The organism is Streptococcus suis (assembly GCF_002960625.1).
In the GTDB taxonomy this organism is placed as follows: Bacteria; Bacillota; Bacilli; order Lactobacillales; family Streptococcaceae; genus Streptococcus; species Streptococcus suis_T.
On record NZ_POJH01000033.1, the window covers coordinates 1 to 57,671 of the forward strand.

The 57,671-nt window shown below is 39.0% G+C and carries 57 protein-coding genes, 2 pseudogenes and 1 other annotated feature (1 of these 60 running past the window's edge); of the genes and pseudogenes, 8 read left to right on the forward strand and 51 right to left on the reverse strand.

The window, feature by feature from the left end:
• Positions 1-5,084: YSIRK-type signal peptide-containing protein (locus tag C1G49_RS07935; RefSeq protein ID WP_105125259.1), on the reverse strand; the 5,084-nt coding region annotated here is incomplete at its 3' end.
• A gap of 177 nt (positions 5,085-5,261) precedes the next feature.
• Here C1G49_RS07935 and C1G49_RS07940 point away from each other — a divergent pair.
• Positions 5,262-5,792, forward strand: coding sequence for a TetR/AcrR family transcriptional regulator (locus C1G49_RS07940; RefSeq protein WP_161942101.1), 531 nt, complete (start codon positions 5,262-5,264; stop codon positions 5,790-5,792).
• 62 nt (positions 5,793-5,854) lie between these two features.
• On the opposite strand, the pseudogene C1G49_RS07945 reads toward C1G49_RS07940, so the two are convergent.
• Positions 5,855-6,702 (reverse strand): annotated as a pseudogene (locus C1G49_RS07945) (IS630 family transposase).
• Between the two features lie 255 nt (positions 6,703-6,957).
• Between C1G49_RS07945 and C1G49_RS07950 the strand changes: the two are divergent.
• Positions 6,958-7,131, forward strand: a pseudogene (locus C1G49_RS07950) (transposase); the annotation flags it as partial.
• A 120-nt stretch (positions 7,132-7,251) separates the two neighbouring features.
• Here C1G49_RS07950 and C1G49_RS11380 read toward each other — a convergent pair.
• From C1G49_RS11380 to aroA, 17 genes are all read right to left on the reverse strand, one after another.
• The gene (locus C1G49_RS11380) at positions 7,252-7,377 is read right to left on the reverse strand and encodes a hypothetical protein (RefSeq protein ID WP_269088207.1); all 126 of its coding nucleotides are present in this window, start codon (positions 7,375-7,377) and stop codon (positions 7,252-7,254) included.
• Between the two features lie 150 nt (positions 7,378-7,527).
• Positions 7,528-7,695 carry a hypothetical protein gene (locus tag C1G49_RS11095; RefSeq protein WP_161941119.1) on the reverse strand — a complete coding sequence of 56 codons (168 nt, stop codon included), beginning with the start codon at positions 7,693-7,695 and terminating at the stop codon, positions 7,528-7,530.
• A 604-nt stretch (positions 7,696-8,299) separates the two neighbouring features.
• Positions 8,300-8,665, reverse strand: coding sequence for an immunity 22 family protein (locus C1G49_RS07955; RefSeq protein WP_105125261.1), 366 nt, complete (start codon positions 8,663-8,665; stop codon positions 8,300-8,302).
• Between the two features lie 113 nt (positions 8,666-8,778).
• Positions 8,779-9,210 carry an SMI1/KNR4 family protein gene (locus tag C1G49_RS07960; RefSeq protein WP_105125262.1) on the reverse strand — a complete coding sequence of 144 codons (432 nt, stop codon included), beginning with the start codon at positions 9,208-9,210 and terminating at the stop codon, positions 8,779-8,781.
• 39 nt (positions 9,211-9,249) lie between these two features.
• Positions 9,250-9,702, reverse strand: coding sequence for an SMI1/KNR4 family protein (locus tag C1G49_RS07965; RefSeq protein WP_105125263.1), 453 nt, complete (start codon positions 9,700-9,702; stop codon positions 9,250-9,252).
• Positions 9,702-9,893: an HNH endonuclease gene (locus C1G49_RS07970; RefSeq protein WP_105125264.1), complete on the reverse strand. Its 192-nt coding sequence runs from the start codon at positions 9,891-9,893 to the stop codon at positions 9,702-9,704. Before C1G49_RS07970 ends, C1G49_RS07965 begins: the two co-directional genes overlap by 1 nt.
• Before the next feature lie 150 nt (positions 9,894-10,043).
• Positions 10,044-10,469 carry a hypothetical protein gene (locus tag C1G49_RS07975; RefSeq protein ID WP_105125265.1) on the reverse strand — a complete coding sequence of 142 codons (426 nt, stop codon included), beginning with the start codon at positions 10,467-10,469 and terminating at the stop codon, positions 10,044-10,046.
• A 189-nt stretch (positions 10,470-10,658) separates the two neighbouring features.
• Positions 10,659-11,549 carry a hypothetical protein gene (locus tag C1G49_RS07980; protein WP_105125266.1) on the reverse strand — a complete coding sequence of 297 codons (891 nt, stop codon included), beginning with the start codon at positions 11,547-11,549 and terminating at the stop codon, positions 10,659-10,661.
• A complete protein-coding gene (locus C1G49_RS07985) occupies positions 11,542-11,835 on the reverse strand; it encodes an NADAR family protein (RefSeq protein WP_105111819.1) in 294 nt (97 codons plus the stop codon). Before C1G49_RS07985 ends, C1G49_RS07980 begins: the two co-directional genes overlap by 8 nt.
• 15 nt (positions 11,836-11,850) lie before the next feature.
• Positions 11,851-12,465: a hypothetical protein gene (locus C1G49_RS07990; RefSeq protein ID WP_105125267.1), complete on the reverse strand. Its 615-nt coding sequence runs from the start codon at positions 12,463-12,465 to the stop codon at positions 11,851-11,853.
• Positions 12,466-12,512: 47 nt separating this feature from the next.
• A complete protein-coding gene (locus C1G49_RS07995) occupies positions 12,513-12,908 on the reverse strand; it encodes a hypothetical protein (RefSeq protein WP_153048231.1) in 396 nt (131 codons plus the stop codon).
• A 172-nt stretch (positions 12,909-13,080) separates the two neighbouring features.
• The gene (locus C1G49_RS08000; RefSeq protein WP_105125269.1) at positions 13,081-13,377 is read right to left on the reverse strand and encodes a hypothetical protein; all 297 of its coding nucleotides are present in this window, start codon (positions 13,375-13,377) and stop codon (positions 13,081-13,083) included.
• Between the two features lie 382 nt (positions 13,378-13,759).
• Complete coding sequence (gene rlmD, locus C1G49_RS08005; RefSeq protein WP_105125270.1) at positions 13,760-15,130, reverse strand: 23S rRNA (uracil(1939)-C(5))-methyltransferase RlmD; 1,371 nt, start codon at positions 15,128-15,130, stop codon at positions 13,760-13,762.
• Positions 15,131-15,195: 65 nt separating this feature from the next.
• Positions 15,196-16,521: an LCP family protein gene (locus C1G49_RS08010; RefSeq protein WP_105125271.1), complete on the reverse strand. Its 1,326-nt coding sequence runs from the start codon at positions 16,519-16,521 to the stop codon at positions 15,196-15,198.
• A gap of 15 nt (positions 16,522-16,536) precedes the next feature.
• Positions 16,537-17,364 (reverse strand): prephenate dehydratase, encoded by an 828-nt coding sequence (pheA, locus tag C1G49_RS08015; RefSeq protein WP_105125272.1) that lies wholly within the window; start codon positions 17,362-17,364, stop codon positions 16,537-16,539.
• The gene (locus tag C1G49_RS08020) at positions 17,355-17,846 is read right to left on the reverse strand and encodes a shikimate kinase (protein ID WP_105125273.1); all 492 of its coding nucleotides are present in this window, start codon (positions 17,844-17,846) and stop codon (positions 17,355-17,357) included. The genes pheA and C1G49_RS08020 overlap by 10 nt, the downstream gene beginning before the upstream one ends.
• Positions 17,847-17,854: 8 nt before the next feature.
• The gene (gene aroA / locus C1G49_RS08025) at positions 17,855-19,135 is read right to left on the reverse strand and encodes a 3-phosphoshikimate 1-carboxyvinyltransferase (RefSeq protein WP_105125274.1); all 1,281 of its coding nucleotides are present in this window, start codon (positions 19,133-19,135) and stop codon (positions 17,855-17,857) included.
• 229 nt (positions 19,136-19,364) lie between these two features.
• Here aroA and C1G49_RS08030 point away from each other — a divergent pair, with 229 nt between their 5' ends.
• From C1G49_RS08030 to aroB, 4 genes are read left to right on the forward strand one after another with little or no spacing between them, the layout of a single operon-like run.
• Complete coding sequence (locus tag C1G49_RS08030) at positions 19,365-20,387, forward strand: 3-deoxy-7-phosphoheptulonate synthase (protein ID WP_105125275.1); 1,023 nt, start codon at positions 19,365-19,367, stop codon at positions 20,385-20,387.
• 9 nt (positions 20,388-20,396) lie between these two features.
• Complete coding sequence (locus tag C1G49_RS08035) at positions 20,397-21,422, forward strand: 3-deoxy-7-phosphoheptulonate synthase (RefSeq protein ID WP_105125276.1); 1,026 nt, start codon at positions 20,397-20,399, stop codon at positions 21,420-21,422.
• A gap of 41 nt (positions 21,423-21,463) precedes the next feature.
• Positions 21,464-22,333, forward strand: coding sequence for a shikimate dehydrogenase (locus C1G49_RS08040; protein ID WP_105125277.1), 870 nt, complete (start codon positions 21,464-21,466; stop codon positions 22,331-22,333).
• 12 nt (positions 22,334-22,345) lie between these two features.
• Positions 22,346-23,413 carry a 3-dehydroquinate synthase gene (gene aroB, locus C1G49_RS08045; RefSeq protein ID WP_105125278.1) on the forward strand — a complete coding sequence of 356 codons (1,068 nt, stop codon included), beginning with the start codon at positions 22,346-22,348 and terminating at the stop codon, positions 23,411-23,413.
• Positions 23,414-23,463: 50 nt separating this feature from the next.
• Here the strand turns inward: aroB and C1G49_RS08050 are convergent.
• The 12 genes from C1G49_RS08050 to C1G49_RS08110 form a co-directional block, all read right to left on the reverse strand.
• A protein-coding gene (locus tag C1G49_RS08050) for an IS3 family transposase (RefSeq protein WP_105125279.1) occupies positions 23,464-24,815 on the reverse strand; the annotation gives its coding sequence in 2 pieces (ribosomal slippage) (positions 23,464-24,359 and positions 24,359-24,815; 1,353 coding nt in all).
• 83 nt (positions 24,816-24,898) lie between these two features.
• The gene (locus C1G49_RS08055; protein WP_044685958.1) at positions 24,899-25,699 is read right to left on the reverse strand and encodes an ABC transporter ATP-binding protein; all 801 of its coding nucleotides are present in this window, start codon (positions 25,697-25,699) and stop codon (positions 24,899-24,901) included.
• Between the two features lie 9 nt (positions 25,700-25,708).
• Positions 25,709-26,602: an ABC transporter permease gene (locus C1G49_RS08060; protein WP_105125280.1), complete on the reverse strand. Its 894-nt coding sequence runs from the start codon at positions 26,600-26,602 to the stop codon at positions 25,709-25,711.
• A gap of 49 nt (positions 26,603-26,651) precedes the next feature.
• Positions 26,652-27,626, reverse strand: coding sequence for an ABC transporter substrate-binding protein (locus C1G49_RS08065; RefSeq protein WP_105125281.1), 975 nt, complete (start codon positions 27,624-27,626; stop codon positions 26,652-26,654).
• Between the two features lie 21 nt (positions 27,627-27,647).
• Positions 27,648-28,607 carry an ABC transporter substrate-binding protein gene (locus C1G49_RS08070; RefSeq protein WP_105125282.1) on the reverse strand — a complete coding sequence of 320 codons (960 nt, stop codon included), beginning with the start codon at positions 28,605-28,607 and terminating at the stop codon, positions 27,648-27,650.
• A gap of 720 nt (positions 28,608-29,327) precedes the next feature.
• The gene (gene lacD / locus C1G49_RS08080) at positions 29,328-30,329 is read right to left on the reverse strand and encodes a tagatose-bisphosphate aldolase (RefSeq protein WP_105125284.1); all 1,002 of its coding nucleotides are present in this window, start codon (positions 30,327-30,329) and stop codon (positions 29,328-29,330) included.
• 75 nt (positions 30,330-30,404) lie between these two features.
• The gene (gene nagA / locus C1G49_RS08085; RefSeq protein ID WP_105125285.1) at positions 30,405-31,553 is read right to left on the reverse strand and encodes an N-acetylglucosamine-6-phosphate deacetylase; all 1,149 of its coding nucleotides are present in this window, start codon (positions 31,551-31,553) and stop codon (positions 30,405-30,407) included.
• Positions 31,554-31,692: 139 nt separating this feature from the next.
• Complete coding sequence (locus C1G49_RS08090) at positions 31,693-32,031, reverse strand: YlbF/YmcA family competence regulator (RefSeq protein ID WP_105125286.1); 339 nt, start codon at positions 32,029-32,031, stop codon at positions 31,693-31,695.
• Between the two features lie 12 nt (positions 32,032-32,043).
• Positions 32,044-33,147, reverse strand: coding sequence for a prephenate dehydrogenase (locus C1G49_RS08095; protein WP_105125287.1), 1,104 nt, complete (start codon positions 33,145-33,147; stop codon positions 32,044-32,046).
• Positions 33,148-33,154: 7 nt separating this feature from the next.
• Positions 33,155-34,321 carry a chorismate synthase gene (gene aroC, locus C1G49_RS08100; RefSeq protein WP_105125288.1) on the reverse strand — a complete coding sequence of 389 codons (1,167 nt, stop codon included), beginning with the start codon at positions 34,319-34,321 and terminating at the stop codon, positions 33,155-33,157.
• Positions 34,322-34,323: 2 nt separating this feature from the next.
• The gene (gene aroD, locus C1G49_RS08105; protein ID WP_105125289.1) at positions 34,324-34,998 is read right to left on the reverse strand and encodes a type I 3-dehydroquinate dehydratase; all 675 of its coding nucleotides are present in this window, start codon (positions 34,996-34,998) and stop codon (positions 34,324-34,326) included.
• Positions 34,995-36,158: a class I SAM-dependent rRNA methyltransferase gene (locus C1G49_RS08110; protein WP_105125290.1), complete on the reverse strand. Its 1,164-nt coding sequence runs from the start codon at positions 36,156-36,158 to the stop codon at positions 34,995-34,997. The genes aroD and C1G49_RS08110 overlap by 4 nt, the downstream gene beginning before the upstream one ends.
• 114 nt (positions 36,159-36,272) lie before the next feature.
• Between C1G49_RS08110 and C1G49_RS08115 the strand changes: the two genes are divergently transcribed.
• Positions 36,273-38,471, forward strand: coding sequence for an LTA synthase family protein (locus tag C1G49_RS08115; protein WP_105125291.1), 2,199 nt, complete (start codon positions 36,273-36,275; stop codon positions 38,469-38,471).
• Between the two features lie 220 nt (positions 38,472-38,691).
• On the opposite strand, the gene rplT is transcribed toward C1G49_RS08115, so the two are convergent.
• From rplT to C1G49_RS08140, 5 genes are all read right to left on the reverse strand, one after another.
• On the reverse strand, positions 38,692-39,051 hold the full coding sequence (gene rplT / locus C1G49_RS08120) for a 50S ribosomal protein L20 (protein WP_012028296.1): 360 nt from the start codon (positions 39,049-39,051) through the stop codon (positions 38,692-38,694).
• A gap of 53 nt (positions 39,052-39,104) precedes the next feature.
• Positions 39,105-39,305: a 50S ribosomal protein L35 gene (rpmI, locus tag C1G49_RS08125; protein ID WP_024375714.1), complete on the reverse strand. Its 201-nt coding sequence runs from the start codon at positions 39,303-39,305 to the stop codon at positions 39,105-39,107.
• A gap of 27 nt (positions 39,306-39,332) precedes the next feature.
• The gene (infC, locus tag C1G49_RS08130; RefSeq protein ID WP_105118085.1) at positions 39,333-39,839 is read right to left on the reverse strand and encodes a translation initiation factor IF-3; all 507 of its coding nucleotides are present in this window, start codon (positions 39,837-39,839) and stop codon (positions 39,333-39,335) included.
• Positions 39,840-39,879: 40 nt separating this feature from the next.
• Positions 39,880-40,008 (reverse strand) — a sequence feature (ribosomal protein L20 leader region).
• 26 nt (positions 40,009-40,034) lie between these two features.
• Positions 40,035-40,712 carry a (d)CMP kinase gene (cmk, locus tag C1G49_RS08135; protein ID WP_105125292.1) on the reverse strand — a complete coding sequence of 226 codons (678 nt, stop codon included), beginning with the start codon at positions 40,710-40,712 and terminating at the stop codon, positions 40,035-40,037.
• Between the two features lie 8 nt (positions 40,713-40,720).
• Positions 40,721-41,224 carry an SAG1386/EF1546 family surface-associated protein gene (locus C1G49_RS08140; protein ID WP_105125293.1) on the reverse strand — a complete coding sequence of 168 codons (504 nt, stop codon included), beginning with the start codon at positions 41,222-41,224 and terminating at the stop codon, positions 40,721-40,723.
• Positions 41,225-41,274: 50 nt separating this feature from the next.
• On the opposite strand from C1G49_RS08140, the gene C1G49_RS08145 reads away from it, so the two are divergent.
• Positions 41,275-41,469: a ferredoxin gene (locus tag C1G49_RS08145; protein ID WP_105125294.1), complete on the forward strand. Its 195-nt coding sequence runs from the start codon at positions 41,275-41,277 to the stop codon at positions 41,467-41,469.
• Here C1G49_RS08145 and C1G49_RS08150 read toward each other — a convergent pair.
• The 15 genes from C1G49_RS08150 to cps2T all read right to left on the reverse strand — a co-directional run.
• A complete protein-coding gene (locus C1G49_RS08150) occupies positions 41,458-41,946 on the reverse strand; it encodes an EbsA family protein (protein ID WP_105125295.1) in 489 nt (162 codons plus the stop codon). The two genes, C1G49_RS08145 and C1G49_RS08150, sit on opposite strands and share 12 nt — an antisense overlap.
• Positions 41,947-42,103: 157 nt before the next feature.
• Complete coding sequence (locus tag C1G49_RS08155) at positions 42,104-42,874, reverse strand: glycosyltransferase (RefSeq protein ID WP_105125296.1); 771 nt, start codon at positions 42,872-42,874, stop codon at positions 42,104-42,106.
• Positions 42,864-43,220, reverse strand: a complete 357-nt coding sequence (locus C1G49_RS08160; protein ID WP_105125297.1) for a DUF2304 domain-containing protein — start codon at positions 43,218-43,220, stop codon at positions 42,864-42,866. Before C1G49_RS08160 ends, C1G49_RS08155 begins: the two co-directional genes overlap by 11 nt.
• Positions 43,220-43,936 carry a glycosyltransferase family 2 protein gene (locus C1G49_RS08165; RefSeq protein WP_105125298.1) on the reverse strand — a complete coding sequence of 239 codons (717 nt, stop codon included), beginning with the start codon at positions 43,934-43,936 and terminating at the stop codon, positions 43,220-43,222. Before C1G49_RS08165 ends, C1G49_RS08160 begins: the two co-directional genes overlap by 1 nt.
• 103 nt (positions 43,937-44,039) lie before the next feature.
• The gene (locus tag C1G49_RS08170; protein WP_105125299.1) at positions 44,040-45,293 is read right to left on the reverse strand and encodes a glycosyltransferase family 4 protein; all 1,254 of its coding nucleotides are present in this window, start codon (positions 45,291-45,293) and stop codon (positions 44,040-44,042) included.
• On the reverse strand, positions 45,293-47,353 hold the full coding sequence (locus tag C1G49_RS08175; RefSeq protein WP_105125300.1) for a rhamnan synthesis F family protein: 2,061 nt from the start codon (positions 47,351-47,353) through the stop codon (positions 45,293-45,295). Before C1G49_RS08175 ends, C1G49_RS08170 begins: the two co-directional genes overlap by 1 nt.
• A gap of 9 nt (positions 47,354-47,362) precedes the next feature.
• Positions 47,363-48,343 (reverse strand): glycosyltransferase family 2 protein, encoded by a 981-nt coding sequence (locus C1G49_RS08180; RefSeq protein ID WP_105125301.1) that lies wholly within the window; start codon positions 48,341-48,343, stop codon positions 47,363-47,365.
• Between the two features lie 2 nt (positions 48,344-48,345).
• The gene (locus C1G49_RS08185; RefSeq protein ID WP_105125302.1) at positions 48,346-49,335 is read right to left on the reverse strand and encodes a glycosyltransferase family 8 protein; all 990 of its coding nucleotides are present in this window, start codon (positions 49,333-49,335) and stop codon (positions 48,346-48,348) included.
• 24 nt (positions 49,336-49,359) lie between these two features.
• The gene (locus C1G49_RS08190) at positions 49,360-50,667 is read right to left on the reverse strand and encodes a DUF2142 domain-containing protein (protein ID WP_105125303.1); all 1,308 of its coding nucleotides are present in this window, start codon (positions 50,665-50,667) and stop codon (positions 49,360-49,362) included.
• Entirely contained in the window at positions 50,664-51,923 is a 1,260-nt protein-coding gene (locus tag C1G49_RS08195) for a polysaccharide biosynthesis C-terminal domain-containing protein (RefSeq protein ID WP_105125304.1), read from the reverse strand. The genes C1G49_RS08190 and C1G49_RS08195 overlap by 4 nt, the downstream gene beginning before the upstream one ends.
• A 32-nt stretch (positions 51,924-51,955) precedes the next feature.
• A complete protein-coding gene (locus C1G49_RS08200; RefSeq protein WP_105125310.1) occupies positions 51,956-53,680 on the reverse strand; it encodes a rhamnan synthesis F family protein in 1,725 nt (574 codons plus the stop codon).
• 20 nt (positions 53,681-53,700) lie between these two features.
• Positions 53,701-54,915, reverse strand: coding sequence for an ABC transporter ATP-binding protein (locus tag C1G49_RS08205; RefSeq protein ID WP_024384360.1), 1,215 nt, complete (start codon positions 54,913-54,915; stop codon positions 53,701-53,703).
• Positions 54,915-55,721 (reverse strand): ABC transporter permease, encoded by an 807-nt coding sequence (locus C1G49_RS08210; RefSeq protein ID WP_105125305.1) that lies wholly within the window; start codon positions 55,719-55,721, stop codon positions 54,915-54,917. Before C1G49_RS08210 ends, C1G49_RS08205 begins: the two co-directional genes overlap by 1 nt.
• Positions 55,722-55,723: 2 nt before the next feature.
• Positions 55,724-56,653, reverse strand: a complete 930-nt coding sequence (locus tag C1G49_RS08215; protein WP_105125306.1) for a glycosyltransferase family 2 protein — start codon at positions 56,651-56,653, stop codon at positions 55,724-55,726.
• Positions 56,650-57,671, reverse strand: partial view of a beta 1-4 rhamnosyltransferase Cps2T gene (gene cps2T, locus C1G49_RS08220; RefSeq protein ID WP_105125307.1) — the 3' portion only. 127 nt of this gene lie beyond the right edge of the window; the window shows 1,022 of its 1,149 coding nt (coding positions 128-1,149); the start codon falls outside the window, past its right edge — the gene reads right to left on this strand; it ends in the stop codon at positions 56,650-56,652. Before cps2T ends, C1G49_RS08215 begins: the two co-directional genes overlap by 4 nt.

Consider the following 57,671-nt stretch of genomic DNA (forward strand, 5'->3'; position numbering starts at 1 on the left):
GCTCCATTACGGATAGTGGCGATTTCAGTGCGATCTCCTGTGGAGGAGACATTGTAGACTTTTACACTGCCATCTGGTTGAAGTTCAGAAACAACGGAGCTACCATTTGCACCATCACGACCGTTGGTACCATCGACACCATTACGAATGGTGGCGATTTCGGTACGCTCTCCTGTAGAGGAGACATTATAAACTTTTACAGTACTATCAGTTTGACGTTCAGAAACAACGGAGCTACCATTTGCTCCATCCTGACCTTTGGCACCATCGCGACCATCAACACCATTACGGATAGTGGCGATTTCAGTGCGCTCGCCTGTGGATGAGACATTATAAACTTTTACAGTACCATCAGTTTGGTGTTCGGAAACGACGGAACTTCCATTGGCACCGTCGCGACCATCGACACCATTACGGATAGTGGCGATTTCGGTACGCTGACCTGTGGATGAGACATTATAAACTTTTACAGTACCGTCAGTTTGACGTTCGGAAACGACGGAGCTACCATTGGCACCGTCGCGACCATCAACACCATTACGGATGGTGGCGATTTCAATGCGCTGACCTGTAGATGAGACATTATAGACTTTTACAGTACCATCAGTTTGGCGTTCGGAAACAACAGAGCTGCCATTGGCACCATCACGACCGTTGGTACCGTCGACACCATTACGGATGGTGGCAATTTCGGTGCGCTGACCTGTGGATGAGACATTGTAAACTTTTACACTGCCATCTGGTTGAAGTTCAGAAACGACGGAGCTACCATTGGCACCATCCTGACCTTTGGCGCCATCGCGACCATCGACACCATTACGAATAGTGGCGATTTCGGTACGCTGACCTGTGGATGAAACATTATAAACTTTTACAGTACCGTCATTTTGACGTTCGGAAACGACGGAGCTACCATTTACACCGTCGCGACCGTTGGTTCCATCTTGACCTTTGGCGCCATCGCGACCATCGACACCGTTACGGATAGTGGCGATTTCAGTGCGCTCGCCTGTAGAGGAGACATTGTAAACTTTAACAGTACCATCAGTTTGGCGTTCGGAAATGACAGAGCTGCCATTGGTACCATCGCGACCGTTGGTACCGTCGACACCATTACGGATGGTGGCAATTTCGGTGCGCTGACCTGTGGATGAGACATTGTAAACTTTTACACTGCCATCTGGTTGAAGTTCAGAAACGACGGAGCTACCATTGGCACCATCACGACCATCGACACCATTACGGATAGTGGCGATTTCAATGCGCTGACCTGTAGATGAGACATTATAAACTTTTACACTACCGTCAGTTTGGCGTTCGGAAACAACGGAGCTACCATTGGCACCATCCTGACCTTTGGCACCATCGATACCATTACGAATGGTGGCGATTTCGGTACGCTCTCCTGTAGAGGAGACATTATAAACTTTTACAGTACTATCAGTTTGACGTTCAGAAACAACGGAGCTACCATTTGCTCCATCCTGACCTTTGGCACCATCGCGACCATCGACACCATTACGGATGGTGGCGATTTCAGTACGCTGACCTGTGGATGAGACATTGTAGACTTTTACACTGCCATCTGGTTGAAGCTCAGAAACGACGGAGCTACCATTGGTTCCATCTTGACCTTTGGCGCCATCGCGACCATCTGCTCCATTACGGATAGTGGCAATTTCGGTGCGCTGACCTGTAGATGAGACATTGTAGACTTTTACACTGCCATCTGGTTGAAGTTCAGAAACGACAGAGCTGCCATTTACACCGTCGCGACCGTTGGTGCCGTCTTGACCTTTGGCACCATCGCGACCATCAACACCATTACGGATGGTGGCGATTTCGGTACGCTGACCTGTTGATGAAACATTATAAACTTTTACAGTACCGTCATTTTGGCGTTCGGAAACGACAGAGCTGCCATTTACACCGTCGCGACCGTTGGTTCCATCTTGACCTTTGGCACCGTCGCGACCATCAACACCATTACGGATGGTGGCGATTTCGGTACGCTGACCTGTCGATGAGACATTATAAACTTTTACACTGCCATCTGGCTGAAGTTCAGAAACGACGGAGCTACCATTGGCACCATCCTGACCTTTGGCACCATCGACACCATTACGGATGGTGGCGATTTCAGTACGCTGACCTGTGGATGAGACATTGTAGACTTTTACACTGCCATCTGGTTGAAGCTCAGAAACGACGGAGCTACCATTGGTTCCATCTTGACCTTTGGCGCCATCGCGACCATCTGCTCCATTACGGATAGTGGCGATTTCGGTGCGCTCTCCTGTGGAGGAGACATTGTAGACTTTTACACTGCCATCTGGTTGAAGCTCAGAAACAACGGAGCTACCATTGGCACCGTCCTGACCGTTGGTACCATCAACACCATTACGAATGGTGGCGATTTCGGTACGCTGACCTGTAGATGAGACATTATAAACTTTTACACTACCATCAGTTTGACGTTCGGAAACGACGGAGCTACCATTGGCACCATCCTGACCTTTGGCGCCATCGCGACCATCGACACCATTACGAATAGTGGCGATTTCGGTACGCTGACCTGTGGATGAAACATTATAAACTTTTACAGTACCGTCTTTTTGACGTTCAGAAACAACGGAGCTACCATTTACACCGTCCTGGCCTTTGGCACCGTCACGACCGTTGTAAATAGTCTGGCGATTGATTTCACGACCATCACCATCACGAACAATAATGAGGGTGCCGATGACTCTACCACCATCCATCACTGGCAGTTGTTCAATAGTCGGTGTTTTGCCATCCTTCCCATCGCTACCATTTAAGATATTTCTACGGGAAATGATTTGACCATCACCGTCTTTTACAATAACTGTTGTTCCGAGGACACGACCATCTTGACCTGTATAAGGTTGTAAATCTACACTCGGAGTTTTACCATCTATACCATCACGACCATTGGTACCGTCTTTTCCATCTCGGATAAAGGTAGTAAAACTGCTACCATTCGGTCTAGTAACGGTAACATTGTGACCTTTTGTTCCATCTGTTGCAACAGCAGGAGTTACACTAATATCTGCATTTCGACCATCGCGACCGTCTTTTCCATCACGAACAAATCGAGTATATCTGCTACCATCAGCGCCAGTAACAGTGATATTGTATCCTGGTGTGCCATCCGCAGCTCGTGCAGGTTCCACAGAGATATCTGAATTTCGACCGTCTTGACCTCGTTCCCCTTGCAAACCATCTGGAATGAAGACTTGGCGAATGATTTTACCATTTGGACCATCTCTAAAGGTCAATTCAGTACCATTCACCAATGGACCGCCGTCCACAGAACCCTGTTTTCTGATGGAAGTCACATCAATATTAGGTGCTGCTACTGGTGCCTGGACACCATCTTTAATATTGACCTCTACAATTCGATTGCGAGCTGGAGTATGAGTCGTTGCTTGACCATATTCATAACGATGCGATTCCTCTGTACCATTTGCTCCAATGTAAGCAATCCGTTTAACAGGAATTTGCATCACCCCATTTGCACCCTCTTCAATTTGTCTAGTGAAACCAGGTGCCTGATCAGGCATTACAACGAAACGGTATTCCGTTTGGAATGGAATCGGCATTGCAATCGGAGGCAGCGTTGTTGTGATTTCATTTTTACTTGGATTAGGATCAATGGTTACGACACTCTTATTCCAGAAGTAGTTGTCTGAAGAGAAGAAATCCTTAGTATTGTTAGCCCCGGTATCAACTGAGAACATACCAATGTGGTTGTCGATACTCAAATCCCCAGTCCAGTTTCTAACAGGTACTGTAAACTTCACATTGAGGGGTCCATTCATCACCTGGGCATTTGTGTATTGGATAGGCTCTGTCGGACTGTAACCAGTAATGGTATTTCGACGACCACCATTAACAAGGTTTATCCTATAAGTATTCGTCCCAGCAACAACCGTTGCAGCACTTGGCGCACCGTAGGCATTTCCAAGATTGACCACAAAATCAGCCACGTGAGTACCCGAACGACTATTGATTCCGTCTAATTTATAATTCAGTTCGAAATCCATAGTGTTTTTGGTCTTGTTCGGTGTAACAGTCAAGGTGTAATTTGCTGGACCGTATGCAAAGGTCTGTCCCTTCCCATTGACCACATACTTGTTCTGATTATTAGGCTTAATAACTGTATCTGACATGACCACCAAATTAAGTGGTTTTGGAAGGTTGGTATTGCCTAATTTATTTTGAATGTAGAATTTTTTCTCAGCTTCACTGAAACCAGCTAAACTTCTCATTTCTTCTTCTGTCAACTGAACAGGATTTGGTCCTGTTTGTTGAGCAAGAATTTGATTGAACAGAGTAAATTTCTCTTCTTCAGAAAGCCCTAATGTTTCCAAGTCTGCAAAACTCATATTAGCCAAGTCTAACTGACTCAAATCTCGAGCCTGCGAAGCCTGAGCATCTGTTTGAGTTTCTGCTGATCGTGTTGAACTTGCAATATTTTCTTTATTAGCTTCTGTTGCGTTGTTATTAGAAACAGGTGTAGCCTTCGTTATACTTTCTTCATTCGTTTCTTGTTTGACAACTTCTTGCTTATCTTCAACTTTTTCATCTGAGGATGAAGTTGACAATGTTGTTGGTACAGGAGTAATCTCCTCCACAATTTCCTGGGATTTAGGCTCTGCTACTTCCTGAGCGGAACTAGGAACAGTTGCTGACTTAGTAGCAATCGTTTCCTCTGTTTCTTTAGGCTGTTCGTCTACTAGCTGAGTGGAACTTGGGGGTGTTGCAAGCACGGCAGAAGTTGGCTCTACTGTTTGTACAACCTCTCCTGCTTCTTGCTGTACCGAATGAGAAACTACTTCGTTTGCCTGAGCACTTGAATCCAGTGGTTTGTCCACCAGCTCGGTCGTCTGTGGCAACTGACCTGATTCAAGCTCTTCTGCAGCAGCTTTTAAGGCTCCACCGCTGAACATAAATAAGAAACCGATTAAAACTGATGCCGCACCCGATTTAAACTTTTTAATAGTAAACCGTTGCTTCGAACGCAATGCTTCGTTTTCAAGCTCTTTATTATCAAAAAACATAAGAATTCCTTTCCATATTCCAACAACTTTTAAAAGAAATAGTTGCATGATTACAAAATACATTATATAATGTGTATAAAATGAATGTTTCACAAAAAATACATTTTTGTGCAGTGCATTTATTTTTTTCAATTTTTATTTATTAAATTTATAACGGAGTTATATATATATATATATATGGAAAAGTATTTTACAACCAGCCAGAAATTTCTAGAAGCCTATTTTTACCTAACGAAATCCAGTGAAAAAGACAATTTCACTATTAACCAAATTGCCGACCAAGCTAATTTGAGCCGTCGGGTATTTTATCATTACTATAATTCCAAGGAAACCTTTTTGGAAGAAGCGCTTGAATATATCCTGAACGAGATTAATATTATTCTTGCGAAAGACCCAACCTTGAGCGATGATGTTATCGCTGAAATGCTGACCTTCTTGTATAATAATCGCTCAATCGCTGTGGATTTTGTCACCATTATCCCTCATATTTCTTTAGAAGTTACCAAGTATATTACCGAAGTTATTGAAAATTCCAGTATTCCTGATCTTCCAAAACAACTCGAACAGGCATATAAAATTCCTTACGAGTATGCCTTAACTGTTTATGTTTCAACCATCGACAGTATCATCAAGTATTGGATACAAAATGGTTGTCAAGAATCACCTGAAATCATTCATCGCTACATCTTATCCATTGTGCGTATTTAATACCACTGCCTTTAGCACAACTAGCTGGGGCAATTTGAAATGGGCGAGATAGAATTTTATAGTCAACTGAAACAAGAACAGGACAAAAATGCCTCAAGAAAAGTATCGCAATTTGACAATACTTTTCTGAGGTGTTTTTTGATATGAGCCCATGTTTTCTCAATGGGATTATACTCGGACGAGTAAGGAGGCAGAGGTAAAAGTCTATGTCCCTGCTCCTCGCATAAATCTCTTAGCTTACTCATCCTATGAAACCTTGCATTGTCCATAATGATAACAGCTGTTTCATCTAAAGTTGGTAGCAGACTTTTTTGAACCAAGCTTCGAAAAAGTCACTTGTCATGGTATCTTTGTATGTCATCGGGGCTATAAGCTCACCATTTATGAGACCTGCAACCAAAGATAGCCGCTGATATCTTCTTCCAGTAACCCGACCTTTTATCAACTGACCTTTTAAGGAGCGAGCATATTCTCTATAAAAATAGATCTCAAAACCTGTCTCGTCAATATAAACAGGAGTCAGATGGCTTAAGTTACTCAATTCTTTAAGGAACAAATCTACTTTTTCAGGGTCTTGTTCATAGTAGGTACAGCTCTTTTTTTTCGAATATAACCCATAGCTTTGAGAGCGAAATGAATAGCTGTTGGATGACAATCAAATTCAGAAGCTATTTCAGTCAAATAAGCATCTGGATGATTTTTTAGATAGTTCTTTAATTTATCTCTATCAACTTTTCTTGGTTTGGTTCCTTTTACTTGGTGACGAAGCTCGCCGGTTTTCTCTTTTAATTTTAACCATTGATAGATGGTGTTGCGTGAAATTTGGAAAATAGCAGATGCTTCGGTGATACTGCCTGTTTTCTCACAGTATGCGAGAACTTTTTTTACGAAAATCTAATGAATATGCCATAAATACATAAAATCATAAATGTACTGGTTTTGTTTCAATTAGCTATATTTCAACACGCCGTACGCATGAAGAAAATGCATGTAACTGTTTTCTAGCTACATGCATTTTTCCAAAAATATTTTCACGATATTTTTGTAATTGCTTTGATTTATCCTCGTTATCACCTACATTATAACAGAATTTCATGATGAAAATATAACTTTTTATGAAAATTAGTTATCTAAAAACGAAATTTTCTTCATACGTTTGGCGTGATATTTCAAGAACTTAGTCAAAGAGGAACTGACAAGTAAAGAGGGAGCCTGCATTTATGCCAAACGCAAGGTGGATGTCAAACCTGTATTTGGTAGGATGAAGGGTGTTTTTGGCGTGCGCAGAGTGCATGTCAGAGGTCAAAAGGTGGTTGAAACAGAGATAAGTGGCTCATTTGGACTAACCTCATGTATGTTTCGTCACTTACAGTATAGTCCATTTGGGCTTTTTATTGTAGTTTGAAATGAACTAGCGCCACTGATTAAAATTATCTAATTTTTTACTGTAAATAAGAAGCTAAAATTTCATCTTGACTAAAAAAACATCAACTTTTTTATTATCTGGTGACTTGCTGCTTTCTAAGACATACTTCTGGCCATTTCTTTCAACAAATAAAATAAGTTCTGTTCCTGCTTCATTCACATAGCAATCCTTGAGGATATACAGTTCTCCTTCTCCGATCACATAACCATAAAACTGGATTGATATTGGATTACCGTTCAAAAATACGGACTTAAGTAATTCATCAGGCACTGAGTAACCGTAATATTTTTGCTGTGTAGCTGGAGTCCCTTAAAGATAACGTATACTTTTTTTCTTGGCATAAGTTTCTATTAAGTCAGAAGTTTCCAAAGTGGAAATATCCCTTACTTGTCTTTCTTCCTCCAACAAGTCATGCAACACCATTTCGATTAACTCTTTGTCTGAGGAAAATTCTTGTTTGAGTTCCTCTGCTTTCATTACCATTGCAGAAAATGTTGTTTGAACGCTTTGTTGCTGTTCTTGAGGTAAAGATTCAATATAATGACGTTGTTCATCTCGAGATTGAATAAGAATACTACGATAATAACTTTCCGATTTCGAATAGGTTATATCAGATTCCTCTGATTTTTTTGAGATTGCTCAATTTTCCTAATAGTTGATGAAGTAGAACTACCATTATTTGATGTAATATTTGTTTTTTCAAAATTACATGCAGACAAGAATACCAGTAAACCTGCTGTTAAAATGAAAAATCTTTTCATGAGCGAATCCTTTCTGGATATTAATTTATCCTTAGTATACAAGTAATTACTCTATTTTTCAATCAGAAATAGTAAGAGGGAAATCTATTTTTTATAGCAATCAAAGCTTTTCAGTATCCCTTTCGTTCAAAGGTTTCTAGGCTTTTACGAGCAGAGCAACTACCTCGACGTGGGGGGTTGGGATAGCTCCGCTGACTAGCTGGGGCTCAAATCCAATGTTATTAAGACTAAAGTTCTGCGCTGCTTTACTGAGGGTGTCATCGGCATGACGAAGTTTACCAGCAACATTATCAGCTGCAGAGGCTACTTTACTTTATTATCTAGACTTCATATGAGGCAGTTCCAATCAATTCAAGAAAAAAATCATCCGTTTCTTTTCTTAATATTCGTTTATCATAGGAGTAATTATATATCAATATTATGGTATTGTACTCTCTTCCTGTTTCTAAAAACTGCTGTATTATCTGATTATCATATGAAAAACCTTCAAGTAAAACAGATAATGCTACTTCTTTGTTTTCAATCCAGTCACTTTCTATTAAATCTCTATCATAAAAACCTAGATGAAAATCTATCTCAAAATTGGAGTCAATACTGTCTCCATCGTCAGTATATCCAACATACAAATATTTTTTTAAATCTTCAGCAGACTGAAAATTTCCAAGCCATAATGTTACTGTTTGCATCTTCTATCTCCTTAATCCTATTGAGCTAGGCCTTTTACAACACTTCCTCGAATAATTTCTTAGCCTCATCACTCTCCACTATCTTAATCATTTCTTCTCTAGGTTCTTGTTCTTTATTCATTATCAAAATACAATGAGTTGATGAAATCTGTAAATGATTGAGCCACAAAAACTGTATTATGACCGTTATTATCTAACATTTCGTGATTCCAATAAACAACTGATTGATTGTCTGAATAATCAAAGCAAAGTAAATTACCAAAGGGGTCTTCACCAAAGGGAAATAATGTACTAGGTAGCCTATCTTCTATATCTTCTAGCACCTCATATACATTACCATATTCTGCTTTATCAAAGTCTAGTAGATTATTTAAAACTTCAGATTTCTCACCTATAGTGAAAACATCTGGCTTTGGATAACCAACGCCATTTTTTAACAACCAGTCTTTATAATCGTTGGGAAGTTCTATATTAAACTTCTTTTCAAGTTGGTTTATTTTAAAAGCAGAAATTTCCTTTTTATCCAGTAATTTAATCTCATTCATAATATTAAACCCACACTTTCTCCAATTACTCCAAACAATCTAAGGAGTCAATAATGATAAAAATTCAGTAAATGTTGATGCAAGATAATAGGTGTTACCTCCATCAGATGACGATGGTAATGTGTATGCATCGTCATAATAATATACACCCTCGTTTTCATCTCCACTAATCCAAATAATTATAAAGCCATGCTGGACTGTATCTCCAATGATGAGAGAATGTTCCAAAATATCATCAATATATTCTTCTGTCCATTTTCCGATATCCGTTCCTTGTTCATCAGGTCGAACTCCGAATAATAGATCTAAATTTATTTCATCATCACTATGTGGAATACTAATCTTGTTTAATTCATAGTCTATTGTTTCACCTCCATTAAAATCTAATAAAAATTGCTTATAGTCTTTTGGCAAAACAATATTAAATCCTTTTTCTAACTCATGAATATCCTCAATTTTAGCATGTCCAAATTTTTCAATTTGTAAACTCATTATTTTCCTCCATTTCTCTTGATAGAAATACCTCCGCGATGTGTAAAGCGTCTATGATTTTTTCTATCAACCAATTGTAAAGTTTTTCCATCTTGATGATGAAGCCATGTATTCTCTGGACCAGATTTACCCGCCTTAGAAAAATCTTTAGCTCTGGTTTCAAAACCATTTATGGCGGAGCTGTCTAGCAAGGTTATCGGCTGTAGAGGCGACCTTACCCTTGGTTAGATTGCCAAATTGTTTGGTATTATGATCTATTTTTTTTAGGACAAAAAACAGTCGGAGTGATGATGCTAATTGCAAGTTAACAGTTAGGACTGGAGAATTCCCAGTCCCAACGATCATTTATTCTTTTCAGCTTTGACTTCTTCAAACCACTTTTCAAATTCTAATCGTGGAATTAAATCTTCATCATTTTCATAACGAGCTTCATAACTGTATTTTGTCTCTAGATGGTTTGACTTCGCGTCATATACTAACCATAATTCAGTAGGATGTTCATGCCCATTATTATCACATAAATCAATTAATGCTTGCAAGTCCTCATTTCCGTATCGTAATACTGAAAAAAGCATACCATCAGAATCATTTACCTTATTTGTTAAAACTGAGTTTACTTTATGAATCTTTACAACTGAATCTTTAATTTTGAAAAATACATTATATGAAATAATTTCTTTCTCAGAAATTCCATAAATATATATAGCATCTGCCTGACCATTAACATATTCCATTGCCAAGGATACCATTCCAATTTGGATTTCCATAAATTAATCTTCAAAAATGCCATTTTGTTACCCCCTATTAATGTTTTTTAGTATTTCACTATAAGGTTCTCCATCAATTTTATAATTAACTTCAAAACTTATCGGTCTCTTAGATATACCATCATAACTTTGTTATCGCTTCCTCTAAGTAGATAATACTTCCTAATGGTAATAATTCATTTGTCAATTTTATTTCTCTTTTTGTTTCTTCTTATCTATCATTTTTCCACGCCATTTGCCATACCATTGCTCATTTGAGATTTTAAAGAACTGGCGATATTCTTTTTGGTACTTGAAAAAGTAAAATGCAGCTACAAAATTTTTCAGGGTCATGCCCGTAGTAAAAATCATGAGAGCCGCAACTAATAAGAAAGCCCAACCATACAAGAAACTGAAAATGTCTGGTCGCGTTTTGATCGCTTCCCCAAAATTGAAGGTCCAACGATTGACAATAGCTAGAAGTAATAGAACACCTCCATACTTCTTGATAAATGCCATTAGGCTCTCTCCCCAGTCTTTATTAGCTGGTTCCCCCTTATAAAGTTGTTTTTTAAGCTGTTCTACATTTGAGATTACTAGAGTCTTCCACAGATATACACATACTAACAGTTGAAGTAAAAAACCAATCCATCCAAAGGCACCTACTGTGAGACCGATTGTAAAGGGAAACAGCATCAAAAATACTGTGATTAAAAAAACAAGAAGAGTAATGGTTCCATAAAGCAATTGATGTGCATAATTTTTTTTTGGAAAAACATTTATGATAACCATTACTATTGAGCAATACATCAGTGCCAATAGCGGGATTCTAAAGATTGTTCCAATAGTGACAATTGATTGGGCAGTAGAGGTTGATATGTATCTAATTTTCTCTGTTGAGGTTAAGAGACTTTCTGGTAGATATACTCCTACTCCATATGACATAATAAAAAGTAATAAAATGACTAGCCCAGAAAACCTTTGAGATAGCTTCATAGAAGATAATACGCCAACCTGTGCACCTTCTTCTGTTAGTATCTTCTTACTAACAACCTTTTTTGATTGCTCAAAGGTTGCCGATAGTAACCTCTCTTTACGCATATTTAGCTCCTCCACCAAACCAACTAGTCACAGAATTCCATGTACCTTTCACTGCTTTACCTAGTCCATTCCTAACGGCATCATAGGCATCATCCAAAGCAGCAGCCTTTGGATTAGAAAGTAATCTAATTTTTTCCCTAAGCTCCTTTTGCTCAAATTTTCGAGCTTGAAAATAATGCTCACTTGTCGGCCAATATAGACCAGAGTCATCAAAAAATCCATAGGGAGAAAAATTTGAAAATTCACCAAAAGGTTCATTGATTTTATAAAATTTAATATTTTCCATACTTATTTTAACAAATTATAAGACATCATCTCGGTCTAAAGAATATTTATTTATAAAATTGTCTACAAAATCTTTATCATAAATGTTTATTATCTTCAAATCACTTTTTATTCTCCATAAGAAATTCTCTTGCTCCAAAGTTATTTTTTCGAGATTTTGTTTTATCAATTCTATAAGCTCTTGACGTGTACTAGAAAGTTGTAAAAATGTAATCAAAGGATCTAAATCATACATCTCTAGGAATGAATCCTGAATAATTTTTTTTATATATAGATTAACTTTGACTTCTATCTCTTTATCCTCTCCTGCGCCCTTATTTATCCAAAATAATATCAAGTTATCCAAGATATGTTTATAGGTTTCATCATATCCATATAATCTATTGACTATAAAACCTCTGAGTAAACCTTTATCAAAAAGTTCTGTTAAGCAATTGAAACCACTATCGTATCCCCAAGCAGTTAATAACATAGAGATTTCAAAGACATACTCTCCTTGTTGCAATAACTCCTCCAATTGTCTTACTCTAGTAGATGAGATATCCTCTTGTTCTAGTTCAGATGCATCTATAGCATAATCTGCCCCTTCTGGTATCTCATATAATAATTTTCTAATGTACTCTTCTTTCATATTTTTATCCTTATTTATATATATACTGTTCGTTTGTGATTGACATACTATTCTCCTAAATATATCACATCTACCTTTTTAATAGTATCTTCTGTACTATCGATTGGAACATCCCTTTCCAGAGGTTCAAAATCATCAATAGGACTGAGACCAATATTGTCCAGACGTTCATCAAACTCTGAAATTTCTGAAACTGTAATTCCTGTTTTGTATCTTTCATTGTTATTTATGGTAAATAACAAGTGATAACTACCTGTTTTTAGGTCTTTACTAAATTTTATAAATTTTATTGTTTCTATATTATAATTCTTGACAATTCCTCGCACCACATTATCCTGTTGCTCCTTCGTCAATGTTTCTTTCTGCGAAGTCATGCCACACCCTCCTAAAATTAAAATTGCTATTGTTGCTAAAATGCTGGTAAATAATCGATACTTTTTCATCTCACTGCTTTCCTTTCAGTTTATTACGAAACAATGAGTACATAGTCACCATCATTCCCAAGACAATTATTAGAAGCATCTGTAAAGATAATCCCGTTTTTTTCTCGGTCAGGGACACTCAATAGCTACCTCATTGAATTTGTTAAAATTATGAAATATAGCATCTGGAGTATTATCTATTTACTTCATTTTTAAAACTACTCAATTCATCCGGCGTCAATAGGAATTCTTTGAATGACTGAGCTATAAAATGACCGCGATCCTTACCTTTTTCTGAGGGCATACCATCATGGTGAATTTCAGTCAAACTCTCAATAAAGTAATCAGAAATTGGATTTTTTCGTAAAACTACTATCCTTTTAGATTTTCCATCATAAAAAGGTAATTGTACCACACTAGGATCAAGCTCCCATTTATTCAGGATATCGAAATACTTTCCATTTTCTACCAATTCTAAATCAAATTTCATAATATAACCCCATTTTTAACAAAGTATAACACATTTTGTATCAAATTTAAAACTCACACTTCAATCGACCATTAAGGCGATATTAGAGGTGGGTACGTTTCTATTCCCAAAAACTCCTTGTCAATGGAAACAAACACGTACCCACAGGGTAAATGGAAATAGAAATTGATAATTTCTAGCTATCACTTCTACTCACTCCAAAAATTTCCTCACTCTGATACTTCACCACCTCAATACAAAAAGCCTTGTCTCCAAGGCTTTTCACTATCCCTTTCGTTCAAAGTTTTCTAGGCTTTTACGAGCAGAGCAACGCACTCAGCGGTTCGCTGTTACCGCATCACTGTGTTCTGCGACAGCTGTCGCATAGGCAGAACATCTGCTTCTACTTCGCTGATAAATCAACTCGTACAAGCAGTGATACTGCCTCCACGTGATGCGTATTCGGAAAAAGATCCACCGGCCGTACCTTAGTCAGTTTATACCCCAATTCCTCATAAAGCTTAATATCACGCGCCATGGTAGCGACGTTACATGATATATAGACAATTTGCTCAGGCTCTACAGAGCTACTTGCCTTGATAAAGCTCTCAGTCAAACCTTTTCTTGGCGGATCGACAAAAATCACCGTTGGCTTAATTCCGTCAGATACCCATTTTTGCATAGCTGACTCCGCACTATCGCACACATAAGTCACATTGTCAATTCCATTTCGAACAGCATTCTTCTGACTGTCAAGGACAGCCTTCTCAACGACTTCCACACCATAAACATGCTTGACCTGTTTGGCAAAGGACAGTCCAATGGTTCCAATTCCAGAGTAGGCATCAATGACGACATCATCTGCTGACAAATCTGCAAAATTGATAGCTGTCTGATAGAGTTTTTCGGCCATTTCTGTATTGACTTGATAGAAAGACGGTGCAGAAATCTCAAATTCATTGCCCAACATGCTGTCGACAATGGTTTCACTGCCATGCAAAAGACGGAATTCTTGACCGAATATCGCATTGGTATTCTGATCATTGATGTTCTGGATGATGGAAACTAGATTTGGAAACTGACTTATCAACCGTTCAATCAAGGTTTCAACACGGAAAATCTTTGGTCTAGTTGTGACCAAAATCAACATCAATTGGCCTGAATAATGACCACGACGCACGACAATATTTCGAACGAGTCCTGTCTGTTCCTTTTCATCGTAAGGCTTCAAATCCAATTTCCGTAAGAGGTCACGAGTAGCCAAAATCAAGCTATCAATTTCCTTATCTTGAATATAAAAATCTTCAATCGGTACTAAATCATGAGAATTCTTTCGGAAGAACCCAGTTTCCAACTGACCATTGACACGACGAACAGGAACCGCTGCCTTATTACGATAGGCAAGAGGATTGTCCATGCCAAGGGTATTTTTTACTTCTATTTCTGAAATACCTGCAATCTTACGCAAACTAGTTTCAACTTGCTTTTTCTTAAATTTAAGCTGGGCTGGGTAGTTCAAATGCCCCAGGTCTGCAATACCCGTTCTTAGATAGGTTAAGTCTAGGTCTTGGTTGCGGTCTGGTGAGTAGCTCTGCCATTCTTCCACCTTACCAAAACCAATATTTTTCTTAAGCTTCAGAACACGCATAGACACTTTCTCACCTGGCAGTGCATTGTCCACAAAAAAGACAAAACCATCCAACTTGGCAACCCCCTGCCCCTCATGAGTTAGGTCTACAATTTCTACTTCAACAACATCATTTTTCTTTAACATAGTACTACTTTCTATTTTGGACACTAAAAAAGTGACCGAAGTCACTCTCTAGTATATCACATTTTTTATCGTAAGCCCAAATCAGTTAAGCGCTGTTGGTACTTTTCAAAATCAACTCGCAGGGCCATGCCACCATACATATCATAATCGTCAATCCAATCCCCATTTTCAGGAATGGTGATGCGTTCGATGCCATTAGCTGCATCCATAACAACTCCCGGTCCATGAAAGAGCATGAAGGCCTGGGGAACTGTTGTTGGGGTCATCGCCACTACTTTACCAAGTGCTTCCGCCCCTGAAAAGAGCTTCATCGGGTTTTTAGCCTGGGTCATGACAGCCGACAAGACTTGTTGCTGGCGCTTGGTACGACCGAAATCCCCCTCATCATCTGAACGATAACGCGCGTAGTTAAGCAAGGTTTTACCATCCATTTGTTGAACACCAACCTGAATGGTTTGATAGGCTGGGGCATTTTCCTCCAGCTGCAAATCATTTGGCACTTCCACCGAGCTAACCGTTTCTCCATCTATGGTTGAAAATTGTGCATCAATAGTCACACCCTCTGGAAAGAGTGTATCAATTGTTGTCGCAAAAGTCGCAAAATCAACCATAGCATAGTAATCAATATCGATGCCAAAATTGTTTTTCAAAGCCTTACGAACTTCTTCAGCTCCCTGCTTATTATCTTGTTCACCGAGGGTATAGGCTGCATTGAGTTTGTATTCGTATCCTTCAATATCGACCAAGGTATCTCGCATAAAACTAACCAGTTTGACCTTATTATCTGCATTATTGATATTTAAGACCATAATGGTATCTGTCCGTATTTCGTCCGTGCTTTCACCTGCACGTCCATCCGTACCCAAAATCAAAATATTGGTACCATTAGCAGAACTGACCCCGTTAAATACTTCAGCAGTAGGCTGCTCACTCACACTATTCAGGCCCTTAATGAAACTAAAGCCCAAAGCAAAAACAAATAACAAAAGGACTACGGCTAGGAGCCTGAAAATCCGCTTTACTCCCCATTTCTTTCTTTTCTTTGGTTTCAGTGGCATTTTAGGGACATAGTCCACTAATTCTGCTCTCTCACTAATCTGCTTTTTTCTTCTACTTCTTCTGGACCTAGTATCCGGATAGGCTGGAAGAAGGTCATCATCTGCCTTAGCAACTTCCTCAGACCAGTCATCACCTACAAAGTCCTCAGAAAACAAAGGACTTTCATCATTCATTTGCTTTTTCGGTTTCCCATGTCGAATACGGAGTTCCTTCTTGAAAAGAAGATAATCCAACTCCTGTCGCTCTCTATCATTTAAATAATGAATATTTTTATGTAAATAATCCAACCTCAACTCTTCATGATGGGTTAAGATTCCTTTGTTTTTCGTCATACGTTCATCTTTATCCTAACTAGCTAGGTACACTTGATAATTACCTAGTATTTTACATGATATTCCCAAACTCGTCAATTCTTCAAGGGAGTAGGACAATAGGTCCTCAGATTGATTTTCAAGGTCCAGTATAAAAAAATACTCTCCCAAGGCTGTTTTTAAAGGCCGACTTTCAATTTTTGTCAAACTAATTCCTCGCCATGAAAAGACAGACATGGCTTTATAGAGGGCACCTGGTAAATTATCAGGCAAAGTCAAGGCCAAACTAACCTTTTTAGTCACTTTCTGAAGGCCGATTTCTGGAACTTCATTACCCAATATCCAAAATCGTGTGAAATTTTCACTAATTTCCTGAATGTCTTGCCCAATTACCATTAGACCATATTCCTCTGCTGCTGCTTGTGGTGCTATAGCCGCATATGGCTGGTCTGTATGCTCAGCCACATACCGAGCTGCATAGGCTGTACTAGCTGTCACCTCAATCCGAGCAGTAGGAAAATGCTCCAGAATATATTTCTTTCCCTGTGCAATGGCTTGTGGGTGAGAATAGATAACCTCAATCGTCTTATCCGCACTGCTCGCCAAAAGTTGCTGGGCAATGGGTTGAACAATTTCAGCAACCGCATGGATTTCCGCCTGATGAAAAAGATAATCAATAGTTTCGTGGACACTACCCTCAATAGAGTTTTCAACTGGAATGACAGAATAGACAACCTGGCCAGTTTCATAGGCTTTAATCACTTCTGTAATGGTCCCGAAAGCCTGTAAATCAGCACTTGGAAAGGCTTGCTGGGCTACCTGATGGGTAAAAGAACCACGAGGTCCTAAGTAAGCTACTTGCATAAAATCTTCCTTGCTACTTGTTCTGGAGTAAGTTGGTCTGTATTGATATTGGTAGCTGCCAATCCTTGATAGAGGGCCATGCGTTCTTGATAGATAGCTTTAAACTCTTCCTTACTATTCTGTAAAAAAAGGGGGCGCTTTGATTGACTATCCAAACAAATTCGATCATAGGCAACTTCAAATGAAGCAGTCAAAAGAACATTATTAGCCTTATTTTCTAATAGCAGCTGTCGATTGAACTCAGATTTGACCACACCACCACCAGTCGATACCAGACAGTCAGCAGGCAAAGCCAATAATTCTTTCAAGACTTCTGTTTCAACTTTGCGAAAAACAGCTTCTCCTTCGAGCTTGAAATAATCAGCGATGGTCATGCCAATCCGTTCTTCAATAATTTGGTCCATATCGTAAACAGGGAGGTCCAACAAACGTGCGGTGGTGGTTTTTCCAACTCCCATAAATCCAAGTAAAACGATTGGCATCTCTTCTCCTAGTCTATCAAACTATTTAAGTGATCAAAGAAGGCTGGATAGCTAGTATTGATAGCCTCCGCTCTTTCCAACTCCACTTCTCCATCCTGAGCCAATAGGGCTGCAATAGCCGTCATCATACCTATACGATGGTCACCGAAGGTGTTAACAGTCGCACCATGCAAGGCAGTTGGACCATGAATAATCATACCATCCTCTGTCGGCTCAATCTTGGCTCCCATGCTATTAAGGGCATCGGCCACCACTTGGATACGGTCAGTTTCCTTGACTTTCAATTCTTCGGCATCACGGATAACCGTTGTCCCATTTGCCTGAGTGGCTAAAAGCGCAATAATTGGCAACTCATCAATCAAACGAGGAATGAGGTCGCCAGCAATCTCCGTAGCCTTCAAGTCAGAAGTTTCCACCGTAATAGTGGCAGATTTAGCGAGTTCATCAATATCTGACAAGGTCATCTGACCACCCATGGCCTTGATAACGTCTAAAATTCCAGTCCGTGTTTCATTGATACCGACATTCTCAAGGACGATTTTTGAACCTGGTACTACCAAGCCAGCTACCAGCCAAAAGGCAGCACTGGAAATATCACCCGGCACCGTAATCTCTTGGGCCGTAAATTCTTGACCACCTTGGATACGGATTTCTTTGCCATTGACCGTCAACTCACCGCCAAACTGGACAATCATATCTTCCGTGTGATTGCGGGTCAACTCTTTCTCGACGATGACACTTTCGCCCTCAGCCTGCAAGGCTGCAAATAGCAGAGCAGACTTGACTTGGGCGGATGCTACAGGCAGTTTGTAGTGAATTGCTTGTAAGTTTTTGCTGCCCTTGATGACCAGAGGTGGCAAATCACGTTCTGTCTGACCAGAAATATCCACACCCATTTGACTAAGAGGAATGGTCACACGGTCCATCGGTCGCTTGGATAGAGAATCATCACCAAACATGGTCGCTTCAAAGTCCTGACCTGCCAAGACACCTGAAATCAAGCGGATAGATGTCCCTGAATTCCCCATATCCAAGTGATTTTTTGGTGCTTGAAGACCATCAAAACCAACACCTTGTACTTCTACAATATCACCATTGTCTTCAATTTTTACACCCAAATCACGAAAGACCTGCATGGTGGATAATACGTCCTCTCCACGCAAGATATCATGTACTCTTGTGACACCTTTTGCCAGAGAACCAAAAATAATCGAACGGTGGCTGATTGATTTATCCCCCGGAACTCGAATACTACCTTGTAATTTTTCTATATTTGTCCTTAATTTCATAACCCCTACCTCAAAATAGTGTTAGACCTATTCTATCATATTTATTGAATATTTTCAGATTTTTTTGGCAATTTCTATCTAAAATAAATATATAGAGAAAACCCATAAAAGATTTATGAATGAATTTTCGGAGTTCACTGCGATTTTATCAAATGTACCTTAATTTAAGTTTAAAATTCCTAAAAATCATGCTATAATTAAGAAATATACTAATCGAAAGAGGACTTCTATATTGTTTACACCAATCAGTGAAAAAATCGACATCAATCAAGTGCGAGAGCATTCTAAACTATCTCCAGAAACTCTTGCCAAAAAACAAGCCCGTGACCGTGAATTAGAAGCCATTCTAAAAGGTGAGGATGACCGTCTTCTCTTGGTTATCGGCCCATGTTCTTCTGACAATGAAGAGGCAGTTTTGGACTATGCTCATCGCCTGGCAAAACTTCAAGAGGAAGTTAAAGATAAAATTTTCATGGTTATGCGGGTCTACACTGCCAAGCCTCGTACAAATGGCGATGGCTACAAGGGCCTCATGCACCAACCTGATACAGATGCCGCTCCTAGCCTGATCAACGGCATCAAGGCTGTGCGTAATTTGCACTACCGCGTCATTACCGAAACTGGCTTGACAACAGCTGACGAAATGCTTTATCCAGAAAACCTGCCATTGGTTGATGACTTGGTTTCCTACATCGCAATCGGAGCTCGTTCGGTGGAAAACCAGCAACACCGCTTTGTAGCTTCTGGTATTGATGTTCCAACAGGCTTGAAAAACCCTACTTCTGGTAACCTTAAAGTCATGTTTAATGGTATCTTTGCAGCTCAGAAGAAACAATCCTTCCTCTTCAACAATACAGAGGTCGAAACCTCTGGCAACCCGCTTGCTCACGTTATCCTTCGTGGTGCTGTCAATGAAAATGGGAAGTATTTGCCAAATTACTACTACGACAATCTCTTGGAAACCATTGACCTCTATGATCAATTTGGTTTGAAAAATCCATTCATCATCATCGATACCAACCATGATAACTCTGGCAAAAATTATCTGGAGCAAATCCGCATCGTACGCCAAACCTTGATTAACCGTGACTGGAATGAAGCCATCCGTAACTATGTTCGCGGATTCATGATTGAATCTTACATCGAAGACGGTCGCCAAGACAATCCAGATATTTACGGCAAATCCATTACAGACCCATGCTTAGGCTGGGAAAAAACGCAAGAACTCATCCGAGAAATCCACAGTAGATAGGAAAAGATTATGGGAATTCACAAACGCAGCACCAGTTTAGACATTGATAAAGTAAAAGAACTCTCTAAACTAGAAGGAGAGTTTCTAGCCGCTAAAAACCAACGTGATGAAGAATTAAAAGGTATTATCCGTGGCGAAGATGACCGCCTGCTCTTGGTTATCGGGCCTTGCTCATCAGACAATGAAGAAGCCGTTTTAGAATACGCCAATCGCTTGTCCAAACTTCAAGAAGAAGTCAAAGACAAAATCTTCATGGTCATGCGTGTCTATACTGCCAAACCACGAACCAACGGCGAAGGCTATAAGGGACTGGTCCACCAGCCAGATACTTCTAAATTACCAGACCTCATCAACGGTATCGCCGCTGTTCGTAACCTGCACTACCGTGTCATTACTGAAACAGGCTTAACTACAGCCGATGAGATGCTCTATTCTGCCAACTATCCACTGGTAGAAGATTTGGTATCCTACCATGCAATCGGAGCTCGTTCGGTTGAAGACCAAGAACACCGCTTTGTAGCCTCCGGTATTGATATGCCAACGGGTATGAAAAACCCTACTTCTGGCAATCTTAAAGTCATGTTCAACGGTATCTACGCTGCCCAAAACAAACAAAACTTTATCTATCGTGATGCCGAAGTCGATACAGACGGCAATCCACTTGCCCATGCCATTTTACGCGGTGCCACGACCGAACAAGGTACATACGAGCCAAACTACTACTACGATATTCTCTTGAAAACCATCAAACAGTATGAAGAATTTGGGCTAGAAAATCCATTTATCGTGATTGATACCAACCATGATAATTCTGGGAAAAACTACCTGGAACAAATCCGTATCGTCCGTCAAACCCTCATCAACCGAGCTTGGAACGAATCCATTCGCAAATACGTCCGTGGTTTCATGATTGAATCCTACTTGGAAGACGGCCGTCAGGACAGCCCTGAAGTATTTGGGAAATCCATTACCGACCCTTGCTTAGGCTGGGAAAAAACGGAAGCACTTATCCGTGAAATCCACCAGACCCTATAAACAATACAAGATAAAAAACAGATGAAAAATGGAGGAAATTTGTGACTATTGATGGATATACTCGCTTAGCTGCTGTTGTAGCCAAACCAATCAAACACTCTATTTCCCCCTTTATTCATAATCTGGCTTTTCAAGATACAGGTGTAAATGGAGTATATGTTGCTTGGGAAATTCCAGAGGAAGACTTGGCTGTTACGCTTGAAAATATCAAACGATACGATATGTTTGGTATCAACCTGTCCATGCCCTACAAACAAGCTGTCATCCCTTATCTCGATGACCTAACCCCAGCAGCTCGACTGATTGGTGCTGTCAATACTGTTATTCTTAATGATGGAAAGCTAATTGGGCACAATACTGACGGTATTGGATTTTTCAAGAGCTTGGAAAAGCTAAAAGGATTTCAGGTAGACAACAAACGCCTAACCATTCTTGGCGGAGGTGGTGCTTCTACCGCTATCATTGCTCAGGCTGCTCTGGATGGCGCCAAAGAAATCACCATTTTCTGTCGGCAACAAAGCCTGGAACGAACACAGACAAGTGTAGCACCTATTGCACAAGCAACTGGTGTTCCTATGCGGGTTCTAGCCAACGAAGACAGCCAAATAATTCAAAAAGAAATTACTCAATCAGACTTGCTAGTCAATGGAACCAGTGTCGGAATGGATGGCGTTTCTCTTCCTATTCCTGCCACACTACAATTTCCAGAACAACTCTTGGTTGCGGACATTATCTACCAACCATTTGAAACACCCTTATTAAAACTAGCCCAGTCACAAGGCAATCCAACCATCAATGGATTGGGCATGCTGCTCTTTCAAGCAGCCGAGGCCTTCCAAGTCTGGACAGGAAAAGAAATGCCGACTGACTTGATTTGGGACCAATTAGTCCAGAAATACGACATCAACTAGAGAGGAAACCCGATGAAACTAACTGTCAATCTTCCCAACAATCCCTACGATATCCTCATCGAAAGAGGAAGTTTAGCACAGGCAGGTTCCTGGGTCAAAGGGCTCTGGAAACCTCAGAAAATTGCCATCATCACAGATGACCATGTCGGCTCACTCTATGCTGAAACTGTTCAAACTAGTCTGGAAACTGCTGGCTTTGAAACCATTGTCTTTGCATTTCCAGAAGGCGAAGCTTCAAAAAATCTTGACACTGTCAATCAGGCCTACGAATTTCTCGTACAGCATGGCATGACCCGCAGTGACGGCATTATCGCCCTCGGTGGCGGTGTCGTTGGTGATTTGGCTGGCTTTGTTGCCTCAACCTATATGCGTGGCATTCACTTTCTCCAAATTCCAACCAGCTTGACTGCCCAAGTTGATTCTTCTATCGGTGGAAAAACTGGCGTGAACACACCATTTGCCAAAAATATGGTGGGTACCTTCTGCCAGCCTGACGGCGTTTTAATTGACCCTGACACCCTCAAAACCCTTGGCAAACGGGAATTGATTGAAGGAATGGGCGAAGTTGTCAAATATGGCTTAATAGATGATGTGGAGCTTTGGGAAACCTTAGACCAACTAGATGGATCTGTCGAGAGCATTTTGGAACACGCTGACTATATCATCTACCATTCCTGCGAAGTCAAACGCAAGGTCGTTGTCGAAGATGAATTAGACAACGGTGTCAGACTCTACCTCAACTTCGGTCACACAATCGGACATGCTATCGAAGCTACCGCAGGCTACGGTCAGGTCATGCACGGTGAAGCCGTTGCCATCGGTATGGTGCAAATCTCACGCGCTGCTGAAAGAAAAGACCTCATGCCACCAGGTATGACTGAAAAAATCATCGCCATGTGTGAAAAATTCGGCCTACCTACTGCACACCAACCATGGAATATCGATGAATTATTCGCAGCCTTAACCCGTGATAAGAAGGCGCGAGGCAAGTCCATCAAACTAGTCATCGTTCCACAATTAGGCCAGGCTGCCATCCATCAAATCCCGATGGAAGAAATGCTAGAATTTCTACAACTATAAGAAAAAAGACTACTGACTTGTACTGACCCCAAAAAGTTAGACAAAAAATATTATTGAAAGGATTTAGTTCTATACTGAACAGGACTAAGTCCTTTTAGTTTTTCTTTAATGCGTTTATTGTTGTAGTAAAAAATATACTTGGTGATAGCTTGCTCCAGTTGATCCAGAGACTTGAAATTTTTCTCAAATCCGTAAAACATTTCTGTTTTCAAGATGCCAAAGAAGGACTCCATCATGCCATTATCTGTGCTGGTTCCCTTGCGAGACATGGAAGGACGTATGCCTTTACTTGCAAGAAAACGGTGATAGACTTCATGTTGGTATTGCCAACCTTGGTCACTATGGAGAATGGTATTTGGGTAAGTTTCCTCAGGGAAGACCTTCTCAAGCATGGTCTTGACTTGTATGAGGTTTGGAGAGCGGGATAAGGTAAAATCAATAATTTCACTATTATAGCCATCCAGAACAGGAGAAAGATAGAGTTTTTCAGCACAATTTGGCAGAGCGAACTCAGTCACATCTGTATAGCACTTCTCAAAAGGCTTAGCCCCTTCAAAGGCTCTCTCAATGAGATTAGGAGCTTTCTTGCCCACATCACCCTTGTAAGACTTGTATCTCTTGCGTCGACGAATACGAGCAGTCAAACCTAACTCTTTCATCAGCCCTTGTACTTTCTTGTGGTTGACAGAAAATCCACGATTTCTTAGCTCAAGGTGAATGCGACGGTAGCCATAGTTTCCCTTATGTTCATCATAAATGGCTTGAATTTCAGCTTTTAAGTCCTTATCTTTATCTGGTTTGTCCAGTTGTTTGACTTGATAATGATAAGTAGAAGGAACTAATTGAGCAATCGTCAGCAGTAGATTTAGTCGGAATCCTTCTGCGACCATCTCTCTAACTGTTTGAGCCTTTCTTGTTCTCTGGCTTCGTCCCTTAAACGAAGCGCTCTCAACTTTTTTAGATAGGCATTCTCCGTTCTAAGCCGTTCATTTTCCTCCTGAAGTCGCTCTAACTCCGTCATCTCTTCCCAGGTTTTCTTTGGTTTACGCCCCATCTTTGGTGGCCTCCCTCTTGTTTTCTCAACAATAGTATACCCGTTTTTCTTGTATTGTGCTATCCAGTTTGGAAGAGTTCCACGATTTGGCAGGGCATAATCAAGCGAGACGGAGAGGACTGACTGCTTATCAAGAAGTACTTTATCAATCATTTCCTGCTTGAGTTCTGGAGGATAATAGGTGTTCTTACCTTTCTTGACAATGTTTATGCCATACCTATCGATCAGTCGAAGCATATATTGGATAACAGATTCTGCAATAGTAAACTGTTTTGATAAGTTCTTGATAGACTGACCACTTTGACGTAGTTCATAGATTTTGATTTTGTCTTCATAGCTCAATTTCATAAAAATAGCACCCCAAAAGTTAGATTTTTCTCTCTAACTTTTGGGGTGCGGTTCAACTTGCATAAAATCAGTAGTCTTATTTTTTATAAAATCATCTCATCGTCAGTTAGCTTTTCACCGCTGTTTTTGTAGAAGAGGTCCATCAAGTTTTGAACAGTCAAGTTCTTCTTCTCTTCTCCTGCTACATCAACAACAATCTGACCGCGGTGCAACATGACCAAACGATTTCCATATTCGATGGCATTTTCCATGTTGTGCGTAATCATAAGAGCTGTCAACTGGTGACTTTCCACGATTTTTTTGGTCAATTCCATAACCATGTCGCTTGTTTTTGGATCAAGGGCGGCAGTATGTTCGTCCAAAAGTAGAACCTTTGGTTTCACAAGCGAAGCCATCATCAGGGTCAAGGCCTGACGCTGACCACCTGATAGGAACTGCGTATCCACTTTCATACGGTCTTCCAAGCCCAAGCCAAGCTCTTTTAATGCTTCTTTGAAAATAGCCCGTTCGCTGTCTTTCACACCCCAACCAAGTCCACGAGATAAACCACGGCGGTAGGCAATGGCCATATTTTCTTCAATGGTCAAGCGAGAAGCTGTTCCCATCTTTGGATCTTGGAATACTCGACTAATGTCCTTAGAGCGTTTGGCAGCTGATACATGCTTGATTGATTTACCTTCAAGCAAAATATCGCCTGAGTCAACTGTCAAAGCACCTGCCAGAGAGTTCATGAAGGTTGATTTCCCAGCACCATTACCACCGATAATGGAGATAAAATCTCCTTCTTTTACATCTAGGTTCAACCCACGAAGGACATGGTTTTCATTGACCGTTCCTGCTTCGAAGGTCTTATGAATATTTTGAATTGATAAAATAGTCGTCATATCTTCCTCCTAAGCATTTCCGTTCAATTTTGGTCGACGAATGTTGAGCTTCTTCTGCAATTCTGGCACATAAAGGACTGTTGCCAAAAGAATGGCTGAGAAGAGTTTTACAAGGTCTGCATCCATGCCTGGAATTTCCAAAATCGCAAGGATAATCAAGCGATAAACAACTGCACCAAGTACAACAGACAGCAATCTCCAGCCCAAGCGCAAGTTGCGTAAAATTACTTCTGCAATAATAACAGAGGCCAGACCGATAACAATGGTACCTGTACCAGAGTTCAAATCTGCATAGCCATTGTTTTGTGTCAACAAGGCGCCACAGAGGGCAACCAGACCGTTTGACATCATATAGCCATAGATTTTCATATTGTCAACGTTGATACCATTAGCCTCACTCATTGGGATGTTGTCCCCTGTTGAACGAATAGCCAAACCAATTTGAGTATTCAACAAGAGAGTAAGCAGACCGACAACTGCTAGTACAAAGACAAGACCGATGACCAAGACTGCATTTGTTTTGGTTAGACCAAATTCCTGCAATTGCGTTACCAATGTTTCTTGTTTTAGTAGGGCCACGTTGGCCTTACCCAAAATTTTCAAGTTGATAGAGTAAAGACCTGTCAAAGTGACGATACCTGTCAAAAGGGCTGGAATTTTGAGCTTTGTATGAAGCAAACCTGAAATCAATCCAGCTACCATACCTGCTAGCACTGCAATAAAAGTCGCAAGCAAGGGATTTACTCCATTAACAATCCCAGTTGCACAGACTGCAGCGCCGAGGGGATAAGAACCCTCCGCTGTCATATCTGCGATATCTAAAATACGAAATGTCAGATAAACACCAATCGCCATGACCGACCAAAGCAGGCCTTGCGAAATACTTGATAAAATAATATCCACGATTTTCTCCTTATTTGCTAAAAATAAACTAGGTCCTATTTTACCGCTTTTATTCTGTTACAGATAGTTTAGCCGTATCAATACTCAATTTCTTAGCCATTTCTTCGTTGACATGAAGGCTAACTGTTTCAGGATATTCTACAGCTGTTTCAGATACCTTAGCACCTTCAATAATCTTAATGGCCATTTTGGCAGTTTGACGACCAAGTGCCTCATAGTTTGTGCCATAGGTCAACAGACCACCTTCATCCACCATATCTGTAGAACCACCGATGACAGGAACCTTATGCTCCACAGACAATTCACCAATCATGGTCATGGTTGAAGCAACTGTATTGTCAGTTGGAACAAAGACAGCATCCACATCCTTCATCAAGCTGGTTGTCGCATCTTGGACCTCATTTGAAGAAGTAATTCCATTGACAACAACCGTATATCCTGCTTTTTCAAGCAATTCTTTGGCTTGCTCAACCTGAACTTCGGAGTTCCGTTCGCTAGTAGTGTACAAAATACCAACTGTCTTGGCATCTGGAACAGCTTGACCTAGCAATTCAACTTGTTTATCAATTGGAGCTTGGTCAGATGTGCCTGTCAATAAACCACCTGGTTTCTCAATAGTTTCAACCAAGTCGGCTGACAAGGGATCTGTAACGGCTGTAAAGAGAATTGGTGTTTCCGTTGATACAGTCGCTAAACTTTGAGCTGATGGCGTTGCGATGGCTAGGACTAAATCATTTTCCCCAACCAATTGTTCTGAAATCGTTTGAAGGTTGGCTTGGTCACCTTGGGCATTTTGATAATCCAAGACCAATTTTTCACCTTCTTTGTAGCCATTTGCTTCCAGTTCAGCCACAAAACCTTCACGCGCTGCTGTCAATGACTCATGCTCCATATACTGAAGGACACCAACTTTAACCGCTTCAGATGAAGCTTGTTTAGATGTTGATGCGCAGGCTGCAAGTGTCAAAGCCGCTACACTTGCCAATGAAATAGTTGCCACTTTTTTTACTAGCTTATTATACATATAATCCAATCTCCTAACTGTTTATTCTTCTAGTGCTTTAATGGTTGCTGGATCAATTCCCACTACTTTTGCCATTTCTTCATTGACCGTAATAGCTGCTGTATTTGGTTTTTCAACAGCCAAGTCTGCTGGCTTCTCACCATCCAAAATTTTAGCAGCTAATTCTCCGGCCTGAACACCGATTGCGTGGTAATCTACACCGTAGGTAAAGAGTGCTGCATCGATAACCGCTGCGTCAGATCCCATAGCTGGAACTTTTGCCTCTTTCAAAACATCGCCAATGGTTGAAGCTGTTGATGCTACTGTATTATCAGTTGGAAGGTAAATTGCATCCACTTTGCCAGCCAATGAAGTGACAGCTTGCTGAACATCATTTGTTGAAGTAACAGTAGTCACTTCTACCTTAATACCTTTTGCTTCAAGAGCTTTTTTAGCCTGATTAGCTTGAACTTCCGAGTTTACCTCGCTTGAATTGTAGAAAATACCAACTGTTTTTGCAGAGGGAACTACTTTGACTAACATATCAATTTGCCCCTCTACATCTGTCGCATCAATTGAGCCTGTCATGCTTCCTCCTGGGGCTTCCAAGGATTCCACCAAGCCTGCTTCAACTGGATCCGTTACAGCTGTAAATACGCCAGGGGTTTCAGCATCTGCGTTTAACATGGCCTGGGCAGCTGGTGTTGCAATGGCAAAGTTAAGGTCATTGTTACCAGCTAACTTTTGCACCATTGTCTGCAAATTGGCTTGATCACCTTGTGAATTTTGCAAATCAATTGTTAAGTTTTCACCTTCTTTGTAGCCTGCTTCTGCCATGGCTTCCACAAAACCTTCACGGGCTGCAGATAATGCCTCGTGCTCGGCATACTGAATGATACCAACATTTACTGAACTATTGTCTGAGGAACTTGAGCTACAAGCGGCCAAGGTAATTGCTGATAAGAGTGTTACTGAACTAAGAATAATTTTTTTAAATCCCATGATTTATCTCCTTTTTATATATAAAAAATGAACAAGAAAGGACCGCTTAGACTACACTCTAAACGGTCCTATATTTCAACTGTATATGAAAACAGAAGGAATTACTGTGCCATTTAGATGTATCATCTATGGGGCACACGTCAAAACAGCTACAGCCACATAGATACAAACTTTACGTTCCCGTGTTTGCATCCATGTTTACCATGTCTACAAACACTATCTAAAATAGCCGTAGAAATAAGTATGATTAGCTGAATGATTTTGACACATTAGTAACATTTCTGTTTTCCTTTCTAATTGATTTTTAATTCTTACTTATCTTAATGCATTTTCAAGCATTTGTCAACAAAAATTGCTTAAATTTTCAGATTTTTTAACTTTTTTCCGAAAATCTTTTAATAATTTCATGGAAAAAGAGGCTGGGCAAAAAAAAACAACCTCGCTTCTCAGGGTTCGTGTCAACATCTCAACGCAGTGGTTGATTGGCAGATTTGTTCGTGTTTTACACTCCAAATCTGACCTAATCAACTGTGCGGGGGCGGGAAGACGAACTCTTTTTTTTGATGCGACGTCTAGCGTCAAAAGAGTTGTCGACTTAACAAGACACCTCTACTTTATCATAAAGAAAAAGTAGTGAGTACTCTCTCCCGTCGGAGATTTCCTCACTACTAATCTTAGTATGTTTTTGACCAGTCGAGTTCTTTCCCGCTCCCAAAGTTTTTATTTGACTTCTACTTTTTCTGTCCAAGGATGAGCAGTAGTTGCCAGAACTTCATTAAGCTCTTCGACATTGCGACGACCTTGATCAGCCAACCAAGCTTTAGCTGCTTCTTCCCCTTCGCTTGCAAATATAGCTACTGCATCCTTCCAAGTTGCACGTCCACAAAGAACACCGTTAAAGCTTGAACCAGCTTCTTTGGCAAAGACTAGTGTTTCCTGGAAGAGTTTCGCAGATACTCCTGCACTCAAATAGATGAATGGCAAGTGGGTGCTGTCTGTTTGCTCCTTGAAGAAGGCTTTGGCTTCCTCAACTGTATATACTGGCTCTTCATCTGTGTAGCCTTCTACAAAGTTCATATTGACAGGCACTTCAACCTTGAGGACATCTGCATTGTAGCGTGGTTTGCTGAATTCGCGCATAGCACCATTGACCTTGTGTGGTTTGAGGGCTGCATACTCACGAGAGGTTACATCCATGTCGCTAGCATCGTAGGTCAAGATTTCCACGAAGTAAGGAATATCTTCTGCCACACACTCGCTACCAATGCGTTCTACCCAAGCATGCTTGATGTCGTTGATTTCTGCCTTGTCATCTACATCATAGTAGAGCAAGATTTTTACGGCATCTGCTCCCAATTCTTTGATGCGTTTTGCGGACCAGTTTGGCAAAAGGTCTGGCAGACGACCTGGTGTGGAAGCATCGTAACCAGTTTTTTCATAAGCAGCGATAAAGCCACAGTCCGCATGGCGCAATTCAGAAGCTGGAACACCGTATTCCGCATCCAAAAGGATGGAGCTTGCATAAGGCGTCAAATCGCTTGAGATGACTTTTTTGAAGTCAATCAAAATATCATCTCCAAATTCGCCACCACCTGCTGCCGCAGCCAAAAGGCGTTTCAATGCACCACGTTGGTCAATAGCTAGGGCTGCAATGACTTTGTCGCTGTTTGACAAGCGCGTCATATGGTCAAATTTAGCCTGAGAAAGTTGTAATTTTGTCATTAGATTCCTCCTGGAAAATAGTATTACCAATTAAGTTGCTGTTGATATACAACTAGCAGTTTTAGAAGCCTTTAACTAATTCTCAAATCGTTTCACACCGTCTAAGTAGGTTGCTTGCAATCGTCCTGCATCATCTACGACGATGAAGTCTGCTGCCCGTCCTTCTGCAATCTGACCACAAACATGATCAATGTTGACCGAGCGAGCTGGTGCTAGAGAAGCCATTCGAAGGGCATCCGGCAGGGAAACCAATCCCCATTCAACCACATGCTGAACAGCCTGGATCAACTCTAGAATGGAGCCTGCCAAACTACCATTGTGTTTGAGGCGAGCTGTGCCGTCTTTTACAACGACTTCAAATTCACCCAGTCGAGAATTTCCTTCACCCATTCCTCCTGCTCGCATACAGTCTGTAATCAATACAGTTTCTTCTGCGCCACGCGCTTTAATGACAACTTCTGCTGCCGCTGGATGAACATGGTGACCATCACAAATCATTTCTGCATAAACATTTTTTAAGTTCAGGGCTGCGCCAACCATTCCTGGCTCACGATGATGTAGCCCACTCATACCATTGTAGACATGGACGAAGATATTGGCTCCTGCATTTACAGCCGCTTCTGCTTGCGCATAGGTCGCATCACTATGAGCGAGAGCTGTGTGAATGGCCTTGCTGTTGGCAAATTCGATAAATTCTGTCACGCCTTCTCTTTCTGGCGCAATGGCAATTTTATTGACCAGGCCCTTGGAGAGCTGGTGCCATTTGTCCAATTTCTCAATAGATGGATCGCTCATATACTTGGGATTTTGAGCTCCCTTGTATTTTTCTGTAAAGAAGGGACCTTCTAAGAAAATTCCCTGAATCTTGGCACCTCTTTCTTGACCTGCATAGGTTCCGATGGTTTCACAGACTGCATCCAAATTTTCTGTGGAATCTGTCAAAGTTGTTGGAAGCCAAGAGGTCACCCCACAAGCCAAGAGGCCTTCTGAAATCACCTTGATCCCTTCGAAATCATTGTCCATGACATCGTGAGATGCATAGCCATGAATGTGGGTATCCACCAAACCTGCTGCCAGATGATAGTCGGAATAATCAATAATATCCCCTTCTGGTTTTTCGGTCAGAATCTTACCAAAAGTACCTGCGTCAGTTACTTCGAGATAGGCATTCTCTACCTCAGTATCCTTCAAAATAATAGACTTAGCATATATATACTTAGACACGTCCTATCTCCTTAATTCAATATAATATTTCTATGTACTGGTTATAACCATATACTAATTGTAGTATATACCAATTTTTCCATAATGTCAAGTAAGGCCGATAACTTTACACAAGAAAAAACAGCCTTGCAGCTGTTTCTTATAATAATTCATTCAAAGGTTTAAAAATAATACGTTCTAAATCAGCCACGTAAGTTGCTAATTGCTGTTGTTTTGTAAAGTATTCAACCAAAATTGGATTGGCTTGAACCTTCTTATTGAAATCCAACATCGTTTTTTGATCTTCCTCAGTTGGAATATCACCCGCTTGTAATTTTTCCTGAATACCTTTTTGGAAGGCGATATAGCTCTCCAAAATTTCTTTGGCTTCTGGATTGCCCGCAACTGAGACCTTAACAACTTCTACCGCCTTATACTCAGGCAAGTTGCGAATAGCACGTTCCAATTCATTTGCGATATCATAGATATTTGTTGACATAAACTTTCTCCTTTAATCCTGGTGTACCTGGTAGGTAGTTTGCTCCCTCAAACGTTGAGCTGCTTCTTCCAAGTTCACCTTATTTTTAAACGTAATTTGTAATATACCGTGTATATCTTCACGGTTTTCTTCGTTAATACGAATATTGACAATGGAAATTCCACGCAGGACTTCCAAGACCTTCAAAATCGTATCTTCCTCATCGGGAACGCTAAGGAATAAATCATAGAAGGAATCCACACCGGCTCTCTTATGAATTTCCATAGCCTTGCGGGTCTGACGACCACGTTCAAAGAATTCCCAAATAGCTTCCCTATCTCCAGATTTCAAGACGGTTGAAACTTGGTTCAGGCGGTCTTGAAATTCTGCAATCCTATCCAAAATCGCTTCTGGATTAGTCATGAGAATACTGGTCCACATACCTGGTTCACTTTCGGCAATCCGGGTCATATCCCGAAAACCACCTGCCGCAAAATTATTGGTAAAGGGATGATTTTGGGCGTAATCTCCAGCCTGATTCATCAAACTAGAAGCCAAGACATGTGGAAAATGGGAAATCTGACTGGTGACCCTATCATGCTCTGCTGCATCAAGCTGGACAAAGCGGGCACCTGTCCCAGACAGTAAATCAGTCAATCGAGGAACTGCATCTGCCTTGGTAGCCTGACAAGGCGTCATGATATAGTAGGCATTTTCAAACAAGTGGATGTCTGCCGCCGCTGCACCTGACTTATGACTACCCGCCATCGGATGCCCGCCGATAAAGTTGATGTTCCTAGGTAAAAGGAACTTCTCCGCTGCAGTCACAATAGCTGACTTGGTTGAACCAGCATCTGTAATCAGAACCCCTTCTTTCAGGTTCGTATGACTTAACTTTTCTATCAATTCAAGCGACACTTGAATAGGCACGCTCAGAAGAATCACATCAGCTTGTCCAGCCAATTCTACCAAATCATCTGATAGGTAGTCCACCATCTTTTGCTCAAGCGCAACCTGTGCAGAAGCTGGATTGGGTTCAAAACCTAGAATTTGATAATCTGGGTGTTGTTTGCGGATACAGAGGGCTAGAGAACTTCCAATCAGGCCCAGACCGACAATCAAAATCGTTTTTTTCATTGATGACCTAGAAATTTCTAACGTAGTCACGGTGACTAGCCACAGCAACTTTCAACTCTTCCATATTATCTGAAGAGAATTTTTCCAAGATTTCTGTTGCAATGGTCGTAGCAACTACAGATTCCATAACCACACCAGCTGCTGGAAGAGCCGTTGGGTCAGAACGCTCCACAGTCGCCTTATAAGGCTCATGCGTGTCAATATCAACGGACATCAAAGGCTTATAGAGGGTTGGAATTGGTTTCATAACACCACGGATCACCAAGGGCTCACCATTTGTCATGCCACCTTCAAAACCGCCGAGATTGTTGGTTCTGCGTGTGTAGCCCTCTTGTTTAGACCACATAATTTCATCCATGACCTGACTACCTTTTAGGTAGCCTGCTTGGAAACCAACCCCGAACTCTGCTCCTTTAAAAGCATTGATAGAAACAACTGCCTGAGCCAGTTTAGCATCCAATTTCTTATCCCATTGAACATAGGAACCCAGACCAACAGGTACACCGCCAACAATGGTTTCGACAACACCACCAATGGTATCCCCATCACGCTTGATTTGGTCAATATAAGCCTTGATTTCCTCTTCACGCTCTTGGTTAACGATGGAAACTTCCGACTTGGCTGCACGTTCTTTAATTTCTGCAACAGTTAAGCCATCTGGAACATCAATTTCCTTACCACCGAAAACGACAACGTGGTTAGCAATTTCAATATCCAGCTCCGCCAAAATTCGTTTGGCGACGGCGCCGACTGCCACACGCATGGTTGTTTCACGCGCACTAGAACGCTCCAAGGAATTTCGCAAATCATCAAAACGGTATTTCATACCACCGACCAAATCAGCATGACCTGGACGCGGATGTCTGATACGACGCTTGCTCTTGAGCTTGTCCTCAATATCTTCTACAGCCATAATATCCAACCACTTTTGGTGGTCTTTATTAGTGACATTAAGGGTAATTGGGGCCCCCGTTGTTTTACCATGACGAACACCGGCTGTAATCTCTACACGGTCTGTTTCAATCTGCATACGGCTGCCGCGACCGTAACCACCTTGGCGACGTTTCAAGTCCGTATTGATATCTTCTGCAGTCAAAGGAAGACCAGCTGGAACTCCCTCAATGATGGCTGTTAAGCGTGGTCCATGAGACTCACCAGCTGTTAAATAACGCATATTTAATTCTCCAAAATTTCCAAAAACTTACGTGTATTAGCCAAGGACATCTGTCCAGGAGCCGATACTTCATCCAAACTTGCAAAGGTCCAACAAGAACCAGTAATCACCCCTGCAATACGAGTAAGCCTTCCAAGCTCTCCCATTGCAATCGTCGCAAAGGTCTGTTCAGCATTCAAGGTCTTAAAGCCACGAGTGTAGTTCATCACATCCAAGACATCCTGCTCACTCTTGGCCAAGACTGCCATTTTAACAACTGCGGGCGAAAGACTGGTTAATTCAGACATGATTTCCAGATAATTAGCAGGTGTTTCTTCAAAATTATGATAACTCAAGACAAGATTTGGAAATTCCAACATCTGATCAAAGACCGATTGATAAGAATAATACTCAAAATCAATATAGTCTGGCTGATAGAGGGCTGCCACTTCCTTAATCAAATCAACATACTCTTGATCTTCCAAATCCAAATAACCACCTTCTCGTGTTGTTCGGATGGTAAAAATAACTTCCTTGCCATTACATTTTTCAAAAATGGCAGGGGCTACTCTTAAAATGTCCTCTTTGGGAAGATAGTCCGCTCTCCATTCAATGAGGTCGGCTTCCGCCAAACGTCCTACATCAATGGCCTCTACTTCTTCCAAATTTCTAGGCATAATAGGAACTACTATTTTCATTTTTCTACCCTTATCGTAAAGACCTTGAGGTAATTACTACTTTCATCATTTTTATTGATTGTAAAATCAGCTGGTAAGCGATAGGTCGTAGTATAGCGATGCTTTTGCGAACCAAAACCTTTCTCAATCTGTTGACGGAATTTCTCAACCGACACATTGGCCGCATTGGTTGAGGCAATGATCATCCCCTTTGGATTTAGGATCTCTAGTGACTGGGAAATCAATTTATGATAGTCCTTGGCTACCGAAAATGTCTGTTTTTTATTTCGGGCAAAGCTTGGTGGATCCAGGACAATGACATCATAGCTTAATCCCTTGCGCTTGGCATATTTGAAATATTCAAAGACGTCCATGACTACAAAGTGATGATTGTCTAATTCTACACCATTAGCCTTAAAATGAGCTGTAGAGAGTTCTCGTGACCGTTTAGCTAAATCAACCGAAGTGGTTTCTATTGCTCCTCCCATAGCTGCAGCAACGGAGAAGGCTGCCGTATAAGAAAACATATTGAGCAGGGTTTTACCTGTCGCCAGACCATCCACCAGTGAACCGCGTACCTCATGTTGATCGAGGAAAATACCTGTCATCAAGCCGTCATTCATGAAAACTTGATAAGCAACACCATTCTCTAAGACGGTGAAATTTTCTGGTGCCTCTTGTCCGTAAAGAAAGGCTGACTCATAATCCACCCCTTTAAAGCGGATTTTCTCATAAGCCCCCTTCACCTCTGGAAACACCTCTTGAAAGGCAGAAACGATCTTTTCTTTGATAGAATAAACAAAGGTATTATACCACGAAAAGACGGCAAATTCATCATATAAATCAACCGTCAAACCACCAAAATCATCCCCATCTTGATTGAATAAGCGAAAGGCATTGGTCAAGTCTGACTGATAAAAATGATTCCGCTTTTGCCGTGCTTTATTAAACAGGTTCACAAAGTAGCTTTCTGTCAATTCTTCTTTGGAGTGACTGTATAACCAGCCAATCCCCTTGTTCTGAGGAGAAAGATAAGCCTTTCCTAAATAGTTGCCTGCTTCAGAAATTAAATCGACTATCCTATCTTCTGTCACAGAAAGTCCTGAAAAATCAGCACTATCTAGGAGTTGAATGCCCTTTTTGATCTTCTGCTCTGCAATTCGATTTACCTTTATTTTCATATATTTATTATAACACGATTCTGCATATATGCCAAAAAAACTCCAAACTTTGAGGCTTATTTTAAAATTATGGTATAATGAACTGAGATTTAGAAAGGACCATGAGGTATATTTGTGAAAAAAATAATTGATCATGTCAAAGAGTATTCCAAAACTCGTTTTGGCTTCGTCCTCATCCTTCTAGTGATGTATTGGCTCAAAACTCTCTGGGCCTACTATGTTGATTTTAGCTTAGATTTACAGGGGTTGTTTCAGCATTTCATTGCCATTATCAACCCCTTGCCAATCGGCTTACTCTTAATAGGGCTAGCACTCTATGCCAAACAGACAAAGCTGTTTTATGGACTAGCCAGTGGAATGTATTTCCTTCTCTTTGCCTGGCTATTTTCCAACGCTGTTTACTACCGAGAATTTTCAGACTATATTTCCATCTCAACCATGATGGCAACTTCTAGTGTTTCCGCAGGTCTTGGTGAAGCAGCTATTAAACTCTTCAGACCGTGGGATCTGGTCTATTTTTTAGACTTTATCACTTTTGCTGTCCTCCTCTATCGGAAAAATGTCAGTTGGGATAAACAGCCTTTCTATCCAAAGGCTAGCTTTGCTATTACAGCATTCTCTGCCCTGCTTTTCTCCATCAATCTATTTTTGGCCGAAGTTGATCGACCTGAATTGTTGACACGGGGGTTTTCAAACACCTATATCGTCAGAGCACTGGGCCTGCCAGCCTTTCTAGGCTACAATGCCAACCAAACCTACACAGCCCATAAGGATCGCTCGGGAGCCAATCCAAGTGACCTTGAACCTATTAAACAGTATGTTGAAGAACACTACGCACAGCCCAATGATAGCTATTTCGGTATCGCCAAGGGGCGCAACGTCATCTATCTCCATCTTGAAAGCCTGCAACAATTTGTCATTGATTACAAGCTAAAGGTTAATGGAGCAGAATACGAGGTAACTCCTTTCCTCAATTCCCTCTATCATTCCAACTCTACTTTAGCTTTTTCCAATTTCTTCAATCAAGTAAAGGCAGGTAAAACATCCGATGCTGAAACCATGATTGAAACTTCCTTATTTGGATTAAACCAAGGTTCCTTTATGGTCCAGTATGGTGGAAGCAATACCCAGCAGGCTGCTCCTTATATCCTATCCCAAAACGGTGGCTATACATCTGCTGTCTTCCACGGAAATTCAGCTAGTTTTTGGAATAGAAATAACACCTACAAACAGTGGGGTTATAACTATTTCTTTGACCAATCCTACTTCTCTGAAGCCACTGCAGAAAACTCATTCCAATATGGTTTAAATGATAAAATCATGTTTGCAGATTCTATCAAATATTTGGAACGGATACAGCAACCATTTTATGCTAAATTCATTACCGTATCCAACCACTATCCTTATACCACCAGCTTGATTGGCGATGAGAAAGGATTTCCCCTGGCTGATACGGATGATGAAACTATTAACGGCTATTTTGCAACTGCCAACTACTTGGATACTTCCATCAAGTCCTTCTTTGACTATTTGAAGGCAACTGGTCTCTACGAACATTCCGTTATTGTCCTCTACGGCGACCACTATGGCATATCGAATTCGCGAAATCCAGATTTGGCTCCACTCTTGAATAAGGACCCGCAAACTTGGACAGAATTTGACAATGCCATGCTCCAACGAGTTCCCTATATGATTGTCGTCCCAGGTATGACCAATGGTGGAATCTTCCATACATTTGGAGGTGAGATTGACGCCCTACCAACACTGGAACACCTACTTGGTATAAAGGCAAATCAATTCTTACAGGTTGGGCAGGATCTATTGTCCCCTCAAAACAAACAAATCGTGGCTCTCCGTACAGAAGGAAGCTTCATTACACCCAAATATACCAGCTACGCAGGAAAGATTTACTATACCGAAACGGGTATTGAAATTACCAATCCAGATGAAACAACCCAGAAAGAAATTGATGCCATTAAGGAAGCAGCCTCTGCCCAACTTGCTGCTAGTGATGCCATTCAAACTGGGGACCTCATTCGTTTCTTTGATAACGGCCTGCCTGCTTTAGATGCTAGCCAATTCAACTACATTGATTCATTGGCTGCTGAGATTGCACTAGAAAATGAGCTAGGGGCTAAATCAACCAGTTTATATAGTAAAAATGGTAATAAATCAACTGTCGATTTATTTAATGCACCAAGTTACCTAGAATTAAACGGCAGTTCCACAAGCAGTACAGCCAGTTCAAGTGCGGAAAGCAGTGCTACAACCTCTACATCAACCAGTACAGTATCTAGTTCTTCTAACGAATAGAGGTTCAATTAGAAACAAAAGCCATGGTGATACCCCTGAAATAAGGTTGTCACCATGGCTTTTAAAAATTCTACTATTCAATTTATCTCCAAATGTCAAAATATTCCTAATATACCTACCTTTACCATTTGATTGACTTTCAGCTACATACTACTAGAATTGGCCATATACAGAAAAAATCCTGGAAAAGCTTCCAAGATTTTCTTCTGTATATGTTGTCTTACTTAGCAAGTTTTGCTTTTGCTGCGTCAGCAAGAGCTGTGAATGCTGCTGCATCGTTTACTGCTAAGTCAGCAAGCATTTTACGGTTTACTTCGATTTCAGCCAATTTCAAACCATGCATCAATTGTGAGTATGACAAACCGTTCATGCGAGCAGCCGCATTGATACGAGTGATCCACAATTTACGGAAATCACGTTTTTTCTGACGGCGGTCACGGTATGCATAGTAGTAAGAGTTCATTACTTGTTCTTTCGCTGTGCGGAACAAGAGATGTTTAGCTCCATAGTAACCTTTAGCTAATTTTAAAATACGTTTACGGCGTTTACGAGAAACAACGCCACCTTTAACACGTGCCATTTAATTTTCCTCCAAATAATTCAAAAAAGTAATTGTGCAATACTGATGCGAGATTAACGCATTTGTGTAAGCATTGACTTGATACGCTTAAAGTCACCAGCATGTACCATACCTGCTTTACGAAGGTGACGACGTTGTTTTTTAGTTTTACCGTGGAAACGGTGTGAAGTATAAGCGCGGAAGCGTTTCAATCCACCAGAACCTGTACGTTTAAAACGTTTAGCTGATGCGCGGTGAGTTTTTTGTTTTGGCATTTTAATTCTCCTTTTAGCGTAAAAAGCTTATTTTTTATCTGAAGCTGGGGCCAATTGCATAAACATTTGACGTCCGTCCATCTTAGCACGTTGTTCGATAATAGCAATATCTTGGGTTGCTTCGGCGAACTCAGCTAATACTTTCGCTCCAACTTCTTTGTGGGTAATCATACGACCCTTGAAACGGATCGAAACCTTAACCTTATTTCCTTTTTCAAGGAATTTACGGGCATGACGAAGTTTTGTGTCAAAGTCCCCTTTATCAATAACTGGGCTAAGACGCACTTCTTTTACAGTGACAACACTTTGTTTCTTGCGTTGTTCTTTCTGCTTTTTCTGATATTCAAATTTGAACTTACCGTAGTCCATAATTTTAGCTACTGGTGGTTTAGCTTGCGGTTGAATCAAGACTAAATCCACGTTTGCACTATCAGCAATGGCCTGAGCCTCATTGAGCGGTTTGATTCCCAACTGTTCACCCTCAAGACCGATAAGACGAACTTCACGCACTCGAATTTCATCATTGATGAACAAATCTTGCTTTGCTATGGCTTTTCACCTCATTTTATATTTTTCGAGAAAAACGAAACGGACTTGCTAAACAAGTCCGCACTACACCATTATTCTTTCCGAAGAAATCTTAATCCGTAGAGCCAGACAACGTTAGTCGCAAGGCGAGAAGCTCTCACTTCTGCTTTTCTCAATACGACTATTCTAACACGTCCAAAACTACTTGTCAAGAATTTCTTTCGCTTTTTCTGAAATAAATTTCACTACACCTTCGATGGATACACCTGTTGTATCAAATGTGATGGCATCGTCAGCAGCTTTCAAAGGTGAAACCTCCCGAGTACTGTCTTTCAGATCACGAGCCGCAATCTCCTCTTTCAAGATTTCCAAGTCTGTTTCGATGCCACGTTCCGTATTTTCCTTAAAACGACGAAGGGCACGCTCCTCTACTGAGGCAATCAGGAAAATCTTAAGTTCAGCTTGAGGCAAGACGACTGTACCAATGTCACGGCCGTCCATAACAATGCCACCCGCTTGGGCAATCTCCTGTTGCAAGCGAACCAACTCTTCTCGTACCAAGGGAAGTGCCGCAACTGCCGACACATTGTTAGTTACTTGATTATCACGAATGGGTAAGGTAACATCCTGCTCACCAACAAATACCTGTTGTTGCCCTTGCGCATCCCTACCAAAACGAATAGGATGTTGAGCAAGCAAGGTCACAATACCATCTTGGTCAGTAACATCAATACCATTTTGCAAGGCCAAATAAGTCGCAGAACGGTACATGGCTCCTGTATCTAAGTAAGTATAGCCAAAATCTTTAGCGATAATCTTGGCAACGGTTGACTTGCCACTCGATGCAGGACCGTCAATAGCAATTTGAATGGATTTCATAATACCTCTTATCTAATGCGGACAATATCACCTGGGTGAGCCAACCAAGAACCTGTCGCCATTTTTTCAGGATTTAAACGCTCTAACTCAGCAATGGAAATACCACCACGTGCCGCCAATGCTCCAACTCCCTCCCCAGCTTGAACTGTTAGGGTAGAACCATCTGCAGCTTCTGTCAAGCTTGAACTAGTTTCCGTAGTTTCAGCTGTATCTATCACTTCCGTTTCCTCTGTTTCTGTGACTTCTGTTTCAGTCGTCGTTTCCGTAGGGACAGTTGAACTTTCTGCTACAACAGCAGCATTGCTTGGATTGTAAAACTCTTTCGTCGAATCCGTCTTACTGCCACCAACAGATAGATAGAAGGCAATTGCCCCTATAATGATGACAATGATAAAGAAAATAATAGCCAGTACGGTAAATACTTTCGTACTTGCCAATCCTTTACTCAAGCGGTCTTTACGACTTGCTGCAGCTGTTTGATACACTTCTTCATTCCATGGCTCTTGTGACATTCTCGGGACAACTCCTTGTTTTTTTCTAAAAATATGATTAAAATAATAGTATGAAAATAAAACTTATTCCTGACCGGTGCATTGCCTGTGGGCTATGCCAAACCTATTCACCTGTGTTTGATTATGATGACGACGGTATTGTGATTTTTTCAGATAGAAAGAACCTAGAAAGAGATAGCGACCTAACTCCCGATATACTCGAAGCCATCAAATCCTGCCCTACCAAAGCCATTTCACTGGATTGATTTGGCTTTTTTTGCATAATAAATTTCAAAATAATCTTGCTTGATCAGATGATCAGACAAAATTACTTCTCCAGAAAATGCAGGATGTAGGGCTAAATGATTCACAAAAAATTTTTTAGGCCATTTCCGCATATAATAGACCTTACCATCCGGTAATTCGTCAGAAAATATGCGAACAGCGATATAAGAAACTTCCACTTTTGTTATTTGAGCAATTTCAATATCTTGAATGGCAAATAGATTAGCCGTAACAATACGTAAATGGGTTTCTTTTATTTCAAAATACCTATGTAATCCTAGGATTACTAGCAGTAAAAAAAGAAATACTAGCAAAAGAAATAGACCTGATACGCGTAGTTTTTCCAACAATAGCGTCATACTCATGAAAAGTGGAATGAAGGTAAGTGACCAGTAAATAACACCCCAGGAAAGTTCTGGTTGCCAATGGTAACGAATTTTACCAAAAATTTTGATCATATCGGACCTCCATCTATTATTCTAGCACAAAACAAGAGATTTTCCTATGAAAATCTCTTGTTTTTGAAATTTTTTATTACATTTACATGACAATACTTAGTCGAGTGTAAAATAATTGAAATGGTTTTGAAATGTTTTATATAAAAAGAACCTTCTCTTAACCATTTGTATCTTGGCTTTTGATATAGTATCTTAAAAGAAACTTAGCAATAAAGGTTGGCCAGAATAACAAATACATTTCATAATCTTCTTTTGTACGAATGTTTTTCTCAATACTGTTGGTTGTTTCGGATTCTTCATGAATACGATGATACATCAGACTCTCATCAACAAAGGTAAAGCTACCATTTTTTTGTGCAATTTGATACCAAGCAAACCAATCAAGTGAAACTTTCATTTCTTCATTGAACTTGAAATCATTCAGTTTTTTCAAATTGTAGGTTACAGCTGGACAAGAAATTGGATTGCCGAATGCTAAGACTCTATTACGCCAAAATTTCCACTTTGGAAAAACAGCAATCGTCCGCAACATCAACTTTTTGATTTTCAAGTTTGTTGTAAGGGGAATTACCTCGCCATCCTTCACTTCCTGATAATCCGAATAAGAAATGAGAGTTTCATCAGTTAGAGATGACATTATTTTTTGAGCATAATCAGCTAAATAGATATCATCCTGGTGAACTATCGTTGCATATTGAGTTTGAACAAAGGACAAGGCATTATTCCAATCTTTACCAATACCACCACCAACTGACGAAAAGTACGGAAGCTCATACTTCTCACAAAGCTCTTGAATATAGTTACTTGGAGTACTCGTGTAGAGGATAATATTCGATTTTAAAGTCTGGTTTATCAAGGATTGAATACATTCCTCCAAATACCGACTATCGCCATAGGCACAGATAACAAACGTATGATTACTCTGCATCAGATTCCTCCAACTCAGCAATTCTTTTTTTAGCCATTGATACTTCCTGGATTAAATTTTTAATCTGCTGCTTTTGTTGAGAAAGGGCCATACTATGTAAAAATCCAATCACTAATAGAATAAAAATGGCCACAGATAACAAGAAGTTCGAAGTCAAACCAAATCCAAATAATCGAGCCAATTGCACCGGAATAACTTCAAATAAAGCAAATACAATCATTCCAAAACCAATCACTATCCACATAAAAGCATGCTCGAATAGTATATTGTTTTTGTTGATATTACGGAAAATAAAGTAGAGAAAACCGATTGAGGCTATCAGCATTGCAAGGGATTGAACTGTCATTACTCTCCCTCCTTCATTAATGATGCAATCAAGATTGATGAACAAACCTCTACCATATAACGAATGGATTTTAATGGTGTTATGGAAGAAACACCTCCTGCTCTTTCAAACATATTAGCCGGTGCTTCTACCACCTTAAAATTCTGCTTCATCAAATGCACACTTGATTCTGGTTCTGGATATTTCGTAGGGTATCTTCTAGCGAATTGAGCAATCACTTTTCTATTTCCTAATCGATAACCTGATGTTGTATCCCAAATTCGTTTACCTGTAGTTAGTTTTATCATATTTGAAATAACTCCTATTCCAAATCGTCTCATAAAACTGGTCTGGAATTCTGACAAAGTCTCACCAACAAAACGAGAACCAATCACCATATCAGCCTCACCAGCTAAGATGGGTTGCATTAAGCTATTTAAAGAACGAATATCGTGTTGCCCGTCGCCATCAAACTGAACAGCAACATCATAACCATTTTCCAAGGCATATTTGTATCCTGTTTGGACTGCACCACCAATTCCCAAATTTTGTACCAAGTGAATGGCATTTAACTTATTTTGGATCAAAATTTGCTTTGTGCTATCCGTTGAACCATCATTAATGACCAAGTAATCTAATTGGAAATTAACACTTTTTCTATAATCTATAATTCCCTGAACAGTTTGAAGAATGCTTTCTTCTTCGTTGTAGGCAGGGATAATCATTAGTACTTTCATTTTTTCTCTCTAAAACTAGAATTCTATATAACTTTTTAGATTCTACTTACTCATTTGAAGAAACTATAATATAAATATTTTATCATAGCTATCCTATTATTCATTAAAGTCGAAGTTTATGTCTGATTTTTGTCGCGATCTTGCTGATCAATCTTGCATAACGCTCTAATCTTGTTGGATGCATATTCAAAGTCAATAACTCTTTTATGTGACTTAAATTTGTATTTTGGTGTCCAGTATATTCTAAGTGATTGATGCCGTTCAGTATTTCTTTATAGGCAACTTCCGGTGTATATAGAGTACGTAAACGTTCCACATCAAGCCGAGCCCTATCTGAAAAATTTCTAAAGGATTCAATCACTTGCTCTAATTTAGTCACCAACTCTTCTATATCGCCCAATTTATAAATTTGACCTGCTGAGAATATTTCAAATGCCGTCAAATGCCCTAAATTATCTGATAGAATTACTGGAAGCCCTCTTAAGATTGCTTCAACATAGACTAAGCCAAAAGTTTCCATAGATGAGGGGAAAACACAGATATCTCTATCAGTTACTTCTTCCCAAGGATTATCTAAGTTACCTAAAAATTTAACATTTTTCTGTAATTTATTTTCATGGATATATTCATCACAAATAGCTTTATATTTACTATCCCATCCTCCAATAAAAACCAATTCAATATCTAATCTATTTAGTGTCTTATATGCTTTTATAAGTTCTAATTGATTTTTTCCTTCTGTTAATCGACCAACAGAAACAATTCTAACTTGATTGCCTTTTTTTAAAACTTTTGTTTCTTGCTCAGTATAAGAAATAAACGAATGGACTTTCTTATTAAATAGTGGTGTTAAAAAATTATTTAACTCTCCAGTCACACTAAATAATTCTGAAGAATACTCTTCTATGAAGTCAATTTTATCAGCATAATAAGCAAACTCATTTTTAGGAAATTCATGAATTAGCCAGAAATGGGGAACCTTTTGACATGAGGCAGCAATTGCTCCTTGAAAAACATTAACAGTATTTGAAATAACCAAGTCTATCTCATTTTGATCAATAATTTCAGCTATGTCTTGAACATTCTGGCGATAGTAGCTTGTAGCCTCTTCTCTATTAAGGATTTCTCCACCTGGTGCATCCGGCCACCACCACTTGACGGTTGGCAAATAGTAATTCTTAACCCCTATCATTTTATAAAGTTGCTCATGCTTATCTTGTGGTTCCCCTCCTATTGCATGAGTAACATTTATAACTGTGTGTCCCAGTTGAATAAGGTACTTCATTAGATAATAAATAGACTTCTCCGCACCATTATCCATACTAGTCGTAGGAGAAATAAACAAAATACGTTTCATTAGACTAACTCTTCTTTCAAAAAATCATTAATTCTATTTGCTGTAGTGCAATGATTCATTACAAACTCAAAAGCATTTTCTGCTATTTGTTCTCTCAAGTCTGGTTCAAGAATCAATCTCTCCAATTTACTTTCCCATTCGTTATCATCTGCTAGAACTCCAGTCACTCTATCTTGAATCATCTCTTCAAATGCTCCAAGATTACTTGCGACTGTCACAACTTTAACTGCTGCCGCTTCTATCCATTTAATTTCCGACTTTGCTTCATTAAAGGTTGTGGTTACAAGCGGCGCCAAGTTAATATCAACTTGTGAAATTAAAATTGGAAGCTTTCTCCAATCAACATACTCATGACTCACAATCTGTTTTTTGAATTTTTGGAATGGTTTCGGAATGTCTAAATATCCTACTATATGTAATTCCACTTGCGGGTACTTTTGAAGTAGGTGCAGCAATGCTTGACTAATTAAATCAAAATTTTCGTTGTGTGTAATTGACCCTGAGAAATATCCTATTTTAACTTTATTGTCGTTCGAATTTTTCTTAACTTGTAAACTACGCTCAACTAATTCTTTAGACATGACGTTGCGATTCAAGATAACCTTGTTTTTATATTGTTCAAGTTCGTCTTTCAATTTCGAAGTCGATGTGATAGCATAATCGCAGAGAGAAAGCATTTTTTTGTAAGCTAAGACACTTGTATCATAGCCTTTTTTCTCTCTCTTGCTCAAGCCTTGGGTAAATTCAAGTTCATCTGTAAATTTTGTATCAAAAACCAAATCATCAATATCAAAATAAACAGGTCTGTTCTTTATGTGTGCCGCTCTACATATTTCTTTCAGCATATCATTGAATGGAGCACGATAAATAATAATATGACTAGCAAACTGTGCATCCTGAAGTTGTACAAGAGAATTATTTATCACTCGAACTGTATAACCAAGTTCTCGCAATTGCTCAGCCTTATTTAACACACGATAACGTGTACATTGTGGAATAATATTTTCGACACCATCAATAATCAAAATATAAGATTGATTTTCTCTAGTTTTAAAATCTTCTAATATAGAAGACACCACTTCAATCGGATAGTCTGTTTCCTTAGCAATATACTCCATCAAATCCGGAATCTCAGATTCTCTTTCTAAACCATGCCAAAAATATTGTTCTCTGTCATAATTTCTAAAGGCCGAATACTTAACTAATGGACAACCTTGCTTTAATAATTTAAGCGGATGAATATACAATGCACTATCTTTCGTGTCTTTAATCAATGCATCATACTTAAAGCCTCGATCATAAAAATATTTTGCAAATACAGTTTCATGTTTTCCAATTGCCTTATTACGAGAATCCGTATCAGAGAGCTTTTCCCAATATTCATAGAATCCTTCATACCTAAGCAAGCTATTTTCAATAACAACAAAATATGATTGTAAGTGCTTAGGAATTTTACCATAAGGGTTATAGCCAGTAAAGTCTAGCTGCTCCTCACCCATAGAAATTCCCCAAAAGTCTAGCTGATCGGAATTAAACTCAGAGAAAACCTCTTCCAAATCTCTAAAAGGACCAATATTCGTATCATTAACCAAGATGAGCTGATTATACTGTTGTAACGCCTCTTTTCCAGTATGTATTATCCCATATCGGAAAGCCGCAACGTCATACCCCTCATTTTCTCTTTCCAAAACCTTACCATATTGTGCTAAACGATTTATATCAGCCTGTGGAAGTTTACCATTTACAACAATTAAAACATCTCGAGAAATTTTAGCCAATGCCTCTAAAAAAATTACTTTATAGTCCTGTAAAGACGATTGATGTTCATAAATTGTGTAAATCAAGTAACGATTTTTGATATCTGAATAATTATTTCTACGTTGTTTATCACGTTGCAAAGCTAGTAGAGTTCGCTTTATATATTTTGGAATTCTCCAGAAAAACTTTGCAATATTTTTTGTAAGCTCTAATATATAAAACAATAGCTTGTATTTACCTGATAAGATAAATAATCGCGTTGTGAAATTTCTAATCCACCTTTTCACAGTGTTACCAATCACTTTCTATTATTATCTACTTTTATAAATTTTCAAAAGTTTGTTTTGAATAAATGTTGATACATATATCCCCAGAACTCTGGTCATTAAACCTGAGATTCTAAACGAAACAAGTTCTACCTTCTGTGAATATTTTAGCAAATATCTAAATTTTTTCACAAACATTTTTATATCAGAATTATTCAGATATGGAAATACAAATGGCAAGATGGAAATATAAGAATTTGATAAATAAATCAAAAGTGCTTCTTGTTTCTCATTCGATAGTTGTTTAAAATTCTTTAAATTTTTTTCAATTCCTCTAAAGGCATGTTCTATATGCCGAAGCGTGATAGTGTTTGTAATACTTCCGGTTCGATTCTGTCGATACATGCATTGTGTATTGTCCATTACTATAAAATTATTCAGTTCCTTAAGTAAATTTGCACACCAAATGCCATCTTCATATAGATACCCACTCAAGAAATTAAGATTTGAAGAAAATTTATCTCTTCTAACACATTTATTCCAAGCAGGAGTGATTAGTGCACCTGTTTCGACAAGTAATCTTGTATCTGTAATAACCTGATGAAGCGGTAATTTTTTAGAAAAAGTTCGAACTACTACATCATCCTTGCCGTAAAAGTAGGAAAACGGATAGATAACTGTATCAATAACTTCATCATGTGAAATTATTTCTCTATTAACTTCATCTAAAAAGCATATATCGGTCCAAAAGTCATCTCCATCCAGAAATAAAATATAGTCACCACTAGCATTCTTTATCCCTGTATTTCTGGCTGCAGATAATCCCCCATTAGATTGATGGAATACCCTTATCCTATCATCTCTACCTGCTAATTTATCACATAGACTGGAGGTTTTTCCATCTGTAGAACCATCATCAATCAACAAAATTTCAAATTCTTCGTGTGTCTGATTCAATACACTATAAACGCATTCTTCCAGATAATCAGCGACGTTATACGCTGGGATAATAACCGAAAACTTCACTCCTACACTCCTTTTTGCAATCTAGTCTTTCTATATTTCATAAATATAGGAATTAAGACTGTAATAATTTGATAGCGTAACATAGGAAAAGGCTTCATAACAATATTGAAAAGATTAAAGCAGAAAAAGTAAAGCTGCCAACCACTCTCAAACTGAGTACCTCTCCATGGCGTCTGATTTAATGCAGAAACATAGTTCTCTCTAAATCGATGTTTATTCCCGATTCTCCATGGGCGTTCTTCGCCTAAAAAATGAACAATACGTGGTTGCTTACGGATTTTTACAAATTCTTCTTTTGAAATAAAAGTTGAAGGCCTACTTAATTTTGCCAACGTACGATATGAATAAACATCAAAAATATTAAAATAATTATAAGTGATTGAGAGTGTTTTTATCTCTTCTTTCAATGCTCCATTCAGTGCATCTTGATCTGGCGCAAAAAGTCGTCCATCATTTACACGATAATAATGAAATATTTTTTTACCAATTTCTCTCATTCGCCACTGTTGCAAGTCAATTAGCAATACACCTGAATTATGATACATATTCATACCTAAATCCAGTTTTTCCCTTCTCTCAGTTGATGCTGTCGGTTCTGGACACATTCCGAGGACTTTCCCCTCCAAATTTGTTTCCCATAGCTCCCGAATATTTTCTAAAACTAAAGTATCTCCATCTAGATAGATGATCCTATCAACTTCTTTGGGCAGTAATTTATCTACAAGTAATCTTGCAAGTACAACCGGAGCCCAACCATTTGTGTCAACTTCAAAATCAAAATATGATTCTAAGTTTTCCAATTCAACGATTGTCAATTTATTTCCTCCATCGGTAACAAATTGATGAAGGTTTTCTTTATTCTGTTGACTTATACCATCTGAGAAAAGATAAAAATGGCACATATCGCCGTCGTTTAATGTTCGCATGATTGAGCCTATACAAGCTGCTACTTGCGGGACAAAAGCATCATTCAATGTAAATAGTATATTCACGTTTCCCTCTTCCACTATCTTAAATTACAACCAATAATAATCCACTATCAAAAATAGATACATGATAAAGTTAATGACTACTGTGCCAGTGATCAACCGCATCAAATACTTCTGTTTTACCGATACACTTACCTGCTCTTTTAACATTAAACATGCCGGAAATAGATAGACTAAAAATGGAGTAAAGTATCTTCCTTGTGCCCCTTGAGAAATTATCGCATTTGGTCCAATAGCTGTAGGTGTCCATGCAAAGTACATCCCCGCCACAATGACAACCACTTGAATAGGGAGTACAAATAGCGAAGCAAACCCTACTGTTTTACTTATCTTTAAATTTCCATCATTAAACAACAACAGCGTGAAAATAAAAATATCTATAAAAATTAACCAGAGAGGTAATGGGGTGACAAACCAGCCAAAATAACCAAAAATACCAACTGTTAAAATCCCGTTAAGGTGATCATTTCTATTATTGATTACTAAACTATTTCTCATCACTTCCATAAAATGTACTACACCACCATTATCTCGTAGGAATAGATAGGTAGCAATTAAAACTAGTCCAAACCCTAAAATAAGAATTGGTAATCTTCTCTTTTGAATCCATTTTAAAATCGAATTAAACTTAGATAAGATGCCTTCAAATTCAAAATCAACAAAAAACAATAGTGCCAAAAGTAAAATATTATTTGCTTTTGTTAGATATAGTAGCAAGGATAGAAATATTAAGTTAATAAATTTCCTGGTGGTCAGTACCTTATCTACCAATAAGTTAACATAAAAAACAAAAAATGCAACAACAGCCAGATAGTTCACCACATCATAAGACAGTGAGCCAGCCTGCTGAATCATCATAGGTAAAAGTGAGACAAAAAACAGGGTCATCTTCCCATACTTTATTTTTTTTATCAAATAGTAGATACCTATAATATAGACTATTGTATTAAAAAGGCGCCCTATAGTGACCATCATACCATATGACGGATAAATCAATTTACCTACAACTAGACCAATTAGCTGAGGTGTACTCATTAACGATTTCAGAGAAAAATCGATAGATAATTTGTCCTTTGAAAAATCACGAATTTTGGTAAAAAGGCTTGAATATTCTGTAGAATCAACTGCATAAATCTCCGGTTCTGAATACGCAAAATCTGCTGTCCGTAATTCATTCATTGCCTCTGTATCTCTACTTGTCGGAGAATCAAATAATATATTCCACGACATAAAAGCATGTGTTGCTTCATCAGGAACCTTTGTCACAGGCATAACAAATATTGAAATTAACAAAAAGGGGATTGCTAACCTTAAAAATAATTTTTCTATCTTCATTCTTGTACTTCCCAATTCAAATGTTTTTGCAATTTTAGATATATTACTAAAGAAATTAAAAACCAAGTCCACATCGAACTAACAAAAGCAACAGCTGCCCCCAATATTCCATAATATTCTACCAGTGGATTAGAAATCAATATGGATAATAAACAAGAAATTGCAAATGAAATTACGAGATACTTTTGCTTCCTCAAAACAGTAAGCATGTTATCACAAATGGTTGCAAAGGTACTCGCAATTCCCCCAAGCATTGTTATAATAAAACTGAGCCAGTATTTATTAAGATTCGTTCCATAGAGAATATTTAATGCCGGAATCCCCAACACTATTCCCCCAACCAAAACTAACACAGCCAACCCGACAACCATTTTAACGATACGCTTCTGATATTGTTTAAACTGATTATAGTCCCCAGCTCTTCTATAGATTGCCAACTGAGTTATCATGGGTCTAAACAAAATCAATAAAATATTCATTGAAAAAACAGGCATGAATAAAATATTAAAATCTCTTTGAACACCTGTTCCTATAACACCTCTCTCAAAAAAAGTATTCAAAGCATATTTAGGTTGATTATAGATAGTAACAAGTAAAAATGCATTAATAAATAACGGCAAGCATTCTGACAATATATTTTTAATGGCTTTCAAATTAATTTCTTCTTTGATAACCCTCGTAAATTGAAACAAATTCGGAACATCAAAAAAGAAAACAAATAAATATGAGCTAATTACTAGATAGATTAATGAGAGTAGCAGGTTATTGGTTATAAACAAACCAAGTCCAAATGTCAAAATCACAATAGAGTTTCTCAAAAAAAGTGATTTACCTGCAATATCTAGCCGAGTATTTTGTTGAAACAATCCTTGAAAAACATCCGACAGAGCATCACTTCCGCGATACAAACATATTAGGAAAATACAAGCAGATTTTTGAAATTCATATTTAGACAGAAAAATATAGCTTAAGGCAAGTAATAGCATAATAGTGATTGTTATAAGCCTTGTTGCAAGATACTGGCTAAACGAAAACTTTTTCGAAACATCAGTCGCTTGATAATCTCTTACCTGAAAACCAGCAATGATTACAAAAAGATTTGCTACTGCATAAGCAAAACTAAAAATATCAGCCTCTAATTCCGTCAACAAACGTGTTACTAGTAACAATAAAAATATTGATATTGCTGCTGAAGAAATACTCCCTAATAAATTCCAAATAAATATTGTTTTTGGTGATACTATTTTGCTCTTCACACTATCTTCCCCTTGTTTGTCATCCGTTATCCCTAATTTTTTAATAGAGATTTCTTTATCATCTTAAACACACTTACAATCCCAACAGATATTATCTTTAGTGTCCTTCTCAGTCCAATTTGTAAAAATTCCTTTTCTTCAATAATTAAACGCAATTCTCTTTCACTAGAAAAACTAATCTTTTCCAAGATTGGACTCACATTTTCAGTATTCTCGACCACTGCATAATCGTTTGATAAATCCCACGCGCTATAAATAAATAATATTGGAACTAGCAATAATCTATCTTCTTTTGAAAAATCAATGTTTCTAAATTTGTCCTCAATCTTTTTATAGTGTTCTATTTTTATCCAATACCAACTTACTTCTTCTCCAATTATATAAGGCAGTTTATAAAAATCAACTTTCTTAGTTCTCACAAGTGATTCATAGAGTATGTTCAATTGACGAATAAGTTCTGGATTGCCCTCTCGAAGACTTTGTTTATCATATCTTTGATTGGTTGTTAAGTCTGGAATAACTACAGCCAAATTAGATTGTGATTCAAAATTAGAAATCACCGCATCAAATGATGTAAAAAACATTTTCCTCAACTGATGCCTGTCAATAATATCCTCTACAGAATATTTTGTTTCCTTTGTTTGTTTGACAGTTATATGAGCAAGATATTTGGCATCTCCCATATAGTTGTTTACTATTTCAAAAAAAGTCAATTCATCTGTTTGTTTTACAATTTGTGCTCTCAATTGGTAGGTGAATAAATATCTCTCAACTATACTACACTTATTTGAAAAGTCAGCATCTGGCAATGTTATTAGTAACTGGCACCTATCGGCTATTTTGCATAACTCTTCAATGTATTCTTCAAAAATAGAGACTGATTCTATGTGAATATGAAGAAGCACCGATGTCGAATAACGAGCGATTTCTGTTGTTTGCGAAACCCGTATTGGAGGAATAAAACTCGTACCCGGAATAATTATCTGCCTCAAATGCCTCTCGATTAATTCAACTGGATATTTCGTTTTCATCCTAATAAGATGTAATAAAGAGTATATTCTGTCTGGATATTCGGTAAAACTCTTTATTTTTATGAACGGAACATTATTTTTAAGTATAACTTCTGGATATTCTAGTGTAACGTTGCTATTTTCAAGGGTTTTACAATAAATGGACGTATCTAATACACACTTATAGCTATAGCCTTCTGATAAAAGTATTTTCGTCAATTGTGTCTCATATAATTTTATAACATCTTGAATATCTGTTAACTCACTTACCAATGACCAAAAACCAACAAATGCTTGACTCTGCAAGATTCGTTTTTTAAATACCATAAAATATGACTGTAAATGTTCCGGGACAACTACACTATCTATTTTTGTCTCTAAGTGATTGGTCATCCCCCAAAAATCTACATCAACATCACTGTCAAATTGACTATAATAATCCTCTAGGTCCCAGAGGGGGCCGAAACATGTATCATTCATCAGAGTTACCGAATCATATTGATAAAATGTTACTTGATTCAGCCCTTCTTTCCATGCCGCAAAATCATAACCAATATTATCTCTTTGGATAAAAAAATCAATCAGTCGTTCCGACTGTAAATATTGTACTATGTCTTTTGAAACATGGCTGTTAGAAACAAAAACTATGTCTGAATAAATACTTCGTATCGACTTTAATTGATAATAAATATATTCACTGACAACATTATATTTATTATAGTGAACATATACCAACAAACGCGACATTCTGCCTCCGTTATATTTTGTTAATCTAGCAGCTCCCATTGGCTATTTCTCTGAATAAACCCGGTTGCTGCGTCTTCCTCTGCAATATTATCAGTACTAAACTTCCTACTAATAAAAATAGCTGGTGTGTCAGATGTCTTGGCAAATAATAACGGCTGCTTATTACTATTTCGTACTGACACCGCCATTTTTAATTTTGCCTGATTAATTGAAGGTAGCTTACATTTCACTCGGAAAAACTTCTCGCCTTTGCCAAACGTTTTTAAATCCATAGAATTGTCGTTATATACATCAAAATGACGTTCTAAATCTAAAAATGTAAATGCAATATGTGTTTCAATATCTTCTAAAACCGTATATCTAAACTCGATTTCAATTGATTCATCTGGTTCAATTTGATTTTTTGAAACCAGGTTAATCTGCAAATCTTTTACAATATCACTCTGATGCAGAGGTTCTTCGTTTTCTGTAACTTCGCTTATTGAGGCAAGCACATTATCAAAACTGTATTGATTAGCTACATCATCAGGTTCTCCTAATGCTTTGACGTATCCTTTCTCTATAAGAAGAGCTTTATTACAATACTTTTTCACAGCTCCCATATCATGGGTGACAAGAATGGTCGTTTTTCCACTTTTTTTACGCTCTAGGAAGTAATCATTACATTTACGCTGAAAGGCCTCATCACCGACTGCTAGAACCTCATCAAGTATCAGAATATCTCCTTGAGCTTTAATGGCAACTGAAAAGGCTAAACGTACCTGCATACCACTAGAATAATTTTTCAACTTTTGATTCATGAATTCACTTAATTCCGCAAATTCAACAATATCATCATACATTGCATCAATTTCTTCTGCAGTAAATCCTAACATCGCACCGTTTAGGTATACATTTTCCTTACCAGTTAGTTCCGGATTAAAACCAACACCAAGTTCAATAAAAGAAACTAATTTACCATCCACAGCTACAGTCCCTCTTTCAGGAACATATATTTGAGATAAAATTTTTAACAGTGTCGACTTACCAGACCCATTGCGACCAACAATTCCAAAAAAGTCCCCTTTTTCAACTTCAAAACTGATATCCTGCAAAACATTATACTCTACGTAGCCTTTAATCCCTTTAAATAAATTGACTAAAGTAGTTCTTAGACTCTGACTACTCTCCGTTGGAAGCTTAAAACTCTTGCTAACATGTTCTACTTTTACAGCAATATTATTATTTTTTACCATTACAAAATCTCCGCAAACTTTTTGGCATTTTTTCTAAACACAGTTATACCCAATAGGTAAACAACGACTGGAAGAATATACGGAATTGCCACAATAACAGGATTTTCTATCAATTCACTAACTGTAGTATTCCCAGAATAAACAATAAAATGTCTCAAGTCTTGAATAATTTGTGCAACAGGGTTCAGCATCATCAATTTAGCAAATGTTACTTGCCCACGCTGTAAAATGAATGTTAGTGAATAAATAATTGGTGTTGCATACAATCCAGCCTGTAAGAACACCTCCCAAATTGGACCAATATCTCTAAATCTTACAAATAAAGAGGATAAAATGAAAGCTATACCTGTTGCTAGCAATGCCAATTCAAAAAACAATGGGATTATAATTAGAACGGACCAAGTAAAGGGAACCCCGTTAATAGCAGCAAATACAAACACAACCATTAAGTTAATGGCGTAATTAATTGCAGCTCCTGCAACTGAAGAAAAGACAATAATTTCTTTCGAAAAATTCAATTTACGCAACAAATCTCCACGAGAAACAATGGACATCATTCCCATGTTGGTTGCTTCAGTAAAAAAGTTCCAAGTAACCATACCAAGCAGTAAGCTTACTGCATAATGTGGAGTTCCATCATCAAAACGCAAAAAACGTACAAAGACTAAATACATAATTGTAAAAAGTAACATCGGTTTCAAAATCGACCAGAGATGCCCAATGATCGATCCTTGGTAGCGTAATTTAAAATCAGTTTTGACCATTTCTCTTAAGAGAATTTGGTTTTCTTTATTTAATAAATTCATAACTATTCCTTATAAGCAAATTTTGTCACAATCAGTGTTGTAAACACAAAGGTGTGAAAAGCCTTGTTTTTTCGCAAGCCATATTTCTTCAAAATCTGATACCGTTCCAACATTGGTTTATCCATGATGGTCACAAAGGCTTGGACTAACTCTCTATCAGCCGGTGATAAGGGCTTATCAAGCAAAAAGCTGGCTTGTTTTTGACTATTTTTTATCAATTCCCAATAAACCTTGAATAGGATGTGGGGACGAATCCATTTTTTAAAGCGTTTAGACAAGGTTCTAGCTCCCAAAACGTTATCCGCATGTTGGCGATAGAGTTCTCCAGGCTTGTCAATAAAAACCAGTTTACCCAAAGCCGATGCCAATAAAGCCAAGTACCAGTCATGCATCAAAACGTCTTCTGTTCCAGACCACAGTTCTGCTAGGGTATGGTTGATCATGGCAACACCACCAGTCACCGTATTCTCGGTCAATTCTTGCACCAACTCAGTATTGGCATGGTGGGACTGGGAACGGATCATGCTCTCTGCCATGACGTGCAAGTCTTGGTTGACGACAGTCAAATCCATATAGACCATCAGAGGCTGGTCAGTCGGATAGGATTGAGCTTCCTGCAAACTAACTTCCAACTTGTCAGGCAACCAGACATCATCCTGATCACTAAAAAAATAATAATCAGCCTTCTCATACTGAACTAGGCGATGAAAGCTTTTTATCACCCCAAGATTGTTACATTCTTCAAAATCGATCAGGCGGATGCGACTGTCCTGTCTTGCAAAATCTTGTAGCAGGTCTTTCGTTTGGTCACTGGAACCATCATCTCGTATCAATAATGTCCAATCTGAAAAAGTCTGCTCTTGGATAGAGCGAATTTGCTCAGCCAAGAACTGTTGACCATTGTAGGTTGACATCAGTATATTTACTTTCATTGTAAAAATAATTCCTCGTATTCTTGGACTATCTTTTCCCAAGTATAAGCAGTACTCATGTGCTCTTTGGCAATCCGTCCAAGTTCCTCTGCTTCTGCTTGTCCATCAATCCTGTCAATCAGTTGAGACAGATTACCCTGCTCCTTAGACCAATAGTGGGCGCCATTCAGGGCTACTTTCTGGTTAAAATCAACACCTAGAACTAAATTCTCCTTGGTCTGAGCCAATGCTTCTAAGAGGCTGGGATTGGTTCCGCCCACTTCATGTCCATGAATATAGGCCCGGCATTGATTGCGAAGATACTTGAGTAGATTAGTGTCATATACTGTTCCGACAAATTTAATCCGCTTGTCTCGCGAAAAATCTGTTTCCTCTTCAAGCTTTTGGAAATAAGCAGAGCCTTCATGATTGGCAACGATGACCAAATCACGCTCGGTCGAACTAGCCATAAATTCCTTGATAGCTGTCAGATAATTATTTTCAGGAACAAAGCGCCCAATAATCAAATAATAGCCTTTTTCAGTCAAGTTCCATTGTCCAAAAAAGTCAAGAACAGCTTGGCTATCCACTTGATAGTCTGTCGGACTTAAATCCGTTCCGTAAGCGATGAAGCGTGTCTGAGTACCTGGATAGGCAGTCTGAATGTAGTCTTCAATGCCTTCATTATCGGCAATCAGCAAATCTGCATGTTTTGCCATGAGCTTTTCAGCGTATTTTAGATAGGATTGGACAGGTTTGGACCACTTGCTACGCTTCCATTCTAACCCGTCAGGATTGACAAATAAGGTCCCGCCTACAGAGTGAATCTTCTTAGCAAAGGGACCAATAAAGCCACCTATGGTATTTCCCAAAATATAGAAAATAGGAGCTTCCATATTTTGAGCTTTCACCAGTTCTAGTGCATAGGAAATGGCCATCATGTCGTAGGCAATGACGCGAGCCGGGCCTAGTTTGGGAGGATTGATAGTGAAACAATCGGCTCCCTTATATTCTGAATGCTGATGGTGACTGCTGTCAG

Bases quoted from the DNA above. Each gene is read 5' to 3' on its own strand.
- C1G49_RS08000 (WP_105125269.1), bottom strand. From the start codon at position 13,377: ATGAAATTTGATTTAGAATTGGTAGAAAATGGAAAGTATTTCGATATC.
- C1G49_RS08160 (WP_105125297.1), bottom strand. From the start codon at position 43,220: ATGACAGTTCAATCCCTTGCAATGCTGATAGCCTCAATCGGTTTTCTC.
- C1G49_RS08140 (WP_105125293.1), bottom strand. From the start codon at position 41,224: ATGTCACAAGAGCCATGGAATGAAGAAGTGTATCAAACAGCTGCAGCA.
- C1G49_RS08215 (WP_105125306.1), bottom strand. From the start codon at position 56,653: ATGAAAGTAAATATACTGATGTCAACCTACAATGGTCAACAGTTCTTG.
- C1G49_RS08010 (WP_105125271.1), bottom strand. From the start codon at position 16,521: ATGACGAAAAACAAAGGAATCTTAACCCATCATGAAGAGTTGAGGTTG.
- pheA (WP_105125272.1), bottom strand. From the start codon at position 17,364: ATGCAAGTAGCTTACTTAGGACCTCGTGGTTCTTTTACCCATCAGGTA.
- C1G49_RS08150 (WP_105125295.1), bottom strand. From the start codon at position 41,946: ATGATCAAAATTTTTGGTAAAATTCGTTACCATTGGCAACCAGAACTT.
- C1G49_RS07960 (WP_105125262.1), bottom strand. From the start codon at position 9,210: ATGAATGAGATTAAATTACTGGATAAAAAGGAAATTTCTGCTTTTAAA.
- C1G49_RS08110 (WP_105125290.1), bottom strand. From the start codon at position 36,158: ATGAAAATAAAGGTAAATCGAATTGCAGAGCAGAAGATCAAAAAGGGC.
- aroB (WP_105125278.1), top strand. From the start codon at position 22,346: ATGAAACTAACTGTCAATCTTCCCAACAATCCCTACGATATCCTCATC.
- C1G49_RS07965 (WP_105125263.1), bottom strand. From the start codon at position 9,702: ATGAGTTTACAAATTGAAAAATTTGGACATGCTAAAATTGAGGATATT.
- C1G49_RS08205 (WP_024384360.1), bottom strand. From the start codon at position 54,915: ATGGTAAAAAATAATAATATTGCTGTAAAAGTAGAACATGTTAGCAAG.
- C1G49_RS08055 (WP_044685958.1), bottom strand. From the start codon at position 25,699: ATGACGACTATTTTATCAATTCAAAATATTCATAAGACCTTCGAAGCA.
- C1G49_RS07980 (WP_105125266.1), bottom strand. From the start codon at position 11,549: ATGCGTAAAGAGAGGTTACTATCGGCAACCTTTGAGCAATCAAAAAAG.
- aroC (WP_105125288.1), bottom strand. From the start codon at position 34,321: ATGCGTTATTTAACAGCTGGTGAGTCTCATGGACCACGCTTAACAGCC.
- C1G49_RS07975 (WP_105125265.1), bottom strand. From the start codon at position 10,469: ATGGAAATCCAAATTGGAATGGTATCCTTGGCAATGGAATATGTTAAT.
- aroA (WP_105125274.1), bottom strand. From the start codon at position 19,135: ATGAAATTAAGGACAAATATAGAAAAATTACAAGGTAGTATTCGAGTT.
- C1G49_RS08020 (WP_105125273.1), bottom strand. From the start codon at position 17,846: ATGCCAATCGTTTTACTTGGATTTATGGGAGTTGGAAAAACCACCACC.
- C1G49_RS08170 (WP_105125299.1), bottom strand. From the start codon at position 45,293: ATGAAACGTATTTTGTTTATTTCTCCTACGACTAGTATGGATAATGGT.
- C1G49_RS08070 (WP_105125282.1), bottom strand. From the start codon at position 28,607: ATGGGATTTAAAAAAATTATTCTTAGTTCAGTAACACTCTTATCAGCA.
- C1G49_RS08035 (WP_105125276.1), top strand. From the start codon at position 20,397: ATGGGAATTCACAAACGCAGCACCAGTTTAGACATTGATAAAGTAAAA.
- lacD (WP_105125284.1), bottom strand. From the start codon at position 30,329: ATGACAAAATTACAACTTTCTCAGGCTAAATTTGACCATATGACGCGC.
- C1G49_RS08145 (WP_105125294.1), top strand. From the start codon at position 41,275: ATGAAAATAAAACTTATTCCTGACCGGTGCATTGCCTGTGGGCTATGC.
- C1G49_RS08090 (WP_105125286.1), bottom strand. From the start codon at position 32,031: ATGTCAACAAATATCTATGATATCGCAAATGAATTGGAACGTGCTATT.
- C1G49_RS07990 (WP_105125267.1), bottom strand. From the start codon at position 12,465: ATGAAAGAAGAGTACATTAGAAAATTATTATATGAGATACCAGAAGGG.
- C1G49_RS07985 (WP_105111819.1), bottom strand. From the start codon at position 11,835: ATGGAAAATATTAAATTTTATAAAATCAATGAACCTTTTGGTGAATTT.
- rplT (WP_012028296.1), bottom strand. From the start codon at position 39,051: ATGGCACGTGTTAAAGGTGGCGTTGTTTCTCGTAAACGCCGTAAACGT.
- rpmI (WP_024375714.1), bottom strand. From the start codon at position 39,305: ATGCCAAAACAAAAAACTCACCGCGCATCAGCTAAACGTTTTAAACGT.
- C1G49_RS07940 (WP_161942101.1), top strand. From the start codon at position 5,262: ATGGAAAAGTATTTTACAACCAGCCAGAAATTTCTAGAAGCCTATTTT.
- C1G49_RS07995 (WP_153048231.1), bottom strand. From the start codon at position 12,908: ATGAAAAAGTATCGATTATTTACCAGCATTTTAGCAACAATAGCAATT.
- C1G49_RS07955 (WP_105125261.1), bottom strand. From the start codon at position 8,665: ATGCAAACAGTAACATTATGGCTTGGAAATTTTCAGTCTGCTGAAGAT.
- rlmD (WP_105125270.1), bottom strand. From the start codon at position 15,130: ATGTTAAAGAAAAATGATGTTGTTGAAGTAGAAATTGTAGACCTAACT.
- aroD (WP_105125289.1), bottom strand. From the start codon at position 34,998: ATGAAAATAGTAGTTCCTATTATGCCTAGAAATTTGGAAGAAGTAGAG.
- C1G49_RS08095 (WP_105125287.1), bottom strand. From the start codon at position 33,147: ATGAAAAAAACGATTTTGATTGTCGGTCTGGGCCTGATTGGAAGTTCT.
- C1G49_RS08200 (WP_105125310.1), bottom strand. From the start codon at position 53,680: ATGTCGCGTTTGTTGGTATATGTTCACTATAATAAATATAATGTTGTC.
- C1G49_RS08165 (WP_105125298.1), bottom strand. From the start codon at position 43,936: ATGAAAGTACTAATGATTATCCCTGCCTACAACGAAGAAGAAAGCATT.
- C1G49_RS08210 (WP_105125305.1), bottom strand. From the start codon at position 55,721: ATGAATTTATTAAATAAAGAAAACCAAATTCTCTTAAGAGAAATGGTC.
- C1G49_RS08190 (WP_105125303.1), bottom strand. From the start codon at position 50,667: ATGAAGATAGAAAAATTATTTTTAAGGTTAGCAATCCCCTTTTTGTTA.
- C1G49_RS11095 (WP_161941119.1), bottom strand. From the start codon at position 7,695: ATGAAAGCAGAGGAACTCAAACAAGAATTTTCCTCAGACAAAGAGTTA.
- C1G49_RS08155 (WP_105125296.1), bottom strand. From the start codon at position 42,874: ATGCAGAGTAATCATACGTTTGTTATCTGTGCCTATGGCGATAGTCGG.
- C1G49_RS08065 (WP_105125281.1), bottom strand. From the start codon at position 27,626: ATGTATAATAAGCTAGTAAAAAAAGTGGCAACTATTTCATTGGCAAGT.
- cmk (WP_105125292.1), bottom strand. From the start codon at position 40,712: ATGAAATCCATTCAAATTGCTATTGACGGTCCTGCATCGAGTGGCAAG.